The sequence below is a fragment of the Pseudaeromonas pectinilytica genome, assembly GCF_054780855.1.
On the sequence record NZ_BAAGVN010000357.1, the window covers coordinates 1 to 56,515 of the forward strand.

Annotated in this window: 40 protein-coding genes; 28 read left to right on the forward strand and 12 right to left on the reverse strand. The window is 57.6% G+C overall.

Annotation, left to right across the window (positions count from 1 at the left end):
* Positions 1-205: 205 nt before the first annotated feature.
* Positions 206-1,435: a glycoside hydrolase family 26 protein gene (locus ACYVG7_RS19075; RefSeq protein WP_460884684.1), complete on the reverse strand. Its 1,230-nt coding sequence runs from the start codon at positions 1,433-1,435 to the stop codon at positions 206-208.
* 250 nt (positions 1,436-1,685) lie between these two features.
* On the opposite strand from ACYVG7_RS19075, the gene mltA reads away from it, so the two are divergent.
* The 6 genes from mltA (at position 1,686) to ACYVG7_RS19105 (ending at position 14,788) form a co-directional block, all read left to right on the forward strand.
* Positions 1,686-2,771: a murein transglycosylase A gene (mltA, locus tag ACYVG7_RS19080; protein WP_460884685.1), complete on the forward strand. Its 1,086-nt coding sequence runs from the start codon at positions 1,686-1,688 to the stop codon at positions 2,769-2,771.
* Positions 2,772-3,177: 406 nt separating this feature from the next.
* Positions 3,178-4,965 carry a putative bifunctional diguanylate cyclase/phosphodiesterase gene (locus ACYVG7_RS19085; protein ID WP_460884686.1) on the forward strand — a complete coding sequence of 596 codons (1,788 nt, stop codon included), beginning with the start codon at positions 3,178-3,180 and terminating at the stop codon, positions 4,963-4,965.
* Positions 4,952-5,950 carry a sugar phosphate isomerase/epimerase family protein gene (locus ACYVG7_RS19090; protein ID WP_460884687.1) on the forward strand — a complete coding sequence of 333 codons (999 nt, stop codon included), beginning with the start codon at positions 4,952-4,954 and terminating at the stop codon, positions 5,948-5,950. Before ACYVG7_RS19085 ends, ACYVG7_RS19090 begins: the two co-directional genes overlap by 14 nt.
* A gap of 130 nt (positions 5,951-6,080) precedes the next feature.
* Positions 6,081-6,605, forward strand: a complete 525-nt coding sequence (locus tag ACYVG7_RS19095; protein ID WP_460884688.1) for a phosphatase PAP2 family protein — start codon at positions 6,081-6,083, stop codon at positions 6,603-6,605.
* Between the two features lie 385 nt (positions 6,606-6,990).
* The gene (locus tag ACYVG7_RS19100) at positions 6,991-10,173 is read left to right on the forward strand and encodes an alpha-amylase family glycosyl hydrolase (RefSeq protein WP_460884689.1); all 3,183 of its coding nucleotides are present in this window, start codon (positions 6,991-6,993) and stop codon (positions 10,171-10,173) included.
* A 247-nt stretch (positions 10,174-10,420) separates the two neighbouring features.
* Positions 10,421-14,788, forward strand: coding sequence for a PKD domain-containing protein (locus ACYVG7_RS19105; RefSeq protein WP_460884690.1), 4,368 nt, complete (start codon positions 10,421-10,423; stop codon positions 14,786-14,788).
* A gap of 295 nt (positions 14,789-15,083) precedes the next feature.
* Here the strand turns inward: ACYVG7_RS19105 and ACYVG7_RS19110 are convergent, their stop codons facing one another.
* Together ACYVG7_RS19110 and ACYVG7_RS19115 are read right to left on the reverse strand one after the other, a co-directional pair.
* Entirely contained in the window at positions 15,084-15,845 is a 762-nt protein-coding gene (locus ACYVG7_RS19110; protein WP_460884691.1) for a substrate-binding periplasmic protein, read from the reverse strand.
* A gap of 107 nt (positions 15,846-15,952) precedes the next feature.
* Positions 15,953-16,381 carry an Lrp/AsnC family transcriptional regulator gene (locus tag ACYVG7_RS19115; RefSeq protein ID WP_460884692.1) on the reverse strand — a complete coding sequence of 143 codons (429 nt, stop codon included), beginning with the start codon at positions 16,379-16,381 and terminating at the stop codon, positions 15,953-15,955.
* 152 nt (positions 16,382-16,533) lie between these two features.
* Between ACYVG7_RS19115 and yjeH the strand changes: the two genes are divergently transcribed.
* Both yjeH and ACYVG7_RS19125 read left to right on the forward strand, forming a co-directional pair.
* A complete protein-coding gene (gene yjeH / locus ACYVG7_RS19120) occupies positions 16,534-17,808 on the forward strand; it encodes an L-methionine/branched-chain amino acid transporter (RefSeq protein WP_460884693.1) in 1,275 nt (424 codons plus the stop codon).
* 72 nt (positions 17,809-17,880) lie between these two features.
* A complete protein-coding gene (locus ACYVG7_RS19125; RefSeq protein WP_460884694.1) occupies positions 17,881-18,072 on the forward strand; it encodes a hypothetical protein in 192 nt (63 codons plus the stop codon).
* A gap of 100 nt (positions 18,073-18,172) precedes the next feature.
* Here ACYVG7_RS19125 and ACYVG7_RS19130 read toward each other — a convergent pair whose 3' ends face one another.
* The 7 genes from ACYVG7_RS19130 to ACYVG7_RS19160 form a co-directional block, all read right to left on the reverse strand.
* Positions 18,173-19,216 carry a GMP reductase gene (locus ACYVG7_RS19130; protein WP_460884695.1) on the reverse strand — a complete coding sequence of 348 codons (1,044 nt, stop codon included), beginning with the start codon at positions 19,214-19,216 and terminating at the stop codon, positions 18,173-18,175.
* Between the two features lie 177 nt (positions 19,217-19,393).
* Positions 19,394-20,170: a DUF2135 domain-containing protein gene (locus ACYVG7_RS19135; protein WP_460884696.1), complete on the reverse strand. Its 777-nt coding sequence runs from the start codon at positions 20,168-20,170 to the stop codon at positions 19,394-19,396.
* Positions 20,167-21,924, reverse strand: coding sequence for a DUF2300 domain-containing protein (locus ACYVG7_RS19140; protein WP_460884697.1), 1,758 nt, complete (start codon positions 21,922-21,924; stop codon positions 20,167-20,169). The genes ACYVG7_RS19135 and ACYVG7_RS19140 overlap by 4 nt, the downstream gene beginning before the upstream one ends.
* 3 nt (positions 21,925-21,927) lie before the next feature.
* Positions 21,928-26,748, reverse strand: a complete 4,821-nt coding sequence (locus tag ACYVG7_RS19145) for an alpha-2-macroglobulin family protein (RefSeq protein WP_460884698.1) — start codon at positions 26,746-26,748, stop codon at positions 21,928-21,930.
* A gap of 8 nt (positions 26,749-26,756) precedes the next feature.
* Positions 26,757-27,392: a DUF1175 domain-containing protein gene (locus tag ACYVG7_RS19150; protein WP_460884699.1), complete on the reverse strand. Its 636-nt coding sequence runs from the start codon at positions 27,390-27,392 to the stop codon at positions 26,757-26,759.
* 11 nt (positions 27,393-27,403) lie between these two features.
* Entirely contained in the window at positions 27,404-29,155 is a 1,752-nt protein-coding gene (locus tag ACYVG7_RS19155; RefSeq protein WP_460884700.1) for a DUF2138 family protein, read from the reverse strand.
* Positions 29,156-29,460: 305 nt separating this feature from the next.
* Positions 29,461-31,962, reverse strand: coding sequence for a penicillin-binding protein 1A (locus ACYVG7_RS19160; protein WP_460884701.1), 2,502 nt, complete (start codon positions 31,960-31,962; stop codon positions 29,461-29,463).
* 170 nt (positions 31,963-32,132) lie between these two features.
* Here ACYVG7_RS19160 and pilM point away from each other — a divergent pair, with 170 nt between their 5' ends.
* From pilM to ACYVG7_RS19235, 15 genes are all read left to right on the forward strand, one after another.
* Positions 32,133-33,200 (forward strand): type IV pilus assembly protein PilM, encoded by a 1,068-nt coding sequence (gene pilM, locus ACYVG7_RS19165; RefSeq protein ID WP_460884702.1) that lies wholly within the window; start codon positions 32,133-32,135, stop codon positions 33,198-33,200.
* The gene (locus tag ACYVG7_RS19170; protein ID WP_460884703.1) at positions 33,188-33,766 is read left to right on the forward strand and encodes a PilN domain-containing protein; all 579 of its coding nucleotides are present in this window, start codon (positions 33,188-33,190) and stop codon (positions 33,764-33,766) included. The genes pilM and ACYVG7_RS19170 overlap by 13 nt, the downstream gene beginning before the upstream one ends.
* Entirely contained in the window at positions 33,766-34,383 is a 618-nt protein-coding gene (locus ACYVG7_RS19175; RefSeq protein ID WP_460884704.1) for a type IV pilus inner membrane component PilO, read from the forward strand. Before ACYVG7_RS19170 ends, ACYVG7_RS19175 begins: the two co-directional genes overlap by 1 nt.
* Positions 34,383-34,901 carry a pilus assembly protein PilP gene (locus ACYVG7_RS19180; protein ID WP_460884705.1) on the forward strand — a complete coding sequence of 173 codons (519 nt, stop codon included), beginning with the start codon at positions 34,383-34,385 and terminating at the stop codon, positions 34,899-34,901. The genes ACYVG7_RS19175 and ACYVG7_RS19180 overlap by 1 nt, the downstream gene beginning before the upstream one ends.
* A gap of 22 nt (positions 34,902-34,923) precedes the next feature.
* On the forward strand, positions 34,924-37,053 hold the full coding sequence (locus tag ACYVG7_RS19185; protein WP_460884706.1) for a type IV pilus secretin PilQ: 2,130 nt from the start codon (positions 34,924-34,926) through the stop codon (positions 37,051-37,053).
* 255 nt (positions 37,054-37,308) lie between these two features.
* Positions 37,309-37,827 carry a shikimate kinase AroK gene (gene aroK / locus ACYVG7_RS19190; protein WP_460884707.1) on the forward strand — a complete coding sequence of 173 codons (519 nt, stop codon included), beginning with the start codon at positions 37,309-37,311 and terminating at the stop codon, positions 37,825-37,827.
* A 23-nt stretch (positions 37,828-37,850) separates the two neighbouring features.
* Positions 37,851-38,933 carry a 3-dehydroquinate synthase gene (gene aroB, locus ACYVG7_RS19195; protein ID WP_460884708.1) on the forward strand — a complete coding sequence of 361 codons (1,083 nt, stop codon included), beginning with the start codon at positions 37,851-37,853 and terminating at the stop codon, positions 38,931-38,933.
* Entirely contained in the window at positions 38,930-40,495 is a 1,566-nt protein-coding gene (locus ACYVG7_RS19200) for an AAA family ATPase (protein ID WP_460884709.1), read from the forward strand. The genes aroB and ACYVG7_RS19200 overlap by 4 nt, the downstream gene beginning before the upstream one ends.
* A gap of 86 nt (positions 40,496-40,581) precedes the next feature.
* Entirely contained in the window at positions 40,582-41,418 is an 837-nt protein-coding gene (locus ACYVG7_RS19205; RefSeq protein ID WP_460884710.1) for a Dam family site-specific DNA-(adenine-N6)-methyltransferase, read from the forward strand.
* A gap of 79 nt (positions 41,419-41,497) precedes the next feature.
* Complete coding sequence (rpe, locus tag ACYVG7_RS19210) at positions 41,498-42,172, forward strand: ribulose-phosphate 3-epimerase (protein ID WP_460884711.1); 675 nt, start codon at positions 41,498-41,500, stop codon at positions 42,170-42,172.
* A complete protein-coding gene (locus ACYVG7_RS19215; protein ID WP_460884712.1) occupies positions 42,147-42,863 on the forward strand; it encodes a phosphoglycolate phosphatase in 717 nt (238 codons plus the stop codon). The genes rpe and ACYVG7_RS19215 overlap by 26 nt, the downstream gene beginning before the upstream one ends.
* Before the next feature lie 18 nt (positions 42,864-42,881).
* Positions 42,882-43,886, forward strand: coding sequence for a tryptophan--tRNA ligase (gene trpS, locus ACYVG7_RS19220; RefSeq protein WP_460884713.1), 1,005 nt, complete (start codon positions 42,882-42,884; stop codon positions 43,884-43,886).
* A gap of 92 nt (positions 43,887-43,978) precedes the next feature.
* The gene (locus tag ACYVG7_RS19225) at positions 43,979-44,194 is read left to right on the forward strand and encodes a hypothetical protein (RefSeq protein WP_460884714.1); all 216 of its coding nucleotides are present in this window, start codon (positions 43,979-43,981) and stop codon (positions 44,192-44,194) included.
* Between the two features lie 162 nt (positions 44,195-44,356).
* Positions 44,357-45,448 carry an efflux RND transporter periplasmic adaptor subunit gene (locus ACYVG7_RS19230; RefSeq protein WP_460884715.1) on the forward strand — a complete coding sequence of 364 codons (1,092 nt, stop codon included), beginning with the start codon at positions 44,357-44,359 and terminating at the stop codon, positions 45,446-45,448.
* Positions 45,445-48,609, forward strand: a complete 3,165-nt coding sequence (locus ACYVG7_RS19235; RefSeq protein WP_460884716.1) for an efflux RND transporter permease subunit — start codon at positions 45,445-45,447, stop codon at positions 48,607-48,609. The genes ACYVG7_RS19230 and ACYVG7_RS19235 overlap by 4 nt, the downstream gene beginning before the upstream one ends.
* 123 nt (positions 48,610-48,732) lie before the next feature.
* Here the strand turns inward: ACYVG7_RS19235 and ACYVG7_RS19240 are convergent, their stop codons facing one another.
* The gene (locus ACYVG7_RS19240; protein WP_460884717.1) at positions 48,733-49,461 is read right to left on the reverse strand and encodes a MarC family NAAT transporter; all 729 of its coding nucleotides are present in this window, start codon (positions 49,459-49,461) and stop codon (positions 48,733-48,735) included.
* 221 nt (positions 49,462-49,682) lie between these two features.
* On the opposite strand from ACYVG7_RS19240, the gene ACYVG7_RS19245 reads away from it, so the two are divergent.
* From ACYVG7_RS19245 to ACYVG7_RS19255, 3 genes are all read left to right on the forward strand, one after another.
* The gene (locus tag ACYVG7_RS19245) at positions 49,683-50,267 is read left to right on the forward strand and encodes an anthranilate synthase component II (RefSeq protein WP_460884718.1); all 585 of its coding nucleotides are present in this window, start codon (positions 49,683-49,685) and stop codon (positions 50,265-50,267) included.
* A gap of 111 nt (positions 50,268-50,378) precedes the next feature.
* Positions 50,379-51,419: a dihydroorotase gene (pyrC, locus tag ACYVG7_RS19250; RefSeq protein WP_460884719.1), complete on the forward strand. Its 1,041-nt coding sequence runs from the start codon at positions 50,379-50,381 to the stop codon at positions 51,417-51,419.
* Positions 51,420-51,842: 423 nt separating this feature from the next.
* A complete protein-coding gene (locus tag ACYVG7_RS19255; RefSeq protein ID WP_460884720.1) occupies positions 51,843-53,051 on the forward strand; it encodes an aspartate aminotransferase family protein in 1,209 nt (402 codons plus the stop codon).
* Positions 53,052-53,295: 244 nt separating this feature from the next.
* On the opposite strand, the gene ACYVG7_RS19260 is transcribed toward ACYVG7_RS19255, so the two are convergent.
* Positions 53,296-54,666, reverse strand: coding sequence for an aminotransferase-like domain-containing protein (locus ACYVG7_RS19260; RefSeq protein ID WP_460884721.1), 1,371 nt, complete (start codon positions 54,664-54,666; stop codon positions 53,296-53,298).
* Between the two features lie 135 nt (positions 54,667-54,801).
* On the opposite strand from ACYVG7_RS19260, the gene ACYVG7_RS19265 reads away from it, so the two are divergent.
* Positions 54,802-55,662, forward strand: coding sequence for an NAD(P)-dependent oxidoreductase (locus ACYVG7_RS19265; protein ID WP_460884722.1), 861 nt, complete (start codon positions 54,802-54,804; stop codon positions 55,660-55,662).
* 156 nt (positions 55,663-55,818) lie between these two features.
* The gene (locus ACYVG7_RS19270) at positions 55,819-56,436 is read left to right on the forward strand and encodes an HAD family hydrolase (protein WP_460884723.1); all 618 of its coding nucleotides are present in this window, start codon (positions 55,819-55,821) and stop codon (positions 56,434-56,436) included.
* Positions 56,437-56,515: the final 79 nt, after the last annotated feature.

Below are 56,515 nucleotides of genomic sequence, written 5' to 3' on the forward strand. Positions count from 1 at the left end.
AAGGATGGTTTGTATTGCAATCCATCCTTGAAGGCTATGTGTTGGCACTGTCTCTTGAGCACGACTTGTGATCAAGAGACAGTTCCATGGGGGCTCGATGGCGGCATCCCTGCCGCCAACGATTGGCTCAATAGGCTATCTCGCCTTCACTAATCGACTGACAGGAAGCCTGAGGGGCACTTGGTTATGGTGTGGCACGGTGAGGTTACTCGGTGCCGTAGTTCAGGTTGACCTCGCTGCGGGTGATGACGGCGGCATCTTGCAGCAGCTCTGTGGTGTTGAGATTGCCCACCATGGCCTGATGCTCCCGGGTGCCGTCGCCGTTGTTCCAGTCATGCCAACTGACCCAATAGCCGATGGCCGGGTACTGCGCCAGAGTGGTGGCATAGTTGCGGGTGTCATAGCTGCCCTCGGTCGCGGCTGTGCCACCCAGCGTCGGGCCGTATTCCCCCATGCCCAGCGGTTTGTCGAAGGACTTGTATTTGCTGTAATCGGCAATGGAGAGGGAGTCGTTATAGCGGGTGCCAGCAACGACATCCACATAGTCCGCACCCGGATAGCACCAATCGACCGAGGCGATGCCGTAGCTTTCGTTGGTGGTTTCCGGACCCCGGTTCGGGGAGTAGACCCACAGCAGATTGTGCAGCCCTTTCACCTGGGTGAAATAGGTGTACATGTCCTTCCACAGATTGGTGTAGCCGCTGCAATTGGTGGACTGGGTGCTGATGCCCCACCAGAACCAACTGCCATTCATCTCCTGCATCGGCCGCCACAGCACCACGACGCCTGCATCTTGCAACTCCTTGAGCGCAGCTGCGATACGGTCGAGCTTGGTGCGCCAGACGGTATGCGCGCTGGTTCCAGTCGTGACCAGATCGGCCAGCTTGACCTGGGTCATATCGCCACCGGATGTGCGGGTCAGGCTACCGCCGCCAGGATTGTTGGTCAGATCGCTTTCGTCATTCCACCAGGGGTTATTCGGACTCCAGTTGATGGTGACGAGCCCCCCGGTCTGCCAGTGCTCGATCAGCTTCTGGTTGGCGTTGCTCAACTGGGTCGGGGTGAAGATCTGGTCATATTCGTAATCCAGGCCCACGACTGCCGGGGCTTCGCCGGTCTGCAGCTCCAGCTCATCGATGAGCGGCGCATAGCCGACCGTGCCGGTGAGGTTGAGGATCTGATCGCCGTGGCCGGTATTCTGACCCGCCAGCACGCCAGGAGTGGTGTCGTTACTCAGCGCGGCCAGGTACAGCATGACACTTTGTGTCGCCGCGGTGGCGGCCGGATCGCTGGCTTGGGTGGTCGCCTTGTAGACGTCGGTGTGCAGTTCTTTATCACCGCCGCCCCCGCAGGCGGCCAGTAACAGTGCACTGACCAGGATCGGAACCAGTTTTGCGGTGGGGCGTTGAGATCCCTGTGCTGTTTTTATCGTCATCGCGTCATCCTTGCTGGAGTTTTATTGACGTTGTTATGAGTGGAATGAGTAAGTGTGATTGCGTTCTGTGGTCAATAATTGAACCACGGTCGCTAGCTTGCCATAGCACCAAGTAAAGACTCATTGAGAGCTTTAAATTTTGTAAAGGTTTGTGATCCGAGACTCATGCTTCTGTCGGTAGGGACAAATCGATTATGCTGTGCGGCAGTTGTGCCGCGATTGGCCATTGAACTGTTATCAGGATCCACGTATGTCCAAGAAGTTACTCGGTTGCCTGCTGCTGGTAGCCGCCTGCTCTTCCACACCGCCAGCTTCCACCTCGGTCGCCTCCCGTCCGGCCGCCAAGCCAGTTACCCATCGGCTCCCGGCCTCGCTGGTCGGCGAAGATCGGCAGCAGCAAGAGGCGCTGCAGGCGTTTCTCAACTCCTGTTCGCGCCTGGGGATGCAGTGGCAGAGCCTGTGCTGGCAAGCCCAGCGCACCGCCAAGACGCCTGCCGCGGCCGCCCGTTTCTTCCAGCAGAACTTTGATGAGTATGCCCTGGACGATGGCCATGGCCTGTTGACCGGCTATATGGAGGCGCAACTGCGCTGCAGCTGGCGGCCGACCGCTCGCCTCAACTATCCGGTGTATGGCACGCCCAGCGATCTGCGCAAGGGGGTGCCCTATCTGACCCGGCGCCAGATCGAGACCGTGCCTTCCGCTGCATTGCAGCGGGCTGTGTTGATGTATTGCGACAAGTTTGATGCCTACAGCCTCGGCGTGCAGGGCTCAGGACGGGTGGTGTTGCCGGATAACAGCACGGTAAAACTGACCTATGCCACCAAGAACAATCATGGCTATACCTCGATTGGTCGGGTGTTGATTGATGCCGGTGAGGTGCCCCGTGAGCAGATGAGCATGCAGGCGATCAAGGCCTGGGTGCAGAAGAATCCAGAGCGGGTCGACTGGTTGTTCCAGCACAATGAATCCTACGTCTTCTATGACATCGACCGGCGGCAGGAGAAGCACGTTGGCCCGCCCGGTGCCATGGCGTTGAAATCGGGCTTGACCCCCTACCGCAGTGTGGCGGTGGACTCGCGCCACATTCCCCTGGGCACGCCGCTGAAGATCCGCAGCCAGTGGCCGGATCAGACACCGTTTTCCCGGGTGGTGATCGCCCAGGATAAGGGCGGCGCCATCAAGGGCCGGGTGCGGGCCGATCTGTTCTTGGGGCATGGTGACTTGGCGGATGAACTGGCCGGGCGTCTGCAATCGCCACTGGATTTGCGAGTGTTGTGGCCCAAACGTTGGTCAACCCCGAGTGCCGAATGGATGAGAGTCAGCAGCGCCGGTTGAACCTCGGCTGCTCCCTCGGTTCGTTGTTTTATCAGGCCCCGATTGCTCCGGGGCCTTTTTTTTGTCGCTGAAAGGGGGCTTGGCAGGGGGTTATGTGGCTCTTTTGCTACTGGCGTGGAACTTTATTCCGCACTATGTTCATATCGATGTGCTGGGCTCCAAATGAGGCTTTTTACGTTGCAATTCAATTACATAAATCAGGGTTAATTCGCGGTGTGTGGTCATTTTGACCCCTGAATCGTGATGACATCTGCAACTCCGAACATCAATGACTGGTCAGAGTATGCCTTTGCATCGGGATCCACTCTAATGGAGCGATTGCTGTCTTTGCTCCGCTATCGGCACTGTGCTTCGCCAGGTCCGGTTTCTAGGAGCCGTATTCATCTTTCATCTACAGGAAGCCAGTATGTTGCCGGGTGTGGATTTTGATTCTTGGGTGGTTCCTGTTCTGCTGCTGGTCCTGGCCGGGCTATTACTGGTGCTGCTCCGGGCGTGGCGTCAGAATCGCCATCTGCTCCAGACGGGCGAGCATATGCAGGCTTTGATGGACAGCATCCCGGATCTGACCTGGGTCAAAGATACCCAATCGCGCTTCTTGTTTGTGAATGCCCAGTTTGGCAAAACCTTCGGCCGCCAACCCAAGTCTCTGGTCGGATTGACGGATCATGACCTGTCCACGCCGGATGCCGCCGCCGCTTATATCGCCGACGATCGGCGGGTGCTGGAAAGTGGCGAGTCCCTGCAACGGGAGGAAACCATTACCGGAGAAGGGGGGCGCGAAGCCTGGGCCGAGACCTTGAAGGTGCCGCTGTTTGATCGCAAGGGCAAGGTGATTGGCACCGCTGGCATGGCGCGGGATATCACCGAGCGTAAACGTGCCGAGTTGATGTTGCGCCATATGGCGCACCACGATTACCTGACCAATCTGGCCAATCGTCCGGCTCTGGCTGCCAGTTTTGAATCTATTTTGCAGCGGGCGCAGCTGGCCCATCAGTGCGTGGCGCTGTTTTTCATCGATCTGGATAATTTCAAGGATCTCAATGACACCCGGGGTCATGGGGTGGGCGATAGCATTCTCAAGCAGATCGCCGAGCGGTTGGAGGGCTTTATTGGGCCCTATGACGCGCTGGGACGCTTTGGCGGCGATGAATTTGTGGTGGTACTGGGTCAGCAACTCAATCGGCTGGCCGCGCTGCGCGCCGGACAACAATTGCGCCATCTGTTCGAGGTGCCGGTGACCCTCAATGAGGTCGAGTTCGCCGTCTCCTGTAGCATCGGCATGAGTACCTACCCGGAGGATGGTAACGACTACGATACCCTGATCCGCAATGCTGACATGGCTATGTACTACGCCAAGACCCATGGCAAGAACCGGCTGGTGGAGTTCAATTCGCGGATGGGGCAGGAGAACTTGCGGCGCATCGGTATCGAACAACACCTCAAGGAGGCGATCCGGCGCGACGAGTTCTATCTGCATTATCAGCCGAAGATCCAGGCTGGCAGCCATGAGATGGTCGGCATGGAGGTGCTGCTACGCTGGCATAATGCCGAGCTGGGCATAGTGCCGCCAGACCAGTTCATTCCTGTCGCCGAGCAATCCCGACTGATCCTGGACATCGGCGACTGGGTGCTGGAGGAGGCGATGAAGCAGAATCTGGCTTGGCAGCGGCAGGGTTTACCGCTGTTGCCCATCGCGGTGAATATGTCGGCGGTACAGGTGCATCAGCATGATTTTGTGCCTCGGCTGATCAGCCGGATGGCGCGGCTGGGGTATCCGGGCTCCCGACTGGAGCTGGAATTGACCGAAGGGGTGGTGATGGAGGGAGCGACCCCGGTGCGACGCTACTTCGAGCAGTTGCGGCAATTGGGGGTCAAGATCAGCATCGATGACTTCGGTACCGGCTACTCCAACCTCGGTTATCTGAGCCGCTTTCCGCTGGATGCGCTGAAAATCGATCGCAGCTTTGTCACCAATATTCATCAGCATCAGGATAACCAGCAGATCGTCAAGGCGATTATCCAGCTGGCGCGCTCCCTCTCCTTGAGCCTGGTGGCCGAGGGAGTGGAGAGTCCCGAAGAGCTGGCGTTCGTCGAGTCGCTCGGCGTCGAAGTCGTGCAGGGTTATCACTTCTCCCGCCCATTACCTTCGGATGAATTGATGCAGTTCCTGGGAAGCGCCCGTGGTGTGGCCTGAGTCGCCACAGGCCCCTGCCTCGTCACCCTGGCAGTGGGGATTCTTCAGTGCCGCGTTCAATCCGCAACCCCTAGCTGCCGTGCTGGATTATGCCTGCGACCAGGGCATCCGTTATCTGGAGCTGGGCGCGGGCGGCTATCCGGGTGCTTACCACTGCCCACGGGAGCGCTTACTCGCCAACCCGACCTTGCGCCAGCAATGGTGGCAACAGTGCCTGGATGCCGGTGTGCGCCCTCAGGTGCTCTCCTGCCATAGTAATCCGCTGCATCCGGATCCGGTGCGGGCGGCCCTCGCCGATCAGACCCTGCGACAGACCATAGCGCTGGCCTCGGCCTTGGGGATCCGCACTGTGGTCACCTTCTCTGGCGTCGGCGGGAGCGCGGCCGTGCCGGGTGCAGCGCCCCATTTGAACTGGCCTGTGGTCAGTTGGCCCTACGAGAACAGCGATTACTATCATCAGGTCTGGGAGCAGCAGCTGATCCCCTACTGGCAGGGTATCGCCCGTCTGGCGGCAGATGCCGGTGTCACGATCGCCCTAGAGATGCACGGTGGCTTTCTAGTGCATTCGCCGGGGACTCTGCTGCAGTTGCGTGCCGCCTGTGGCCCTGCCATCGCCGCCAATCTGGATCCGAGCCATTTCTGGTGGCAGGGGATGGATCCGCTGCAGGCCATTCCCCTGCTCGGGGACGCTCTGGCCCATGTCCATCTCAAAGATTGGTGTGCCGATCCACAGCAACAGGCGATGTGGGGGTTACTGGATCCGCGGGATGAGCGCGAAGGGCCACGCAGTTGGCGCTATTGTTTGCCGGGGCAGGGGCATGATGCCGCCTTCTGGTCGCGCTTTTTGTCGACCCTGCAGCAAGAGGGCTACCGAGGCATGCTGAGTCTGGAATACGAGTCTGGTGACGAGATACCGGCCGCTGAGGTCATAGCACCTACCTTGCACTGGTTGCAGGGCCTATTGCCAGAGCCGTCCTCACTATAAGAGATTTTCTCCCGTTGCACTTTTGCCGTAGTTTGGATCCTTTTTCTCCTTTTCTTTGTCGATCCCGGTGCTAGGATAAGCGCCTTTCGGGCCTGCATATGGCGGGCCCAGGATGATCACGGGAGCAGGGATGAGAGTTGGATATCTGGTACTGGCAAGCCTTCTGGCATTACCGGTGCAGGCGAAGAGTGCCTTCGAAACCTATGGTGACATCGGTCAATATGCCTTGCCGGCGTTGGCGGCAGGCTTCTCCTGGTATCAGGGCGATACCGAAGGGCTACAGCAGTTTGGTTATGCCCTGGGCTCTACCGTGGTGACGGTGGAAGTGTTGAAACACACGGTGGATGCCACCCGGCCCAATGGCGAGGAGCAGAGCTTCCCATCCGGCCATAGCGCCTTGGCATTCAGTGGCGCTGGCTACCTACAGATGCGGTATGGCTGGGAGTATGGGGTTCCGGCTTATCTGGCTGCTGGTGCGGTCGGTTGGTCGCGGGTCAGTGCCCATGAGCACTACTGGCGTGATGTGATTGCCGGGGCGGCCATTGCCGTTGGCTTTGACTATTTATTTACCACGCCGAGTGGTCAGCAGTTCTCTTTGTATCCCGCCATCCTTGAGGATGAGGCGCAGGGCGTGGTATTCAACTATCAGTTTTGATTGCATAAAACGAGGCTTTTAAGGCCTCGTTATTCATTTTATCTATTGTTCCTTCCTTCGTTTCAGTGCCCGGCTTCGACACGCTGTCGCCCCTCGTTTTCGCGCCGATTTTTCGCGGTCACCAATCCTATTACTTATTGTCTCCATTGGTTTTTTTCATCTATGCCTCACCACGGATAATGCTTGAAAGCGCTACCGCTCGCAAATTGTAAGCGGTTACTAAGTCGGCGATCACAGAACTGTTGATAGAGAAGAAAATAAGCAGGCAATAGGTTTAGCCTTTCTGGCGCACATGCGTGTGCAATCACTACACCCTAAAAAAATAACAAGGCGAAGCGGTACACAGCGTTCGCCCACTCCGGCTCAACAACAACAAGGAAATGTCATGAAAAAATGGATGATGCCAGCGGGTGCTTGCCTGCTCGTTGGCGTGAGCCTGCCAGCCATGGCGGACTATTACTTCCGGGGCACGGCGAACAGTTGGGTGGCGACTGCCATGACCGCTGTGACCGCGACCCAGTACGAAACCTGCCAGAGTTTCACCTCCGGGGATGCCACCGGCGGCCCGCGCTTCAAGATCGACCGTTATGGCGACTGGAGTGTGTCTTATCCGGCGACTGACTATGTGGTCAACGCCAACACCAGCTACAAGATCGCGATCAACACCAGCACCAATGCGGTGACGGCAACGGCGGTCAGCAGTTGCAACAGCACTCCGAATCCGGTCAATGAATGGTTCTTCCGCGGGACCTCGAACAGCTGGGTTGCCACGGCGATGACCTTGCAAGCCGATGGCCAGTATTGCAGTGACCAGACATTTGGCGCCGCCAGTACCAGTCCACGCTTCAAGATTGACCGTTATGGGGATTGGAAAGAAGCCTATCCGGCGGCCGATTATGTGGTCGCGGCGAATACCAGCTACAAAGTTTGTATCAATCCGACCAGCAAGGTCGTGACAGCGACCGCCAGCCAGGTGGTCGATACCCAGGCTCCCGTTGCCGCCACCACCCCGGCCGCCGGTAGCTATGTCGGGGCGCAATCCATCAAGCTGACGGTTAGCGACAACCTGGATACCGCTGCCAAGGTCTACTACACCCTGGATGGCCCCCCCCCGACGACAGCTTCCAAGCTGTATGCCGGTGAAACCATTCTTTCCCCTGCGACGGGCACCCTGACCATCAAGACGCTGAGCGTGGATGCCAGCGGCAACCAGCAGCAACAGAGCTTTGTCTTTACCCTGACGGCGACTCCGGTCGATAACTGGTATTTCCGCGGCACCCCGAATGGTTGGGCTGCCACGGCGATGACGCTGGGCACCGATGGGCTTTACTGTACGACTCAGCAGTTTGGCGCCGCCAGCACCAATCCACGCTTCAAGATCGACCACAAGGGCGACTGGACCGAAGCCTATCCGACCGCAGACTATGTAGTTGCGGCAGATACCAGCTACAAGGTCTGTTTCAACGCGACCAGCAAGCAGGTGACGGCGACCGCGCAAGGAGTGGTGGACACTCAGGCTCCGGTGGTGAACGCCGATCCGGCTGCCGGTAGCTACACCAGCACCCAGTTCGTGAAACTGAGTGTGACCGACAATACCGATGCCACTCCCAAGATCTATTTCACGCTGGATGGCACCGAGCCGACGACCAGCTCCACCCTCTACAGCGGTCAGACCTTTACCGCCGAGGATAAGGTGGCTGGCTCTGCCGCCGATCTGACGGTGAAGACGCTAGCCGTCGATGCTGCCAATAATCAGGGCAAGAGCACCTTCACCTACACGGTAGGCGCTCAGGTCTCCAGTGGTGATTTCCGTGGTGAGACCATTTATTTCGTGCTGACGGCGCGCTTCAATGATGGGGATACCAGCAACAACTACTACAACCGCGATCGCTATAAGGCCGGGGATCCGCACTGGCGCGGTGACTTCAAGGGCTTGATTGCCCAGCTGGATTACATCAAGGATCTGGGTTTCACCGCGATTTGGGTGACGCCGCCGGTAGAGAACCGCTCCGGTCTCGACTATCACGGTTACCATGCCTATGACTGGTACAAGGTCGATCCCCGTCTGGAATCAACCGATGCCACCTATCAGGATTTCATCAACGCGGCTCACGCCAAGGGGATGAAGGTGATCCAGGACGTGGTCATCAACCACTCCAGCCAATACGGTATTCGGGATGAGGTGTGGATTGATCACCTGCCGGTCAAGTATTACGTCCCGACCGGTTCGACTCAGGGGCTGGTCAATAACGGTCCTTACCAGGGCAACCTGGGCGACTACAAGTCCGCTAACCGGGATGACAACGACAACGCCGTGGCACCGTCCTGGTTCCAGGCCTTGCACAACAGTGACCCGCAAGGTGTGACGCCGTTTGTTGATCCCAAGACCGGCACTACGCTGCCAAAGGCTGGCTTTGATGCGAATCGTTTCTTCGGCATCGATGCGGCAACTCTGGATCCGACCTGGTACCACCTGGATGGCTTCATGTCCGGTGGCGATTGGGAAAATCCGCGCTCCCTGCAACGCAAACATATGGCGGGTGACTGCGTCGATCTGGCCACTGAAAACCAGAACGTTAAAGATTATATGAATGGTGCTATCCACAAGTATCTGGACATGGGTGTCGATGCCATCCGTCTGGATACCGCCAAGCATATCGAGCGTAATGAGCTGCTGACCTATACCCAGAACTGGCAGGCTCATAAGCCAGGGCTGTTTGTGTTCGGCGAAGTGCTGGTCAAGGGCGCCGGTTTTGGTTCCGAGATCACCAACGATAACGCGTCCGCCGAAATCCGCCCCTGGTGGTTCACCCGTACCGGTAGCAGCAAGTCCCAGCCCAGCGGCGACTCCAAGCTCTCGGTGTTTGACTTCCCGCTGTTCTCCACCTTCCGTGACAACGTCACCAAGGGTTCGCTCGGCGGCGTCAAGGGCATACTGGACTATGACTGGACCTATGCCGATCCGACCCAACTGGTGACCTTCTTCCAGAACCATGATGTGGGGCCGGATAACGACTTCAAATATCGTTATGGCGGTGAGCCAGCGAATGCGGCTCTGGCTTACAACCTGCTGTGGACAGTGCGCGGTATTCCTTCCCTCTATTACGGTGAGGAAGTGATGTTCCAGGCGGGCTTGCCGCAGGATATCAGTGGCAATAGTGACACCGTGGATCAAACCGGCCGCGCCTACTTCGGCGACAAGCTGGCCAATCGCGCTACGCTGCAAGCCCATCCGCTCTATCAGCACATCAAGCGTCTGAACCAGATCCGTAAGGCCGTCCCGGCTCTGCAGAAGGGGACCATGCTGAGTGTCAACGAGTGGGGCAATGGCATGAGCTTCGTGCGCGATGCTGGCACCAGCTATGCGATCGTTGGTCTGGCCACGGGCTCTAGCCAGAGCATCACGGTTTCTGGTGTCAAGAACGGTACCTATCGCGATGCCGTGACCGGTCGTGAAGTCACGGTTGGCAATGGCAGCCTGACCTTCACCGTCAATCCGTATTCCATCGGTGCCTATGTACTGAATGGCCCGGGGAAAGTCGGTGCCGATGGCAACTGGTTGAAGTAACCACAGCGGCCTTCCCGCCGAGTAAAAGATGTTCGGCCTGGAGTATGGCCGAACCCACAAGCCGGATGCCAAGGTGTCCGGCTTAATTCCACCCGGGCTTGATGAGACCCATGGTCGCTCTTGCTGTTGTCTTCACTGTGGGGCCTGCAGGTTGTGGTTACTTCGCAACCTGTCAGGTGGGTCTGCCATGATGCAGGCCGATGCCGAGTAAGGGACTGGTCCGATATGACAAGGAAAGCGTTTAATAATGCAAAACACGAAGGTAGCGCAACCGCAATGGTGGGGGCTTAAAGCCTCGGCCGTCGCCCTGGGCGTGCTGATGGGTATGGCGGCGGCTCCCGCTCAGGCCACCGTATCAGCCACCCATATCTATCACAATCACATGCCCAATTTCTGGCCCTACTATGACGTCAGCAAGTATGACAGTCAGGCGGTCGGATCTGCTGTCCGTTACATGTATGACGGACAGGTCAAACAGCTCAAGGCCAGCCCGCCTGCTGGCTACAGTTTCTATATTCCGAAGACCACGACGCCGATGCCTCACGACGATCTGGAGTCCTACTATGCGCACCATGCGAAGAAGGGCGCCTATCTGAGCTGGCCGATGGAAACCGCTGCCAGCAACAGTGGCAGCCACCCCATGAGCCAGACCCACGTCACCATGTCGGCGGCGGTGATCAATAACGTGCAGAGCTTCGCCGAGCTCGGCAACCAGGATGGCTACCCCTCCGGCTGGGGTAACTACTGGCGCTCTACCCAGCAGACTTACAAGACCAGCAATGGCTTCAAGGCGCTGGATACCATCCACTTCACCGGTCACCACAGCATGGGGCCGCTGGTGGGCAACGATTATTTCCTCAAGGACCTGATCTATCAAAACGTGACGCTGGCGCAGCCTTATTTCATCGGCAGTGGTTTCACCTCGTCCAAGGGCTTCTTCCCGACAGAGCTGGGGTTCTCCGAGCGCCTGATCCCGGTGTTGAACAAGCTGGGCATCACCTGGTCGGTACTGGGCAACGTCCACTATTCGCGGACGTTGAAGGACTATCCGTATCTGAATGATCCGGGTGTCGATACCGTCATTTCACCGCCGAACCGCGCCGATCTGCAGAACGAAAGTAATGTCGGATCCTGGGTGTCGCTGGCGATGTTCAACGAGAAGCAAGTTACCCAGAACAAGTTCCCGTTTGCCTCGATCCCGCACTGGGTGCAATACGTCAACCCGGAAACCGGTGCTGTCTCCAAGGTCGCCGGTATTCCGGTCGAGCAGGCCAGCTCCTGGGAAGAAGGTTACCAAGGATCGGTGACGGCTGCGGCTATCAAGCCCTATGAGTCCGCCGCTGCGGCCATGGGTCGGACCCAGTATTTCGTCATCGCCCATGACGGCGATAACAGCTCGGGTCGTGCCGGTGATGGCGGTACCTGGAAGAACTCCGGTTATGTCACCTACTCGGATTCGGGCGTGGTGGGGCAAGGGGTCGATGAATACCTGAAAGCCAATCCGATCCCGGCCGCCGATGTGGTGCATGTGCAGGATGGTTCCTGGATCGATACGCGGGATTCGTCTGCCGATCCGACCTGGTATCACTGGCATCTGCCGATGGGGGTGTGGAACGGTCAGTTAGCCGCCTTTAACACGGCCAATGGCACCAGCTATACCTCGCAATATGCGGCTAACGGCGATCTGCGCCAGCATCTGCCGTCTCTGGAATATGGTTATCACTACCTGGAGCGCAACTTTGCCTTGCTGCAGGCGGCCGAGAACTATGCCAAGACTGCCGAGCAAATCTGGCTGGATACCCATCCGACCTACTGGTCACCGACCACGGCACTGGATAAGCAGGTCACCTATCCGGGCAACCAGCTGAACCCCTGGATGCTCTCTTATCCGGTGAAGGGTGATGCCAGTAAGGACTATGCCGGTGGCGCCAATCCGGCCGAGCTGGGCTGGTACTTCCTGATGGCCAGTATCGACTCTGGCTTCGGTTACTATGATGAAAACGTCGATGATGGCGTCAAACCCACTATCTCGTTCAATCAGTCACTGCACTTTACCGAGCCCTATGTCGCGGCCAATCTGGCTAAAGACAAGACGGGTCCTTCGGTCTGGTGGCCCCAGCGTTATCCGTACAACCCGGGTAGTGCCAACGCCTCCAAGGCCGAAGGTTGGGCCAAGATGTACATGGACAACGAGTTTGCCATCTACACCTATGCCTATGACGTCAGCGATGTCGCCGATATCCAGGTCAAGGTTCGCGTGCACACCGCCAAGAGTGCCGATCCCAAAGACAAGACCTATCAGTTGTATGATCCAATGGCCCATGCCGGGGAAGACAATGTCAATCCGGCCAACGTGGGGGATTGGGTCAGCTACAGCATGAAGGAGCGGGATCTCTCCGCCGACATCAATGGTGTCAGCTGGCAGCCGTCCAGCACGGCCGCCTTCCAGGTGGTTCCGGCCAAGAAGATCGGTAATCTCTACTACACCTATCTGAACGCCTACCGCGACCAGTTGCTCGACTATTACATCGAGGCGACTGATGCCAAGGGTAACGTCACCAAGAGTGATATCCAGCAGGTCTATGTCGGCGCCGGTCGCTACAAGATGGAAGGCACCAAGAAGGTCGAGGATATCAACGGCCCCATCGCCGGTGAACATGCTTTCTTTAGCGACAAGGCACCGAGCAAGAAGGTGACCGTCTATGTCGAGGGCAGTGAAGATAACCTCACAGGCCTCAGCGTCGATACCAAGGAAGATGGCAGCACCAGTTGGGAGAATCAGTCGGTCGCTCCGCTCAGTGGCAGTGCCCGTTACTTCCGTCTGAGTGATACCTATAGCGGCGATGTGAATGGTCTCTATGTCCGTTATCTGGAGCCGTTAGACAGCAACTACAAACCGAGCGCGAGCGGTGTGTTGTTGACCGAGGGGACCTACACCATCAATGACGATGGCTCGGTCACTTCCGGTAAACCGGCGGATCTGGTGCTCAACACCACCATCTACTACAAGAACACCAGCTGGACCAAGGCCTGCCTGCACTACCGTGTCGATGCCGGAACCTGGACCACGTCTCCGGGCGCTGTGATGAACAGTCTTGGTGAAGGTTGGTACTCTTACACCGTCGATCTGAGCACCGGGACACAGCTGGAGTTTGTACCCAACAACTGCAGCGGCACCTGGGATAACAATGGTGGCTCCAACTACAAGACCGCCGCCGGAGTCTGGTCACTGAGCAGTGGCGTGATCAGCGAAGGGGCGCCGAATGTTAACAAGTCACCGCTTGCCGTGATTACACCGGCGAGCCAGACGGTTACTGCAGGCACTGTGGTTGCCCTCAGTGGTGCCGGTTCTAGCGACCCGGATGGTTCCATTGCCAGCTACAAGTGGAGTACCGGGGCGACAACGGCGTCGATTAATTTGACGGTGAATAGCACCCAGACGGTAACCTTGACGGTCACTGACAATCAGGGCGCTACTGCTTCGGCGTCGGTGACCTTGACGGTTCCGGTTAATCAGGCACCCGTGGCCAGCATTACTCCGGCCAGTCAAACCGTGGACAAGGGCACAGTGGTGACCCTGAGCGCCGCCGGCTCTACCGATAGCGATGGATCGATTGCCAGCTATCTGTGGAGCACGGGTGCAACCACCCCCAGCATTGCGGTCACGGTCAACCAGACCCAGACCATCAGTGTGACGGTAACCGACAACCAGGGCGCAACCAATACCGCGCAAGTGACCTTGACCCTCAAGGATACGACCCCGGTCCATAACTTTGCCCAGCTCTACTTCCGTGGAACTCCGAACGCCTGGGTGGCGACGCCGATGACGCTAGTGGCCGCCAATACCTGGCGCACCAGCGTGGTCCTGGATGGCCAAGCCAATCAGCGCTTCAAGTTTGACGTGAAAGGGGATTGGTCGCAGAACTATGGCGATACCAACAAGGATGGCAAACTGGATCTGACCGGCACGGATATCTACACCACGCTGGTGGGGACCTGTATTGTCGAAGTCAACGATGCAACCCTGGCTTATCGGGTGACTTGCCCGGTGACGCCGAAACCTCCGGTTGCCGTGCTCACGCCCTCCAGTACCACGGTCAGCACCGGGAGCAGTGTGACCTTCAGTGCTGCTGGTTCTACCGACAGCGATGGCACCATCCAGAGCTATAGCTGGAACACCGGAGAAACCACCAGTTCATTGACGCGGACCTTCACGGCAGCCGGTACCTATACCGTGACCGTCACGGTCACGGATAATGACGGCCAGACCAGTACCGCCAGCTCGGTGGTGACGGTGCAGGATGTGGTGACGTTCAAGAAGAACCTGGCTCAGCTCTACTTCCGCGGCACGCCGAACAGTTGGGGCACCAGTGCCATGACGCTGGTGGCCGACAACACCTGGCAGATCAACATCAGCTTCAGCGGAGCGGGGGATGCCAATGGCGCCCAGCGCTTCAAGCTGGACGTCAATGGCGATTGGGCCACCAACTATGGTGACAACAATGCCGATGGTGTGGCTGAGAAAGCCGGCAAGGATATTGCCACGACCGTGGTTGGTACCTATAAGGTGACCTTCAACGACAGTACCTTGAAGTACAGCATCTCCGCGCAATAAACGTTCGACCTGATATCAGCCTGTTTCAGGCTGCAAGCCACAAGCCCCCGCCATCACTGGCGGGGGCTTTTTATTGGCGCCGTCCCAGTTATGCGTTGTTCGGATCAAAACTCGGCATCAAGCCCGTATTCAGGAGTCAGGGCGAACGCAGACACGCCGTAAAAACATCCATGTTGGCTCGGAGGTGGCGTCCGTGCCGCCAACGGTCTGCTTTTCGTCCAGACTCCATCCCTCTCGATTTACGACAGGTAACTGGGATAGGGCCTTTTTATCCTCGGGTGTGGCCGCGGCTGGGTTAGCGCGATCCTGCGGTGGAGTCGGGGCCTATGTAGCGTTGAATGATCTGGTCAATGACCTGTTCCTGCTCCATCTGCAGCAGAGCCGCGTCCAATTGCTGCGTCAGTTGGTCATCGCTGCTGTGCAGTTTCAGGGCCACGGGGGCCGTGCTCAACTTCAGCCCTTGCTGATAATGATGAGCTCGCTGGGGATTTAGTTGCACCAGATGGTTGAACAGCACGTCGTCCATCACAATGGCATCCAGACGGTGGCGTTGCAGCAGTTTGAGCAGTGTCTCTTCATCGGCATATTCATGTTTGCGCAATTGACCGGAGACAAACAGCGGCTCCAGCTTGGGATAGGCATACCCCAGGATCAGGCCAATATCCAGATCCTTGAGTTCATCGACACGCTGAGCCTTGATCCCATGATCACGGGCAAAGTAGAGATACTCACGGATTTCCATATAGCGCCGAGTAAAGCGGATCGACGTCGGTGTCGGTTGCGGATTCCACTGCGGCGAGTCGGCGATGTTGATATCCAGTTGCCCGGTATCGAATAACTGATTCAGCCGTTTGGCCGGATAGAGTTCGAGTTGGAGTTGGTTCTGGGTTCGTTGAGCCAATTCCCGAGCAATATCTACCGCAATACCCTGGAGTTGGTGCTGCTCGTCGTAAAACGCGAACGGTCGCCACGGCGCCGTGCCGGCACTCAACGTCTCGGCGTGTGCGAGCCCCGAGCTTAACAGGCATATCCAGATCCAGGACTGTAACAGCTTCATCGGGGCTTACTCCGCATGAGGAGAGGGTTCGGGTCTGCGCTGAGCCCGCCAGGGGGATGCTTGCAAGTATAATCCAGCCTGGAGCAACCGTATGGCGCAGGACCTTCCTAGAATTTGCGGTTAATCAGCTCACTGAGCACCATATGGGTTTTGACCATGGTGATATTCGGCAGGTTTTCTATCTCGCGGCGCAAGGATTCCAGCCGCGCCATGTCCGCCACTTCGACATAGACCAGCATATCGGTCTGACCACTGATGCTGTGACACAACTGTACTTCCGGCAGCAGCCGTAACTGTTCGGCATATTGCTCACAACGCGCCACCTGGTAAAACAGCTCGAAATAGGCGCGGATCGGCGGTTGCTGCGCTGTGCCGAGCCGGGCGTGATAGCCGCTAATGATATGCTGCTCTTCGAGCCGTTTCAGGCGCTCGGTCACGGCGGAGCGGGAGAGGCTGACCTCCCGCGCCAACTGGCTGATGCTCATGCGCCCATCATCCTGCAGCAGGGCCATGATCTTCTGATCGTACTTATCCAACAACCACACTCCTGGGTCTAAGCCTGCCGCGCTGCGCGCTCACTATGACGGCCAAAACCGTCACTTTGACCGTCATCGCCGCCAATTTGCGCCGTTACAGGGCAAGCTGGCGGCGTTAACATAGCAGAAAGTAAGGTTAACGGACTATGGATATGCCGAGATTAAAGAAGGAGTTAGGGTTGTGGCAGGGAATTGGCTTGCTGGCCACCTCATTGCTGGGAACGGGGATTTTCGTGGTACCGGCCACCTCGGCGGCACTGGCGGGCCCGTCCTCGGTGTGGATCTGGCTGCTGCTGATCGCGCTGGTGCTGCCGATTGCCTTTACCTTCGCCCGTCTCGGACGCCGCTACCCCCATGCCGGAGGCGCCCCCCACCTGATTGGCCTGGCCTTTGGTCCGGGGGCCGAACGCTTCTCGGCATTTCTGTTTTTGGCGGTGTTGCCGGTTGGCTTGCCGGCGGCGCTGAATATGGCGGCCGGTTTCTGGCATGCGCTGTTTGCGATGAACGATTGGAGTCTGTGGGCGGTGCAGTTGCTGACCCTGTGCGGCGTGTTGCTGCTCGGTCTGCGCGGCGCGGGTTCGTCCGGCAGTTTGCAGTTGCTGATTGCGGGGGCCATCGTCGTCATGACGGGGCTGATTTGGTGGCTGGGAGATTTAAGTTGGCACGATGGCCTGCAGCAGTTACCCCAGCTGGCGGGCTTGCCGGCACTGGGCAGCGCCATGGCGGTGATGTTCTGGTGTTTTGTCGGGCTGGAGGCTTTCGCCCATATGGGGGAGGAGTTTCGCAATCCGCGGCGGGATTACCCGCTGGCGCTGCTGTGCGGTGTGCTGCTGGCCGGGGCCATCTACTGGGCCAACTCGGTGGCGGTGGTGAAGTTCGGTCTCTATGGCGATGAGGCCACCAATGGCAGTGCCATTCCCATGTTGCTGGCGCAACTGCTGGGCCCCTCGGCTAAATGGCTGGCGGCGATCCTGGGCTATCTCTCCTGTTTTGCCAGCATCAACATCTACCTGCAGGGTTTTGCCCGACTGATCTGGAGTCTGGCCGACGAGGGCAAGTTACCGCGCCCCCTGGCGCGCCTCTCCTCCCGCGGCACGCCGGTGCGCGCTTTGCTGTGCATCTTGCTGGTGTGCGTGCTGGCGACCGGGGGGACCCGGGTCTGGCATCTGCCGCTGGATCAGCTGATCCGCTACGCCAACGGCAACTTCATTCTGGTCTACCTGTTGTGTATGGCGGCCGGATGGCGACTGTTGCCGGCCACCGGACGGCTGCTGGCGGCGATCAGTTGCCTGCTGTGCGGCCTGGTGTTGCTGGCCCTGGCCGAACAGGCGCTCTACGCCCTGCTGCTTGCCGCCGGCTACGCCCTGTGGCGCTACGCCCCCGCACTCCAACGCCGCTGGCGCTCGCAGCAACCATCTGTGGAATAGAGGCAGAGTGTGATTGAGCGCTAAACTTAGCGCCGGGCCAGCCGATACAGGGGATGGACAGGAGGTGTCACTATGAGTGTTTCAGCGCCAAGTGGTAATGTCAGCCATGAACTGTTGGCGGCCGTAATGGCCAATCGCCAGCAAAAAGCTCAGGGGCAGGCTGCGTTGGAGTTGGTGCAGGAGGTTGCCCAAACAGCACCGTCTGCGACTCCGGCAAAATCTGCATCCGGGTCGATTGGCAGCAATATTGACATCCATGTCTGAACCTAGGTTCAGGTTGTGTGTCTGTCATCGAGGGAGGCCTGGGGCCTCCCTTTTTTTGCATCTATGGTTTGCTTTGCGTCGGCCGTTTGCGTGGGGATCGCTACTCTTTGCCGTAGACGTTGTTTTCCTGCTCCCGCACCCGGATAAAGGTGGTGCGTTTGGTCAGCTCCTTGAGGGTCGCCGCGCCGACATAGGTACAGGTCGAGCGCACGCCACCCAGGATATCCCGCACCGTGGCATCGACCGGACCACGGAATGGCAGCTCCACGGTTTTACCTTCCGAGGCGCGATATTCGGCCACACCACCGGCATGTTTGCCCATGGCGGATGCCGAGCTCATGCCGTAAAACTGCATGAAGCGACGACCATCCCGCTCGATGAGGGTGCCACCACTCTCATCATGGGCTGCCAGCATGCCGCCGAGCATGACAAAGTCAGCACCGCCGCCGAAGGCTTTGGCCACATCACCCGGGCAGGCACAACCGCCATCGCCGACGATTTGACCGCCCAGACCATGGGCCGCATCAGCGCATTCGATAATGGCCGACAGCTGCGGGTAACCCACCCCGGTCTTGACCCGGGTAGTGCACACCGAGCCTGGGCCTATGCCGACCTTGATCAGATCGGCGCCGGAGAGGATCAACTCTTCGACCATCTCGCCGGTCACCACGTTGCCCGCACAAATCACATGCCCAGGAAAGGTATCACGCATCTTTTTCACGAAATCGACGAAGTGCTCGGCATAGCCATTGGCCACATCGACGCAGATGAAACGCAGCTGCGGGGAGAGGGCGAGTATGGTCTTGACCTTCTCGTAGTCACTAGGTGAGGTACCGGTCGAGACCATGACATGGCGCAGTACGGTTTCATCTTGCCGGGCAACAAACTCTTGCCACTCGTTGATGCTGTAGTGTTTATGGATGGCGGTCATCATCTCGAAACCGGCCAGGGCGCGGGCCATGGCAAAGGTACCGACGGTATCCATATTGGCGGCGATAATCGGCACGCCGCTCCATTGGCACTGGGCGTGACGGAACGTGAATTCCCGCTCCAATTTTACTTGAGAACGACTATTCAGAGTGGAGCGCTTGGGCCGAAACAGCACATCCTTAAAGCCGAGTTTCAAGTCTTCTTCGATACGCATAATGGTGATCCTTTTCTAAGCCGCAGCGTTTGCGGGCACAAAAAAACCGGAGGTTGTTGAGGCCCCCGGTTTTCAGCATTCTAGTCAGAATATCTTTTTGCGCAAGACTGATAATTCAGTCATTTTCTCCGTATGCTCGAGAGTTATACCCGTAGCATTCTGAGGGCTTTGGCCGGTTCAGGGCAGGACAAAGTGCTTGACCAGCGTCAGCTCACCCGCCTTGCGTAACGGAATGCGAAAACTCTGCTGCTGCTCGTTGGCTTCACCCTCATCGGTGACCACACTGACCTGGGCCGTGGTCAGACTGGATTCATCCTCGCCACTTCCATAGTAGTTGACGTAGACCAGATAGGTGCCCGGTTGCGGTGCCGCCGAGGAGAAGATCTCCGGTCCATAGCCGGTGGTCACATCCACATCCAGCGCGCCGCCGTTATCCAACACCCGATTGCCGTAGAAGACGTGCTCGCCATCCGGGGTGACCACGTGCAAGTCCAGATCGGTATTGTCGGTATCCCACGCCAGCAAGATGCGCAACTTGGGGTGCACCTGACCGCTCTGGGTATCATAAAACTGCACCCGCTTGCTGGCCTTGCCATCCGGGCTGCGGAGTTCCACGCTGTTGCTGCCGGCGGCAAACGAATAGGAGCGGGCAAAGCTGCCATCCGCTTCGACCCGTTGCGGCATGGCGATGCCATTGACCACCAGCGTATAGGGAGCCTTGGCATCCTTGGGGCGATCGTTGATCTGGCCGCGGATCAGACTCTCTTTGCCCTGATCCAGCGGTGCCGAGACCGAGTTGGCCGGATAGTGCACCTCTTGCAGGTAGTGGTCAGGCTCGGCGACTCCCGCCCGCCAACCACCGGTCGGGTTGGCCAGCTCTATGGTTTCCGCGGCATCCAGTGCCAGCGGTAGCGTGGTCAGCAGGAGCAACAGGGCTCGCGTGGATGGAATCATGGTTCACCTCTTACCAGGCGTCGCGCCAGGTCCTCAATATAGGCCTCATCCTCACCGAGCGGGTGATGGGCAAAGGCCAGATGCAAATATTCGTGGGTGAGCGCGATGCGCCCATCCAGTGATGGATTGGGGCGGACAAAAATTCGCCGTGCCTGCTTGTCGGCATAGGGACGGCCCTGCCGCAGCAAGCAAATGCCCACCGGCTGGGGCGGGGCTTCAAAACCGGGTTCGTCTTGCAGTCGGCTGCGCCAGCGGGGCGTCTGATGCTGGAGCCAGCTCTGGGCCTCCACCAGGGGTTGGCAGTCGCTGGTGCCGCTATCTTGGCTCAGCTGCAGGGTGGCGGCTGGATAGGCGCGCGCCAGGATCTGCACAAAATCCAGACCGGCCTGTTCGTCGGCCACCGCCTGCTGCCAGCTCATCCGGTTCGGCTTGGCGGTGTGACTATGATATTGCACCTCGATGCCTTGCAGCTGCAGATCCTCGGTGGTGCGCGCTGCAGCGATAGCTGCGGCTGTAGGAGCATGGGGGGAGACGCGCTGAAAACGCGAGCTATCGTCCAGTTGCAGACAATCCCCCTGATGGCGGGCTTGTTGATGCAGATAACTGCGGGCGGCGACGGCCAGCGCCCGGCTGGCCTGGGGATAGTGAGTATCCCCTTCGCGGTCTATGACTCGCGCCACATAATCGGCTTCACTGAATCGCCCCTGGATCTCGGGGTTTTGTCCCGTCGCCTGCTCTAGCCAGAAGGCTCCGGGCTCGGCTTGCCAACTTAGCTGCTGACCATTCTGGAAGTGCAGAGTGAACAGGCCTTGCAAGGCGCCGGGCTGCGCGTCCTGGCCGGCGGCATCCAGCACTCGGGCCAGCGGATAGCGGGCAAAATAACGCACCCGCACGCAGCTGCCGATCGAAGTACTGCGGACGGCAGGGTTGAGGACGGTAAGTGCCGGTTGCTGCAGCAGTATGTCGGCCATCCGGGGCGCCAGTCGTTGAATCACCTGGGGGCTGCTGCCCAAGCCTGAAAACCATAACGGGGTGCCGTTGTCGCTCCAACCTGCGCCACCGCCTAGCGTTCCCCAGGTCGTCGTGGGCAGGGTGAAGGTCTTGGCCCGCACCAGCATGCCGAGCGCGCCCACACCGCCCTTGCCGCGCCCCTGCAACATGATAGCGCCGAGAGTGGTGCGAGTTTGTGCCTGCACCCGATCCGGGATCAGCGCCAGCGCGTGCAACAGCGAACGAACGGAAACGGATTGCGCTTCGTTCAATTGCGTCAGGTCTCTGAGCCAACTCGGGGCCTGACGGCTTTGCCAGTAGTCGCGCCAGGTGTCGGCCTGGAGCCCCAAGCGTTGCGGCGCAAAGTAGAGACCACAGGAGCGGATCAGTGCCTGCTCCCGGTTGATGCTCTCGCCGGGATCGCAACAATAGCTCTCCTGCTGCGGCTGGCGCCCCTCACAGCGCAAGGGCTGCTCGGGCTGGGCGGTAGCGAGCAGATAACTGTAGACAAACAGCTTCCAGATACTGCCCAGCGGCGTATGCAAACGGTCATCCAGAGCCTGCGCTCCGGCAGTGGTATCCAACTGCCATACCCGGGATTCGTCGCCTCCCAACGCCAGACGATCCGGCCAGCTCTCTTGTGCGTTGCCGCTGCTCTCTTGCCCGTCGCTGCTGCGCTCTTGCTCATCGCCGAGGCTCTGGGCCCACAGCGGCGGGCTCAGAAGCAGAGTGGCGACAAGCAGCAACAGGCCGGGGGCGCGCATGGATTACTCCACTCGCCACTGCACAGGCTTGCCGGCATCGGTCAGGGCTTTGTTTGCCGGCTGATACATGGAGAAGTAGCGGCTGGCGGGCAAGTTAAAGCGACCGCGTTCGGCAAAGCGCAGCAGTTGCCGGACTGTGAGTGGCGCGTTGAGCTCGGGGACTGGCACCCGGTAGGAGAGGGATCCAGCCTCAAACTGGGCACGACTGAAACTCACCGGCGTCTGGTTGCCATCGAGCCCGGCGATCTGGATGCCCCAGGTCGAGGGTTCGACATCGGCCCCTGGCGGCAGGGCAACTTCCAGCATGCCGTAGCGGTAGTGGTCATTCTCCTTGGGCGTCAGTATCACTTCATCCACATACAGAGCGTTACTCTGCAGCGTCTCATCCGGCGCCAGGGCCACCGCGGTAAAGCCGGTGCCATCGCTCAACGGATCCAGTCGATAGAGGGTGCGCTGCAGCTCTATCGGCAAGCTCGCTGCTTGTTGTTCACCACTTTCATAGCGCACCAGCAGCTGAGTGCCGGCGGCAGGCTGGCCCTGGAAGCTGAGGTGTCTCGGCAGACCCTGACCTTGCCATTGCCATTCCGTAGCGCCACTGGGCAGGCGTCGCGCCAGCCAGGGGCCATCGAGCGTGACCGAGGGGGCCGCGCTCGGCGTGGCCGTCAACCGGGATTGCAGCAGGCTCAACAGCAGGGCGCGCTCCAGCGTCGGGCTTTGCGGGGTAACGCGGGCCAGCAGTGAGTCCAGCTCGCTAGCGGAGAGCGCTGCAGCCGCTTTACCGTGGCGCAGCAGTTGCAGCAGCGGATCCGGGCTGGCCAGGATCCAGGGTTGCCAGGCTTTGACTCGGGAGGCCAGAGGTGCGGGCAACGGGGTGCTGCGCTGCTGATGCAGTTGTTGATTCAGCAGCAGCGCCAGGGCGAGCCCGGTATCGCTGTCGGGTTGGCTCATGATGACGCCATCCTGACTCCAGCTGGTCAGCTGGGATGCAGTAGCTGTGCTGCTGCCTATTCCGGTATCAGCGCTGGTGTCGGGCTTGGCTATCATCGCCGCCGTTGCTGCCGAGACGGCTGTAGGCTGTGCGCTGGAGACGTTTGCTGCCTGCGCCGTTTTAGTCTGCGCCGCATCGGTCGGCTGACTGGCCGACGGGGTTGATGCGACGGACTCTTGGGTCGCAGCGGCTGCCGAGGTTGACTCAGGGAGCTGTGGTGCTGGGATCTGCGGCGCCGGGTGTTGCTGGAGTTGGGCCAGCAGAGCCTCGTCGACGCCCTGTTGCAGGGTATCAACGGGCAGTCCCATCTGCGCCATCCACCACAACGCCAATTGCCGATGCAGTACCGGCTCCTGGGCGGCCTTTTGCTGATAGATGGCCAGCAGGGCATCCCCTTGACCGGCGGGGAGTGTCAGCCCCATCGCCTGGGTGGTGAACCAGTCGGCGAAGTAGGCATAACTACTGAGCAGAGTCGTGCCCTGGGTCTGATCGCCCCACCAGCCGAAGCTACCGTCCATGTTTGCCATCTGGATCAGGCGGACTCTGTGGGTGAGCAGCGCGCTGCGCAGCTGATCCCGCAGCGCGGCTTCATCGGTCAAGCGATAGGCGATGGCCAGCGGGATCAGGCGGCTGGCGGTCTGCTCCAGGCAGCCATAGGGATAGGTGATCAGATCATCCAGCACCCGACGCAGGGCGCCATCTCCGGCCGATTGCAGGCTCAGACGCAGATCGACGGCATCCTCAGGTAGCGTCAACGGCAGCTTGGGTTGCCAGCCAAGCTGTTGCTGTTGCGGTGCCGGCCACGCCAGAGGGCGGACGCTCAGAGTGGTCTGCAGGGTATCCACCGGCTGTTTCTGGATACTTAGCTGGCTGTTCAGGGTGCTGCTTTGCACCCCTTGGAGCGGGAACAACAGGTAATTGGCTCCAGGTGCCAGGGTCGTGGGTTGGCTCTGCGGCTCGCTGCCGCCGCTGAGTGTGACCTCGGCAGAAGTTGCTTCGGCTTGGTTGTTGAAGGCCACCAGTTCGACGCTCGGTTCATCCCCCTGCCGGAATTGGGTCGGCCCGGTCCACTTGAGATAGAACGGCAGTTCGGAGCGCACATAATCCTGCGTCTGTCCCACCACACCCTGCGGGGTGACGGCGCGCACCGTGACGCGCCAGCGACTCAGGGAGTCGGGCATGATAAAGCTCAGGTGGGCCTTGCCGTTGGCGTCGGTCTGGACATTCGGTGCCCACAGCGCCGTGTCTTTGTCCTCGCGGCGGGGCCGCTCCAGCACCTTGACGCCGCGTTCGTTGAAGCGACGCTCACCGCTGGCCTTGCCTTCATAGGGCAACGACATGTCATAGGTGATGAAGTTGAGGCTGGAGGTGGTGCGCACATTGTTGCGGCGCGGGTGGTAGAAAAAGTCGTGAATATCCGGCGCCAGCTCAGGTTGCAGCAGGTAGACCATCTCGTCTACCACGCTCACCACCAGCTGGGCGGCGGCCGGTTGACCCGCCACCTGGCTGTCCAGATCCAGCTCTACTCGTTCGCCGGGGCGATAGCTCGGCTTGTCGCTGTGGATCTGCAACTCGACCTTGGGCTGGGCAACCAGTAACCCGGCGTTGCGGAACCAGTATTCTCCCTGCTTGGCGTACAGCACAGAAAAGGTGACATTCGGCGCCAATGTTTCGGTGACCGGAATGCTGACCTGCCATTGCCGGTCGGTGATGGCTTTGGCACTGAACCAGCTGCCGCCGCGGGTGAGCAGGGCGTGCAGCTCGATCTTGTCGCGCTCCAGGGTCAGCAAGGCTTCGGTGACCGCCTCCGGGAAGGTGATCAGCGCTTGCGCCGTATCACCGGCCTGATAGCGCTGCTGGTCAAAGCGCACTTCGATGACCCCGGGAGCCGCCTTCAAGCCGTCACCGGATACCCAGTGGTTGGTGGCGGCTAGTAGATTGCCGGCACCATCGCGCAGGTTGAGGGTATAGGAGCCGGATTCGGTAAATGGCAGATCCAGGCTGTTGCTGCCCGCGGTCAGCACTCCCTGTTGGCGATTTCTATCTTCCAGGCGGATCAGCTCATAGCTGACCGGTGCTGATGCGGGATCGGGCGACACGGCAGCAGTAGCGACCGGCTGCCAATCAAAGCTGACTGAATCGCCCGGTTGACTGAACTGGCTGCTCGCCTCCAACCGGTACGGCGTTGCGCCTCGCTCGATCAGGATCTCGCGGGTACTCTTCACCCGCCAGGCGGCCGCATCATTGGCCAGCAGGGTCAGAATATAGCGGCTGGGCTCTTTGGCGGCAGGCAGTTCCAGCGCCACGTTCCCCTCGCTATCACTCTTGAGTTCTTGCTGCTGCAGTTTGACCGGGAATTGACCGGCATACTGCAACTCGCCTTCCAGCATATTCAATTGCTGAGCGCGCAGACTCAGGCTGACGGCGGCATTGGCGACCGGATCGCCGTTGGGATAGCGCAACTGGATGTGGCCCTTGATGGCTTCTCCGGTCTTGTGGCTCTTATCGTCAAACTGCAGCTGGATATCAAAATGGGGTTTGACGTATTCGGCGACCCGGAAAGCGGCGGCGTAGCGATCCGCACCCAGGGTCATGCGGATTTCATAACCACCGGGTTGCGCTTCTTGCTGCAGGGTGAAAGCCAAATCGGCGCCTTGACGGGCTTGCCAGGGCGTCTGCTGTTGCAACAGGCTCATGCCGGAGGGATCCAGGATCTCGACTCCTAAGCTGCCATCGGCCACCGATTCTGAATCGCGGGCATTAGTGAAATGGCGGGCGATAAATTTCATATTGACCTGATCCCCGGGTCGATACAGGGGGCGATCGGTCACGGCGTAGAGCTTGGTATTGTAGATTTCGCTGTCGTAGTAAAAGTTCTCGGCAATGGTCAGGCCGCCTTCTGCGTCCTGGGCCAGCAGATAGCTATGCTCCGGGCTGACGTGATCAAACAGACCGACCCCCTGGGCATCGCTGGTCTGGCTTTGCAAGATGCCGGTGCCGTCACTCCAGGTCAGCTGGCTACCGGGCATGGGCGCGCCGCTGTGGCGATTGACGCTCCAGGCGAGTAACTGGTGGCCGGCATTTTTCGTCACCAGAATGCTGTTGGAAACAAACAGCAATGTGGTGGCACGGTGCGAGCCGATCATGGCTTCCACCAGATATAACCCCGGCTTTTGTTTGCCGAGCGGTATCATCACATTGCCAGGTTTAGGGGCAATAAATTCGCTGCTGCTGCCCTCGAGTTTGACGCCCTTGGGCGGCTCTATGCCCTTGGCTTGCCACAGCGGATAACGAAATTGTTCCAGCAGCGGCAGGCCCGGGATCGGTACGAACTGCTGCGGGTTCTCGTAGCGGGTCGGCTTGTCGATGTTGGCACTGGTGCTGAATTCGGGCGCGATCCCGGTCGCAATCAGACGGCTGTCGGCCGACAGCAGCCGTTGCCAGGAGCGGCGACTGCTCTTGTACCAGGAGTCCCAGAGATAACTCAAGGTGTTGGCTGCCCCTTCACCGCGGTAGTGGGCCTGTACCTTGACTCGGTGCAAGTTGCCCTGTTTTTTCAGGAACGCCAGGGGTTCCGGGATCCGGTAGAGCCGGACATCGGCGCCGCCATATTGCTCCAGATAATATTGCTCGCGGGCATTGGCTTCGAGCCGCACCAGGGCCTGCTCATCGCTGCCATAACTGGTATCGCTCAACAGATAGAAGGTCGATCCCTGCAACGGGCTGTAATCACTCCCGGGTATGGGCTGGAGCGTACTGGCACTCTGCGCCAGTTGCTCGCGCTGCTCATCCGGCGTGGGGTTGCTCTCGTCAGCCTGGGCGAGCGTCGTGTTCAACAGACCGGCTAGGGCGATAAGAAGCCCAGACGATAGAATCCGATAAAATTTGGGTTGTTGCCAATGGGTTGCCACCGGGTGTCCTTCCATTGAATAAGCTGTTGAACCGTTACCGCACGCAAACCATTGTCGCGCGGCGTGACCGTACCTGTGTGATAGGCAATGTATTGCCCCATCCAGACCATCAGGTGTTGTTCATCCCCTTGATCAAAGAACAGCAGATCGCCGGGTTGGGCCTGATTGATCTCTTTACCGACAAATTGGCTATTGCCCTGGATCAGCGCCAATGCCGTGACAAACGCCTTGTTCTGGCCGTCGATATCCCGCCAGTTGAAACGCAAATTCTGCTGCTCCGGACTCAGCTCCAGGGGCGGGGGTAGGCCCTGAGGTGTCAGTCCGTTGGCGCGCAGCCATTTTTCATCATGTTCTGCCAATGCCTCGGCTGCGGCATAGCGAATGAGCCCGGCACAATCCCGATGCACCCAGCGCGGGGAGGGGCGTCGCACCTGCTCATCGACGATGCGGGTAAACCAGGCACGAAAATATTGGGACTGCCGGGCATCCAGTTGGCCGGGGAGGGGTTCGTTTGCCAGTCCCTCCAGCGCGGACACAGAGCCCTGCATCAACATCAGGCTCAGTAGCAACCCCCTCCAGATCATGGCGTGTCGAACTGCCAATCCAGCGGCTGCCACTGACGGCCGGTTTTCAGGCTCAGCAAGGAATCGGGACGCCGGATGGTCAGCGGCGGATACCCCGCCAGAGTTTTCAGTCGAGGTGCCAGATAGTGCTTGGCGGCGTTACGGAACAAGGGCTCCAGCTGCCCTGGCAGACTGGCGTACATCTCGCGCTCCAGCAGGCCGGCCAGCGCCGCAGGCGTGATGCGCGCCACGACCAGATTGGCATCCTTCATGCCATCGGCTAAAGCAGGATATTGTTTCTGCCGTACGGCCACGGCCTGCTCGACCAGGGAGCCATCCGGGGAAAAGAACAGATACTCGTCAGCAACCGCCAGCTTCACCGGGAAATAACGCGCGGCCGAGAGCTCATCCTTAAACGGCTCTTTGGCGGCCAACTGGCTGCCATAACGGGCGCTGACGACCCGGCTCCAGTAGTGAGCCTGCTCGGTATCCTCTTCCTCCACCGGGAAGCGCTCGCCGCGCACGTACTCATAAGCCCCTATGACCCGGTTAAACAGCGCCCCTAATGGCGCCGCGAATTTGTCGGCACTGGCTGCATCGCTGAATCGGGCGATAAAGAGTGGGGTACTGAGCCGGGACTTGTCATACCAGCACACGGCAACCGGTGCCTGTAACCGGGTGAATGCAGCGGACAGTGCCCCATCCTCCGGGTTGAGCTGTTGTGCCAATTTTCCGGCTGCGGACCAATCCAGCGGCAGGCTCTGACAGAGAGCCGGTGCCGTGGGCGCGGCTTGCCAGAGTAGCTGGTTATCCCAGCCCCAGGGCTGCAAACTCTCATCGGCCAGCAGCTGGCTGTTCCAGTGTTGACCATCGAAGTCAAATCGCAGGGCTTGCAGGGAGGGGAAGAAGCGCTGATAGCCGAAGGAGAGAAAATGGGTACTCAGGATCAGACTGTGGCCCTTGGTCGGCTCGGGCAGCAGCAACTCCTGACGCGCCGCCGAGGGTTGTTGCTGGCTTGTGCTCAGGGCTGAAGCCAGAAACGCCAGTTGGGAGTCCAGTAACTTGGGCTCTTGATATTCAGTGGGCTCATTCTCAGCCGTCGCGGCGTCGGAGGTCGCCGGTTTGTCGTAGCCCAGCAGCATACCGGCATCCGAGAGGATCACCAGACGCGAGCCGTGAGATGCCAGCACCAGATGACGTTGATAGCCGTAGGCCAACTGCAATAGCGGCTCGGTTTCACCATCCACCTGCAGTTCGCCGATTTGGCTCAGCTGGGAGTCGTGCAGGGCGATCTTGGCTAATCCCTGGAGCGCGCGGGTGACCAGGTTTTGTTCCAGGGACAACATCCAGTGATTGAGTTTGCCGTCGGACCCACGCCACAGCGCCAGCTCGGCGGGGGAATCGAGAACTTGCTGGATCAGGGTGTCGCTGAGGCGCAAATCATGCTCATAGGCGAGGCGACGCAGGGTGCCCATCAGGGAGAGTCGACCCTCCTGCTCCTCATAGTAAAAGGCGAACTCTTCGGTGAGCGTGGCTTTGAGCAAGGGGATCTTTAGCAGGTCCTGGGGCAGCCGGGATAACTGTTCACTGAGGATCAGGGCATCGGGGTGACGAAAATCGATAGGGACTAACGTATTGGCGAATGTCGGTGACGATTGACTGCCGAGGGTGCTGGCCTGATAGCGCAGCGCCACTACGCCAGCCACACCCAGAAGCGAGATACCGAGCAAGCCCGCACAGAGCCATTTCATCGATTTCGATAACGTCATGATAGGAAGTTTCACTGCAACAAGAAGAAGCGATGGGCATCGTGACCAAGCCTGATGCCGGGCAAAGGTCATCGAAACTGGCGCAGATAAATATGGCTCATATGGTGCCCTAATGCGGTGCATCAGGCAAGCTGGCGATGGGAACTTTGGCTATAGGAACACTGGTAATGGGGACTTCAGGCGAATAAAAAGCTCGGACCAAGCTTGGTTGAGAGACGGAATGGGCATTGATGGTATCAGGTCCCGTCTCTTCTGACATGGAAGATCCGGGACCTGATGTTAGCGGCGAATAGAGCGTGAAGCGTTTAGAAAATATCTTCGGTACTGGTGCCTGGTGTTGCTGATTCGCCTTCACCAAACAGGGTGGCATTCCCCGGGTCGGATTGGGTCGGCTCCTGACCGCGCTGGAAGAACTCGCTACGACTTGAGCCATCTTCCCGGGAGCTGATCAGGCCGGAGATGTTGTCGATCCGCACCGTGGTCACATCCGCTGGCTGGGGGATCGGTGATTCGGGCATACCGGCAAGAGCCACCTTCATGAAATCAATCCAGATCGGTTGTGCAGCGCTGGCGCCATATTCATTACCGGCAATGGAGCGGCCCAGCTTGCGGCGGTGGTCATCAAAGCCCACCCAGGCTGTTGCTACTAACTGGCTGTTGAAACCTGAAAACCAGGCATCCTTCGCTTCGTTGGTAGTCCCGGTTTTCCCGGCAATGTCATGGCGACCCAGCGCCTTCGCGGCGCGCCAACCGGTTCCCATCCACCCGGCATTCATACCGCGATCCTTGCCACCGAAGATAGCGCTATGCAGGGCTTCGGAGACCAAAAAGGCGTTGGCATGGCTGATGATCTGCGGAGCGACTTGAGCCCCCGGGATCGCATTCTCGGTGGGGACGCTGGCCGTGGTTTCGGCACCACTGCTGGTGTTATGGGCTGCCAGTGGCCCCTGGTTATCACAATCACTGCAGGCTTTAGCCGGAGTCGCTTCGAATAACGGGTGCCCTTGAGCATCCTCGATGCGCGAGATAAAGAACGGTGTCACTTTGAAACCGCCATTGGCGATCGCGGCATAGCCGGTGACCATTTCCAGCGGTGACACTTCGATGGCACCCAGTGCCAGCGCCTCGTTGCGTTGTTCCGGTTTGACGTCGAAACCGAACAGGCGCAAATGCTCCATCAACTTGCCGATGCCGATACTGCGCAGCAGGCGCACAGACACCACGTTCTTGGAGCGAGCCAAGGCTTCTCGCAGGGTAATGGGGCCATCGTAAACCGGCGGTGAGTTTTTCGGGCTCCAGACTGAGCCACTGCCGGTATCCCACTGATTGATCGGCGCATCATTGACCAAAGAGGCGAGGGTAAAGCCGCTATTGAAGGCTGCTGAATAGATAAAGGGTTTGATATTCGAGCCGGCTTGCCGTTTGGCCTGATCGACCCGGTTAAACTTGCTCAGCTCAAAACTGAAACCGCCGACCAGAGCTTCGATGGCGCCGTTTTGTGGATTCAGGGCGACAAAGGCCGCATTCACATCCGGGATTTGCACCAGGCGCAGCTGGGTATCGTCTACCGGCCAGACCCAGATTTGATCACCGACATGCAAAATGTCGGCGGCGCGACGCGGTGCCGCACCCTGACGCTCATCGGAGATAAAGCTACGGGCCCACTTCATGCCATCCCAATTGATCGTGCCTTCAAGCCCGCCCTTGATCACCACATCGGCTTGCTTGTCCCGGATCCGCGTCACCACGGCGGGCTCAAAGGGATCGCTGCTGGGGACGTCGGTCAGATATTCATAAATCTTGTCACTACTCCAGGCGGGCTCCTGGGCTTGCCACAGGCGCTTATCTGCCCCGCGGTAGCCATGGCGGATATCGTAGTCGAGCAACCCCTGGAATACGGCATCATCCGCTGCCTTCTGGCGCTTGGCCGAGACAGTGGTATAGACGTTGAAGCCTTTGGTGTAGGCATCGTCCCCGTATTTGTCGACCATGTACTTGCGTGCCATTTCACCGATATAGGCTGCATTGAGCATGATATCGGCGCCATGATAGCGGGTGGCTATGGGTTCGCTCTTGGCTGCTTCGTATTGCTCCTGGGTGATTTTACCCAGCTCCAGCATCCGCATTAGCACCACATTGCGCCGCGCCTGGGCGCGCTGTGGGGAGCGGATCGGATTCAGCAACGAGGGGGCTTTGGGCAGACCGGCGATCACCGCCATTTCGCCGAGGGTTAATTGATCCACCCGTTTGCCATAATAAACTTGGGCCGCGGCCCCGACCCCGAAGGCGCGATAGCCCAGCATGATTTTATTGAGATACAGCTCCAGTATCTCGTCCTTACTCAGCTCTTTCTCGATATGCCAGGCCAGGAATACCTCTTTGAGCTTGCGTAATAAAGTCTTTTCTCGGCTCAAAAAGAAGTTACGGGCGACCTGCTGGGTGATGGTGCTGGCGCCTTGGCGCATCTGTCCGGTCGTTAACCAGACGAAGCCTGCGCGCATGATCCCGATCGGGTCAATCCCGGGGTGCTCATAGAACCGGGAGTCTTCGATGGCCAGAAATGCATCCACCAATGGTTGGGGTATTTCGCTGATCTTGAGCGGAATTCTACGCATTTCGCCGTATTCTGCGATCAATGCATCATCTGCACTGTAAATCCGCATTGGCGTTTCAAGTGAGGCTTCGCGTAGACTTGTTACATCAGGCAGGCTGCTCTCTAGTGTGAAGTAAAAAGCCGAAATACCTGCTATACCAACGACTGCGAAAAACAGGCCGAGCCAAAACAGGCGTTTAAGCCATTTGAGCATGTTGATTCATCCATTTGAGAGAAGCGCGTGAACTGCGCTGCAGTATATTTGTTAACTAGTTCAAATTCGAGCGTTTTGGTTGCTACACTCCTATAGTGTTGAGCCTTGGCTCTGTATAGGATTGACGCACAAAATATTATTCTATTGCCCCTAACCGCACGGATGCATTTATGTTTGGTTTAACAAATCAAGGTAGTCTGTTTCCCATGATTGGGATTGACTTTGGTAGCCAGACCATCAAAGCCGTGGTGATCTCTGGCAAACCAGGCCGTTTCCAAATCGATGCTTGCATTGAGGTCCTGACCCCCAAGGGCAGTCTGGTCGATTACCAGATGCAGGACGTCGAAAAAATTTCCCAATCGGTAAAACAGCTGGTCAAGTTGTTGCCCAATCGTTTTCGATTCGCGGCGACTGCAGTTTCTGGTTCGAATGTGATTACCAAGGTGACTCAGGTTGATAACAAGATGACCGAGTCAGAACTTGAGAGTCATATCGAAATGGAGGCCGAGCAGCTGATCCCGTTTCCCCTGGATGAAATTAGTCTGGATTTTGAGGTGTTGGGCCCGAATCTGAGCGACCCTACCCGAAACGATGTTCTGGTCAGTGCGGCTCGTACCGATAGTATTACCAGTCGAGTGACAACCCTGCAGGATTCCGGTTTGCAGGTCAAAGTTGTGGACGTCGGTTTGCATGCTTTAGGGCGTTCCATCGTTGCATTGCTACCGGAGCTGATCGGTGACAAGGCTCAGGCAGTGTGTGCCTTGGTCGATATTGGAGCCGTTTCTTTGACGTTCGGCGTCATGGTCAATGGGGAAATTATCTACTCGCGTCTGCAGAGCTTTGGTGGTGACAACTTCACTCAATCCATCGCCTCCTTTTATAATCTTCCTCAAGATGAGGCGGAACGCACCAAGGTGCAGAGTCGTCTCCCAGCTGATGCCGATATGGATGTGCTGGCACCCTATATTACCCTGCTGGTACAGCAAGTCCGACGCAACATCCAACTGTTTTGCAGCTCATCTGGTCATCGGGAAGTCGATATGTTGATTCTTTCTGGCGGCGGCAGTCTGATCCCTGGTTTGGTCGAGCAGCTGGCAATGGAATTACAGATTGAAGTGAAACACCCGGATCCCTTCAGTGTCAGTCCCAAGCATCGGAGTGAATTTGTCAAACATGGTGCCAAATACATGACAGCACTCGGGTTGGCATTGCGGAGCTTTGTACCATGTCAAATATAAATTTATTGCCTTGGCGAGAGGCTTCCAAACAGCGTCAGAAGCGTATTTTTCTTTCCATTTTGGGTGTGGCTGCTGTTGTTTCGATCAGTCTGGTTCTGTTAGTTGATTTTGTATTTCAACAAGCTTTGCAAAATCAGGAGCAGCGGAATCAGTATCTGCAGAGTGAAATCACCCTGTTGGATGCGCGAATTGGTGAAATTAATAAACTGAAAAAGCGTCGTAGCGATCTGATCGAGCGGATGCGGTTAATTGATCAACTGCAGCAAAGCCGTAATCAAGCCGTGCATCTGTATAACGATTTGCCTTCTCTGGTAACCAATGGTGTCTACCTGGATTCGCTGGCGTTGCAGAATGGACAGGTTGATGTTGTCGGTAAAACCGAGGCACATAGCCGAGTCGCTAACATGATGCGCATGATTGACAAGAGTGGCTGGCTTGGCCAGACCAGTATTAGCTCGATTTTCGTCTCCAGTGACAAGACCCTGGCGTTAAGCGAGTTCTCCATGATGTTTAAAGTCCTGAATCAGGACCTATTGACCAAACCCAATCCGCAGGAGAAGAAATAATGAACCTGCAAGAGTTGAATGAATTAGATTTTCAGAATGTCGGGGTTTGGCCAAAGCCGGTTAAGATTGCGCTTGTTATTATACTGTTCGTGTTGATTGGTGTTGGTGGTTATGTCTATGTCATCGCCGACTCCATTACGGCACTCGACAGTAGCCGTAGCAAAGAAACGGAACTGAAGGCTCAATTCGAGATCAAAGCTGGATTTGCCAGTAACCTTGAAGCCTATAAACAGCAAATGATTGAGTTGGAAGCCTTGCTTCAGGCGCAGTTACGCCAGTTGCCGAATAAAAACGAAGTGGCCGGCTTGTTGGACGATATCAGCTTCATTGCCATGGATAATGGGTTGAAACTGCTGCGGATCAACTGGGAACCCGAAATTCAGCATGAGTTTTCTACCGAATTGCCGATGCGCATTGAATTATCCGGCTCGTACAATCAGCTAGGTAAATTTACATCGGATGTTGCCGCATTACCGCGCATTGTTATCCTGGATAGCTTCACCACGGTACGGGAGAAAGAAGGTCATGGCCTCTTGATGAGTATGTTAGCCAAGACCTATCGCTATAACGAGAAACCGATCAAGAAAGCCGGGACTGAAAATGGGGGGAGTAAATAATGAATCGCTTATTTCTCTCCAGTCTAATGCTCCTGTTATTAGCGGCCTGTACCGGTAGCGATGAACTTCATGATTACGTGACCCAAGTCAAGAGTCGTCCTGCGCTGCCGATTGAACCATTACCGGTTGTCGAGAATTTTGAGGCGATGAAGTTTTCGCCGGAAACAGATAGAACTCCATTCGCGGAGCCACAACCTGAACTGGCAATGCCAACCCAGGAGGCTAAGAAAGATTGCCTGCAACCCGATGGTAATCGGGTGAAAGAGCCTCTGGAGCAATTTTCTCTGGATAATCTGTCGATGCGGGGGACTATGGGTATCAATGGTCAGTTGTGGGCCCTGATTAATTCGCAGGAAGGCGAGGTTTATCGTGTCGCACAGGGACAATACATGGGCTTGAACCATGGTTTGATCACATCGATTAAGCCTGATGCCGTAGAGCTTCAGGAATTTGTTCCCGATGGCAAGGGTTGTTGGGTCAAGAGAACAACCAAGCTGAATATTTTAGTGGCGGAATAAGTCGCGCAGGCAGGAAAGGATTATGAATCAACAAAAATCAAGGATCGGACAATTTGTCATGCTGGCTGTTTTAGCCAGCGTCTGGTTGCCTGCTGAAGCTGCTTCCCGGCTTGAGCAAATAAAGGTCAATCCTCTGATGGCGGGTCAGTTACAACTCGAACTGAACTTTGACCAACCTGTCTCCTCTTTTGTCGACCGGTTAAAATATCAACCGAATCAACTGGTGTTACAGGTTGCTGATTCCAGCTCTGCTTTGGTGATGAATCAGATACCCGTTGAACGTAAGGGTGTGCAAAAAATCGATGTCGTACCGAATGGTACCGGGCTGGATGTTCTGGTCGATTTGAAACAACTCATGCCTTATCAAATCAACCAGAGTGGAAATTCGTTGCTGGTGACTTTGGGGCAGGCGGAGCCAGCAGCTCCCGCAACCCAAGCGGCAGCAACCGCAGCTGTAGCCAGTACTGTTCCGGTGGCGACACCAGCAACAGACACAGCTTCGGCATCGGCTAAGAGTTCTCCCATCAGTGCCTCGACGATTAACCGGATCAAGAGCATTGATTTCCGCCGCGGTAAGGATGGGCAAGGGCAATTATTGGTTGGGCTGGATAACTCCTCGGCCGCGGTGGATATTACCAACCGAGGCAGTCATGTGATTGCTAAATTCCATGCGACTGCTGTCGCAGATGAATTGATTGCACTGATGGATGTGACCGATTTTGCCACTCCGGTTGGTAAGATTGATGTATCCAAGCAAGGCAATGATATCGTTTTGGACTTATCGATTAGCGGCGGTTTTGATTACCGATATGATCAGTCTCAGAATCTGTTTGTTGTCGAGGTGGCTGCTAAAAAAGTAGCTACTACCGCGAAAAAAGACGCCGGTAAAGTCAAGTATCAGGGTAAGCCGATCTCCTTGAATTTCCAGGATGTTCCTATCCGGACCGTTTTACAGCTGATTGCTGATTTTAATAACTTCAACCTGGTGACCACGGATTCAGTGGCGGGGAATATAACCCTGCGTCTGGATGGCGTGCCTTGGGAACAGGCGCTGGACACAGTTCTGAAGGTGAAGGGGCTGGATAAGCGACTGGATGGTAATATTTTGTTGGTCGCTCCGGCTAAAGAAATTGCCGAGCGTGAGAAACAAACGCTGGAGAGTAAAAATCAGGTGGCCGAGTTGGCACCTCTGGTGACTGAATATATTCAAATCAATTACGCCAAGGCGGGTGAGATTGCCGGTTTGTTGTCGACGGATAAAACCCGTCTGCTCTCTTCGCGTGGTGCCGTCAGTGTCGATGATCGCACCAATACTCTGCTGGTGAAGGATACACCTGAGGTCATCGATCATATCAAGCGCATGCTGCAAGTGCTGGATATACCTGTTAAGCAAGTGATTATTGAGGCTCGGATGGTGACCATTGATGATGGTGTGGATGAGCAGCTTGGCGTGCGCTGGGGTGTCACCAAGGCCGAAGAGAATGGTTCGATTTCGGGCACCATAGAAGGCAACGATTCAGTGGCTGGTGGTACTGTCCCAACGGGTGATGATGTCAGTGATCGCCTCAATGTGAACCTACCGGTTGCGAGTGCTGCGGGTAGTATCGCCTTCCAGGTTGCCAAGTTGGCCGATGGTACCTTGCTCGATTTGGAATTGAGTGCACTGGAGACAGAAAACAAGGCCGAGATTATTGCCAGTCCGCGGGTCACCACGGCAAACCAAAAAGAGGCGATCATCGAGCAAGGGACCGAATTCCCGAGCAACACTTCCAGCTCCAGTGGTGCCACTACGGTTGAATGGAAGAAGGCGGTTTTGAGTCTCAAGGTAACCCCGCATATCACTCCGGATAATCGAGTCATTCTCGATCTGACGGTAACCCAGGATACCTTGGGTCAGGAAGTGAAGACGGGAACGGGAACAGGGACCGCCATCAATACGCAACAGATTAGTACTCAAGTGTTGGTCGATAATGGTGAGACGTTGGTCCTTGGTGGTATCTATCAACAGACCATGAAAAAAGATGTCACCAAGGTTCCAGTGTTAGGTGATATTCCTGGTGTTGGATACCTATTCCGCAGTACCAGTGAGAAAAACAGCAAGCGAGAGTTGCTGATCTTTGTAACACCGAAGATCGTGGTCGAGTCCATCTAATCACGAGCCTTACCCCAATAAAAACCCGGCGTAGAGCCGGGTTTTTTTATTCCAGAGACTATTCTGGAGTCATGTTTGCAACATGACTCCAATCGGCGACGGAAGTGGGCAAATTTGCCCTGTTCTGGGATGTGCGGTTGCCATCATCTGGAGGCTGCTGCATAATTCCCCGTCCAGTTTCGAACGTTAGGGATTTTTTGTCCTGGGTTCCCGCCACTATTGCGGGCAGGTTTGTTTTGACTATTGACGAATAAAATGGCTGAAAAACGCAATATTTTCCTTGTGGGCCCCATGGGGGCAGGTAAAAGCACTATTGGTAAACATCTGGCGGATCAATTGCATATGGAGTTTTATGACTCTGATGTGGAGATTGAGCGTCGTACCGGTGCTGACATAGCGTGGGTCTTCGATGTTGAAGGCGAAGAAGGATTCCGCAAGCGAGAAGAGCAGGTGATTGGTGATTTGACCGAGCTGCAGGGCATTGTCCTGGCGACCGGTGGTGGCGCAGTCAAGAGTGCGCAGACGCGGAATCGCCTCTCTGCCCGAGGCATTGTGGTTTACCTCGAGACACCGATTGAGAAACAGTTTGCTCGTACTCAGCGCGATAAACGTCGCCCCTTGTTGCAAACTGAAGAGGATCCTCGCGACGTACTGCTGCGCTTGGCTGATGAGCGTGAGCCGCTCTATCAGGAAGTCGCGGATTATGTGGTGCGGACTGATGAACAGAGCGCCAAGCTGGTAGCCAACCAGATTGCTCAGTTGCTGGGGCTATAATTTTTAGTTGAGGTAGGGGTGCCATGGAACGGTTGAATGTTGAACTTGCTGACAGAAGCTATCCCATTTCGATAGGTTCCGGTTTGCTGGCCCAGCGTGACTTGTTCACTCAGGCCATTCGTGGTCGTCGGGTGATGATAGTCACTAACGAAACGGTGGCACCTCTCTATCTACAGAGTCTGCAACAGACTCTGGATGGTTATCAACTCGATGCTTGTGTTTTGCCGGATGGCGAAGCGTACAAGACACTCGACAGCTTCGGCCAGATTATGACGGCTCTGCTCGAAGGTGGGCATGGGCGAGATACCACCATAGTGGCGTTGGGCGGCGGAGTCATTGGCGACCTGGCTGGGTTTGCCGCCGCTAGCTATCAACGCGGTGTGGCATTTATTCAAATCCCGACCACCTTGCTATCCCAAGTGGACTCCTCGGTGGGAGGTAAGACCGGTGTCAACCATCCGCTGGGCAAAAATATGATCGGTGCTTTTTATCAACCCAAAGCGGTGATTATTGATACTGATTGTCTGGCAACCTTGCCCCGGCGCGAACTGTCGGCCGGTCTGGCGGAAGTCATTAAGTACGGTATTATCTGGGATGCAGAGTTTTTTGCATGGCTGGAGCGCAACATTGCTGGCTTACTAGCACTGGATGCCTCGCTCCTGATCCAGGCGATTTTGCGTTGCTGCAGCATCAAGGCCGATGTCGTGTCGCAAGATGAAACAGAAACCGGGGTGCGAGCTTTACTCAATCTGGGTCATACCTTCGGTCACGCTATCGAGTCCGAACAGGGTTATGGTAACTGGTTGCACGGCGAAGCAGTGGCGGCTGGTACCATGCTGGCAGCCCGGACGGCGTTGCAACTCGGCCTACTGAATCAGGCTCAGGTGATGCGCATTCGTACCTTGTTGGCGGCGGCAGAGCTTCCTTTGTCCGCCCCTGCAGAAATGGATTTTCCGGTATTTATGCGCCATATGATGCGTGATAAAAAGGTTCTGGCAGGGAAGTTGCGATTGATCCTGCCGACCAATATCGGTCAGGCGGATCTGTTCTCTGATGTCTCGGAAACAGTCCTGCAAGCGGTCATTGAAACGGATAGCCGGATGTGACTCCGCAACAACTACCGTCTTTACCCAGCCAGATGCAACTTCGGCAGCGGTTGCATCATCTACTGGCGATCTCTTCTCCTTTCATTTTTTTATCCGGTGCAGTAGGCAGTGGGCGTACATTACTGTGTGAGCAACTGCTCTCGATGTTCGAGTCATCCTGGCGGGTTGCTTATCTGAGCTGTCATTCGGCACCGATCTTGAGCCGATTGCGTGAGTCGCTGATTTCGCAACTGGTGCCGATGTCGGTGTTCAATCCCGACGATCCCTGTGCCGACTCCTTATTGCGGCTGTTGGGCAGAGAACCGAGTGCTTTGCTTCTGGTGGTTGATGATGCCGATATGGCACCCGATGAGCTGATTTCCGAGCTTTGGGACCTGTATTCCATTAATGCAGCCTTGCCTCATCCACATAAAATCAGTGTGTTACTCTGTGGGCAAGCGGCTTGGTGTGAGCGGAGCGTGCGGCGACTGGATGCCCATGCGGGCCCAGCGCTGGAGCTTGATATCGAGCCCCTGCCAACCGATGAGCAAATGGCCTTGCTGGAGTATTGTCTACGTCGTGCGGGTTATTATGCCTTACTGCCCAATCCTGCCGCTTTGGCTGACAAGTTGCGGCTGTGTGCTGGAAATCCTGGTCAAATTGTTGCGCTCGCGGAGAGTATCATGAGCAAAAAAAGCATACTGAAAAGACCTGCCTTGCCAACCAATAAGGTACTGGCAACGCTGGGGATCGTAGCAGCTTTGGTGTTGCTGCTGAGCTGGGTTATTCCACCTTTGCTGAACGAGAGTCAGGATCCAGCCAATTCCGCTGGGGCTGAGACGAACAATCAGTCCCCTTCTGCCGCCGTCGCGACGACCGTGATCCCCGCGGCACAAAGCGTCCAGGTGACGGAAGATAAAACCGCCTTGCCGGGTGATGCGACCACGCAACTGGATCTGGATGAACAACTGCCAGCCGATAAACGGCGGGTGGTGATTGCGGATACCGTGGTCAAAGAGATTATGGCTAACCAGCAGGGAAATAAGCCGGTCTCCGCGGCGACAGCTACTACTTCGGCTGCTAGCACAACGGGAGCCACTTCCGGCGCCGTGACCTCGTTATCCCAGATGCAGCCGTTGGTAGCTGAGCTCACGGCCGGTCAATCGCAAGGGGTGAGTGGCGCCGTAGCCTCGCAGGCTTCGGCGAGCGCTCCTACCGAGACCAAGGCAGTAACGCCGACGGCGCAAAGCACTGCTGCGGTGAAAGCGCCAGCAGTCAGCAGCAAGGGGATGCTGGGGAGTAATAGTGAGCTGAAGCAAAAATCATTGCGCAGCTATACGGTGCAATTATCGGCGGGCACTGAAGTGACACCTCTGCTCACATATGCCAAAAAGCAGAAATTGACCGGTCGCTACTGGATTTATCAGACGGAATACCGTGGTAATCCCTGGTATGTGCTGATCCAGGGCGAGTATGCCTCGGCCAAGCAAGCCAAGGCGGCGATCAATGCCATGCCTGCAGCATTAAAGCAGAGTCAGCCTTGGCCAAAATCCTTTGGTCAGGTGCAAAAAGAGATGAAATAACCACAACCGTGGTATCAACTTCGTGAGGGGGCTACAATGCGCCCCCTTTTTGTGGCGAGTGGCCGCTTCAGCATGACAACGCATCGATGAAAAAAACGCGCGCATTTCTCAAGTGGGCTGGAGGCAAGTATGCTCTGGTCGAAGCGATCACGGCCCGACTGCCTCAAGGGCGAGTATTGGTCGAGCCTTTTGTCGGTGCAGGATCTGTCTTCCTTAATACCGATTACGAAGCTTATTTGCTGGCGGATATTAATCCGGACCTCATCGACTTCTATAATCTGCTTAAATTTCAGCCGGATGCCGTGATCCAGCAAGCCCGTCAGCTATTTAACGAAAGTAACAATCAGCGGGATGCTTATTTCGAATTACGACTGGCGTTTAATCAGTGCCGGGAGCCACAAGAACGAGCAGCACTGTTTTTGTATCTGAACCGTCATGGTTATAACGGTCTTTGCCGTTATAACAAAAAAGGCGGTTTTAATGTTCCTTTTGGTAAGTACAAGCGTCCCTACTTTCCGGAAGAGGAACTGTGGATTTTCGCCGAAAAGGCCCAACGCGCGACCTTTATTTGCGAATGCTACTCCAAAACTTTCGAGCGTCTGGAAAGCGATCATGTGGTGTATTGCGATCCGCCGTATGTGCCGCTGTCCAGCTCTGCCAACTTCACCACCTATGCGGCGAAGGGCTTCTCGCTGGATGATCAGGCTCTGCTGGCGCGATTGGCCCGGCATACGGTGCAGGAGCGTCAAGTCCCTGTGTTGATCAGCAACCATGCGACAGCGCTGACTTACGAGCTATACCGGGGCGCGGCGTTGGATGAAATTCAGGTCAAGCGCACTATCAGTCGAAGTGCTGGTAATAGGAACAAGGTTGGTGAACTGCTGGCGCTCTATCTGCCCGGAATGGATTTTGACAAGCCGTGACCCGTTTGTGGTCTAGAGTCGTCTCTCGGCTTGGAGTACTATTTGGCCGATTTATTTCTCAATGCGGATGATTGAACCGATGAACGATTTTTTGATTGCGCCCTCCATTCTGTCGGCCGATTTTGCACGTCTGGGTGAGGATGTGGCCAATGTCCTGGCGGCCGGTGCCGATGTGGTGCACTTCGATGTGATGGACAATCACTATGTGCCGAATCTGACCATAGGTCCCATGGTTTGTCAGGCGCTGCGCAATTACGGTATTCAGGCACCGATCGATGTGCATCTGATGGTGAAGCCAGTGGATCGCTTGATCCCGGATTTTGCCAAGGCAGGCGCTTCCCTGATTACCTTTCACCCCGAGACCTCCGAACACATCGACCGCAGTTTACAGTTGATCAAGGATCACGGCTGTCAGGCCGGTCTGGTATTCAATCCGGCGACACCGCTGCACTATCTGGACCATGTGCTGGATAAGCTGGACGTCATCCTGCTGATGTCGGTCAATCCAGGTTTCGGCGGGCAGAGCTTTATCCCGGGAACCCTGGATAAGCTGCGTCAGGTTCGTCGTCTGATTGACCAGAGTGGTCGGAATATCCGTCTGGAAATCGACGGTGGCGTCAAAGTGGATAATATCCGCGAGATTGCCGCGGCCGGTGCCGATATGTTTGTCGCAGGCTCTGCCATTTTCAGCCAGCCCGATTACAAGGCGGTGATCGATCAGATGCGACATGAACTGGCTCAAGCCCGTGGCTGAGCAAGGCCGCAAGAGTTCCACCATTGACCTACTGCTGTTTGATCTGGATGGTACTCTGATTGACAGTGTGCCCCAGTTGCATCTGGCGGTTGATGGCGCCTTGCAAGCCTGTGGTTTACCGGGGGCCACGCTCGAACAGGTAAAGCGGTGGATTGGCAACGGCGCCGATATGCTGCTGCGTCGGGCTATGACACATTCTTACGAGGTGCAGAACGATATCGATCTGGGACTGCTTGCCCGGGTGCGTGCCGAGTTTGATGTTCGCTATCTGGCTGGACTGGACCGGGACTTCACCCTATTTCCCGGGGTATCGTCGGTGCTACGCCAGTTACGTGCCGTCGGTTATCGTCTGGCTGTCGTGACCAACAAGCCCCATCCTTTCGTAGCGCCTTTGCTAGCGGAAGCGGGTTTGAGCTCACTGTTCGACTGCGTACTCGGCGGCGATCTGCTGCCGCAGCGCAAACCGGATCCAGCCCCGCTGCTGCATGTGTGTACGCAATTGCAGGTGTCACCGGCGCGCAGTCTGATGATCGGTGATTCCAGAAATGATGTTCTGGCGGCACGAGCGGCGGGGATCCCCGTCGTCGGCCTGACCTACGGTTATAACCATGGTGAACCCATAGCGGCCAGCGAGCCGGATTGGGTCATGGATCATTTTTGCCAGCTCGGCGACTTGTTGCTGGCGCATTGACAGGGAATTGAGAAACTCATGACGAAACCCATTGTGTTAAGCGGTGCCCAGCCTTCCGGGCAATTGACGATCGGTAATTACATGGGCGCACTGCGCCAGTGGGTGCGCATGCAGGACGATTATGACTGCCTGTATTGCATCGTGGATCTCCATGCCATCACGGTGCGCCAGGATCCCCAGGCGCTGCGCAAAGCCTGTCTGGATGCTGCAGCCTTGTATTTGGCTGTCGGTATCGATCCGGATAAAAGCACTGTCTTTTTACAATCCCATGTCCCGCAGCACGCAGAGTTGGGATGGGTGCTCAACTGCTATACCCAGATGGGTGAGCTGTCCCGCATGACCCAGTTCAAGGACAAGTCCCAACGGTACGAGAATAACGTCAACGTCGGTTTGTTTGGCTATCCGGTGCTGATGGCGGCCGATATCCTGCTCTATCAGGCCAATCAGGTCCCTGTCGGCCACGATCAGAAACAACATCTGGAACTGACCCGGGATGTCGCCTATCGTTTTAATACCTTGTATGGTGACATCTTCACCATGCCGGAGCCTTTCATTCCGGAACAGGGCGCTCGGGTGATGAGTCTGCAAGAGCCGACCAAGAAGATGTCGAAGTCCGATGACAATCAGAACAACATCATTGGCCTGCTGGAAGATCCCAAGTCGATCATCAAGAAAATCAAACGGGCGATGACCGATTCTGAAGAGCCGCCAGTGGTGCGCTATGACATTGCCGAGAAGCCCGGGGTGTCAAATCTGCTGACCTTGATGCATGGCGCGACGGGCCAATCGATTGTCGATCTGGAACAACATTTTACCGGCAAGATGTATGGTCACCTCAAAGGTGAAACGGCGGATGCCGTGGTGGCTCTGCTGGAGCCGGTGCAGCAACGCTTCCATGAGTTGCGTGCCGATGAGGCCCACCTGCTGGCGGTATTGAGCCATGGGGCTGATAAGGCTCGTGCCCGCGCCGAACGAACGCTGCAACAGGTGTACGCCGCGGTCGGGTTTGTGCCTAAAGTTTAACATTTATCCACCCCGCGCCCGGTTCCGCGGCGTGGGGTTTTGTTCCGCAGCCACGGGTGTGCGGTTTTTATTCCCCAACTATTGAAGAAGACATGTCCCAGACTGAACAGATCGAACCACTCGAATTGGAAAGTAAAGATTACTGGCTACGCCGTTTTCGCAAGGCTAAGTCCATGAAAACCTTGGAGCTGATGGTACCCAAGGCGGTGGATCAATATCACAAGCAGGCTCCGGTGCTAGCGGCTATCTACCTGGCCGAATGTCAGCGCGAACGGGAGCTGGAATATGGTGTGTTGCTGAACCGTTGAACCGTTGAACCGTTGAACCGCTGAGCGCTCTTGCGCCATTCGCTGCGCACCCTCTGCCGATTGGCTGACAAGCTTTGTCACAATTTGCGTCTGATTTTGACAAAGTAATGTCTTTTGCTCGCGATATACTGGGTCATCCTTGTCCCGGCCTGTTGTCATCCTATGCGCACATTACGATTCGGCGCGTTACTGCTGCTGACGTTGATCGTTGCTGGTCTCTCTTATTTTATCGTTGCCGCTTCCGGCTCTCATCCTCCTGCTGCGGCTCGTGCGCCGACCCCGGTGCGGGTCATTGACGTACAACTTGCCCAGCGGCCCAGTCAGTTGCCGCTGGTTGGCAAACTGCAGGCCAGACAGTCGATTGTCATCACCCCGGAAGTGAGTGGCCGCATCACGGCGTTGCCGCAAACGGCGAGCGGTGAGGTCGCTGTCGGGGCTCGGTTGATCCAGCTCGACAATGCCAAGCAACAGGCGGCATTTGCCGAGGCTGAGGCGTTTTTGAGCAATGAACAGCGCAAGTTACGCGATATGCAGCGGCTGGCGCGTAAGGGCGTGGTGACCCAGAACGATCTGGAAGGGCAAGCTTCGGCCGTTGAACAAGCTTTGGCGCGGCGGGATATGGCCGCCTTCGAGTTATCCCAGCGCCGTTTACTCGCACCTTTTACCGGGCGCGTCAGTCTGTTTGATGTCAGTCTCGGTGCTCTGGTCAACCCGGGGGAGACCCTGCTGCATCTGGATGATCTGGCGAGCATGCGGTTGGATTTGGCGGTTCCGGAACGCTATTTCTCTCGCCTGCAGCCCGGGACAGAAGTCACGGCGGTGACGGCGGCTTGGCCCGAGCGTACCTTTGCTGGCACCCTGGAGGCCATCGATAGCCGTGTAGATGCGGATTCTCTGAATATCAAGGTCCGCTTTCAGTTTCCCAATCCCCAGCGGTTGCTGCGTCCAGGCATGCTGATGCAGGTCACCCTGCCATTTGCCAGTGAGCCTCTTCCGCTCATTCCGATGCAAGCGGTGGAGTTTCAGGGCAGCGATCGATTCGTCTATCTGCTTGGCCCGGAGAGCCGGGTGAAGCGGCAAGCGGTAGTCTTGGGCGAATCGGCTGACAGTCAGGTCAGCGTCCTCTCCGGCCTGAAAGCCGGGGATCGTCTGGTGGTTGAAGGTCTGGTAGCGCTCAAATCGGGACAGCAGGTCAAGGTCATCTCCGATGTCGAGCCGACTGCCGCCGACACACCTGTCGGGGGGCTGCCATGATCCTCTCGGATGTCTCGATCCGCCGACCCGTTCTGGCTTTGGTGATGAGTTTGTTATTGCTGATCTTCGGGTTGGTTGCTTTCTCGCGCTTGGCGGTCCGTGAGATGCCGGATGTGCAGAGCCCATCGGTGAGTATTGTTACCACCTATGAAGGGGCGGCGCCGGATATCATCGAAAACCAGGTCAGCAAGCCGCTGGAGGATCAGCTCTCCGGCATTAGCGGGATCCGCAACATCGTCTCTACCAGCCGCAAGGGACGCAGCAGCATCACGGTTGAGTTCCAGCAGGGTTGGAACATGCTGGAAGCCTTGTCGGATATTCGGGATGGCGTGTCCCGAGCTCGTCGCCAATTGCCGGATGATATCGATGAGCCCGTGGTCTCGCGGGATAACGGCGAGGGCGAGGTGGCCATCTGGCTAAACTTCTCCAGCCAGTTGATGGATCGGGTGGCGCTGACCGATTACGCCAACCGCAGCCTCATCAAGTCCTTGAGTCTGGTCAACGGTGTCAGCTCGGTGAATTTATCTGGGGACCTGGAAAAGGTGATGTACATCCGCCTGAATACTGCCCAGATGAGTGGTCTCGGGGTGGCGGTGAACGATGTGCTCAATGCGCTGGCCCGGGAAAATATCGAGTTGCCGGGCGGGGAGATCCGTAATGCCAGCATGGTCTTTCCTGTTCAGCTGGAGCGCCAGTTTCAAGATGCCGCCAGCTTTCGCCGTTTGCCGTTGCTGACCCAGGCCTCGGGGAAGGTTCTCTATCTGGGGGATGTAGCCGATATCGAGGAGGGGGCGAAGAATGAGGCCAGTGCCTATCAACGCAATGGCCAGGTCAGTGTCGGTATCGGCATCATTCCCCAGTCGACTGCTAATCCGTTGGAGATGGCCGATGGTGTGGTGCGGGAAGTTGAGCGGTTGCAGCGCTTTCTCCCCCCTGGTGCCGAGTTGGTGGTGGATTACAACAGCACCCTGTTTATTCGTCAGGCCATCGACGAGGTCTATCTGACGTTGGCTATTGCCGCCGCGCTGGTGGTGGCGGTGCTGTATCTGTTTATCGGCCAGTGGCGAGCGACGTTGATCCCGGCGGTGACAGTCCCGGTCTCGTTGGTCGCGGCCTGTATCGGTGCCTGGTATTTCGGCTTCTCAATCAACCTCATCACCCTGCTGGCGCTAATTTTGGCGATTGGTCTGGTGGTCGATGATGCCATCGTAGTGGTGGAGAATATTCATCATCATCTGCAGCAAGGGCGCTCGCCTCTGCTGGCAGCCTGGCATGGTACCCGGGAAGTCGGGTTTGCGGTGGTGGCGACCACGGCGGTGCTGATCATGGTGTTTCTGCCGATTGCCTTTATGCAGGGCATGATGGGGCGTCTGTTCACTGAGTTTGCGGTCTTTCTGGCGCTGGCGGTGTTCTTTTCGGCGCTGGTGGCTCTGACGTTATCGCCTGCCATGGCGGCGCGGCTGTTGAAGACTCAGGATCAGAGCAATGCCCTGACCCGGCGCCTGGAAGCGGGTATGGCCCGCTTGGAGCACAGTTACCGGCGCGGATTGGCCTGGTTACTTCAGCGCCCCTGGATTGCACCCCTGGTGATGCTGCTGGTGCTGATCGCCATTGCAGCGCTCTATATGCGGGTGCCGACCAATCTGGCTCCGGTCGAGGATCGCGGTGTCATCTACGTCATGGTGCGAGGGGCCGAGGGCACCAGTATCGAGCGGATGAAGAAGAATATGCAGCTGGTTGAACAGCGGCTGTTGCCCTTGGTCGGACAAGGGGTGGTCAGTGCCATCAGCTTTAGTACCCCGGCGTTTGGTCGTGGTGGGGATCAGACCGGCATGGTGACGGTGCAGCTCACCGACTGGGCGGAACGCCAGCAGACCGCCCAACAGTTTTTGGCGCGCTTGCCGCGTTTGTTACAGGGGATCCCGGATATATCCCTGCGACCGTTTCAGCCCGGATTTCGTGGCCGCTCCCAGGCACCGGTGCAGTTTGTGCTGCAGGGCAGTGATTACGCCGAGCTGAACCAGTGGGCATTACAGCTCAAGCAAACGGTGGCACAGAGCTCGGTACTGGAAAACCCGGATCTGGACTACACCGAGCAGACCCCCGAGTTGCGGGTGCGGGTCGAGCGCGAGCGGGCCGCCGAGTTGGGTATTCCGCTGCAGGATATTGGTCAGGCCCTGCAAACCCTGCTGGGCGGGACCAGCAAGACCACCTTCATCGAGAAGGGGGAGGAGTACGATGTCTACGTTCGGGCCGATCCGCAGCGCTTCATCAGCGGCAACGATCTCAGTCATCTCTACTTGCGATCCGCCAAGGGGGAGATGGTGACCCTCTCTACCCTGGCTCAAGTCGAGGTGATCGCTTCGGCACAACGACTGGGCCACTATCAGCGGCAAAAAGCCATTACCCTGAGCGCCTATCTGCCTGTCGATCAGACCCAGGGTACGGCACTGGCCTGGTTGGATCAGTGGGCGGCGGAACACCTCCCGGCCGGTATTACCGTGGATTATGCCGGTGAGTCGAAGGATTACCGGGATTCCCAAGGTGATGTGCTGGCGGTATGTGCACTGGCGCTGCTGGTGGCTTTTCTGGTGATGGCGGCCCAGTTTGAAAGTTTCCTGAACCCGTTGGTGGTGATGTTCACAGTGCCGCTCGGGATCCTCGGTGGCCTGTTGGGGCTATGGTTGCTGGGGTTGAGCCTGAACCTGTACAGTCAGATTGGCATGCTGTTGTTGATTGGTATGGTGACCAAGAACGGTATCCTGATTGTCGAATTTGCCAATCAGTTGCGCAGCCGCGGCCAGGATTTTGTCTCGGCGATCCTGGATGCAGCCGTGCGGCGGTTGCGGCCCATCCTGATGACTTCGGCAACGGCGATCATAGCGGCGATCCCCTTGATGCTCTCCCGTGGCGCGGGTTACGAGAGCCGGGTGGCGGTGGGGACCGTGGTGTTTTTCGGCATGTTACTGGCCACCTGTGTGACCCTGGTGCTGGTTCCGGCCTTCTATCGTCTATTGGCGCGACATACCCAGGCCCCCGAATTACAGGGCCAACTGTTGGAGCAAGCCCTAGCGGCGGAGCGAGTGGTTCGAGATGAAGGGGAGCCCAGTCCGCATCCTACTGGCGATAGTGCCCATCCTACGGATAGCGCTAATCCATGAGATGGCCGTGCCGTCGCGATGGGGTGGCGACACGGCTTGGGTGTTTGAGCTGGATGCGAGCCCATGCCCGGCCCGCATAGCGCCAGAGCACGGGCGCGACAGACTACCCTGCCGGGTGGCTGATTACTGAGGCGCTTCGTCCTGTAACAACGATGACGTTGCCCGCATCTGTTGCGCCTTTTCCTCTAGAGAGCCGATCGGCTGCTGCTGAACCACACCGTGGAATACCGGATCCTGCGCCACTTCCTTGATACCGTTGATGCAGAATTGCGCCCCCATGCAGATCAGCAAAAAGCCCATGATCCGTGTCATGGCATCGATTCCGCTGGCACCGAGTAATTTGCACACGGGATCGGCCAGCTTCAATACCCCCCAACTCAGCAGCGTCATCAGCAAAAACGACACCACCATGGCGCTGTAGATGGTCAGACGGGAGTATTCAGCCGGTAACTCGGCAATCTGCGCTGCACCACTGATCACCAGCGCCATGGTCCCTGGGCCGCACAGACTGGGCATGGTCAGCGGGACGAAGGCGATATTCTGGTTCGGATCCACCGTCTGCTCGGCGCCAGGGGTAGGAAACAGCATGCGAAAGCCGATGAAGCCAATGATGAGACCGCCCGCCAATCGCAGCCCCGGGATCGAGATGCCGAATAGATCCAGAATCGAGGAGCCGATAAAAAAGCTGACGCACAGGGTGCTGAACAGATAGAGCGCCGCCATGTTGACCTGGCGGCGCACATGCTCCCGGGACATGCCTTTGCTCAAGCCCAGTAGCAGGGTTGCCGTGGTCGGCGGGTTGACCATGGGCAGTAGGGCCAACAGAGAGATAAATACGATTTGGAAGAACATGGTTTGACTCTTGATGAGAACAGCGTTGGTGATGGCCGTGTTATAGGGGGTAATGGGTGGCGGTGCAATCCTTGCCTCCGGCTTTTGTTGTTGAATTCATATTCCGCTCCCTGTTCCGTTACGCCCGGGGTTCGAGTCTGCATGCGCTTCAGGTACACTGGCGCGGTTGAAGAGGGGCCGTCTGGCGGTCCGATATCCTTCGTACGGAGAAGTGGCAGCCGATGATACTGCTGATTGATAACTACGATTCCTTTACCTATAACCTGGTGCAATATTTTGGCGCACTGGGACAGACGGTCGTAGTCCGGCGCAATGATGCCATCACCCTGGATGAAATAGCGGCGCTGGCGCCGGAGCGGCTGGTGATCTCTCCCGGCCCCTGTACCCCCGATGAGGCGGGCATCTCGCTGGATGCGATCCGCCATTTTGCTGGCCAGTTGCCCATTCTCGGCGTCTGTCTGGGTCACCAGGCATTGGCTCAGGTGTTCGGTGGACGGGTCGTGCGCGCGGCTAAGGTCATGCATGGCAAGACCTCGCAGATCCGGCACGATGATCAGGGCGTCTTCAGCGGTTTGCGCAATCCGCTCACCGTGACCCGGTATCACTCCTTGATTGTCGAGGCGGCAACCTTGCCGGCCGACTTGGAGGTGACGGCTTGGAGTCTGCCCGATGAGCGGAATCTGGTATCTGAAATCATGGGGGTGCGGCATCGCCAGCTCCCCATTGTCGGGGTGCAATTCCACCCCGAGAGCATTCTCAGCGAACAGGGAATGGAACTGCTGGCCAATTTTGTGGCGTTACGATGATAGGGGATGACGCGAGCTCCATCTCGCGCTCGGATCTTCTTCGCCAGCCCGGTTGGGTAGCTATGCTGATGTTGTTCGGGGGCGCATGGGGCGTTCCCGGCTGGAGGACTCATGACTGAATTACAATTGACCACGCCCGATGATTGGCATCTGCACCTACGGGATGGTGCCCTGTTGAATGAAACGGTTCCCGCCACGGCGCGTGCTTTTTCCCGGGCTGTGGTGATGCCGAATCTGGTGCCACCGGTACTGGATGCGGCAGCGGCTTTGGCATACCGGCAGCGGATCGAGGCGGCTCGCCCCGAGGGCAGCACCTTTACTCCCTTGATGACACTCTATCTGACCGATTTGACCACGCCGGAGATGATCCGCACCGCCCACAGCAGCGGTGTGACTGCCGTGAAGCTCTATCCGGCCGGGGCCACCACCCACTCAGATCTGGCGGTGACCAGCCTGGATCGTCTGGAGCCGGTATTCGATACCCTGGCCGAGTTGGGTATGCCGCTGTTGATCCATGGCGAAGTAACCGACGAAAGCGTGGATATTTTCGATCGGGAGCGGGTGTTTATCGAACGCCACCTGCAGGGACTGGTGAATCGGTTTCCGCAACTCAAGGTGGTTTTGGAACATATCACGACCGCTCAGGCGGCGGAGTTTGTGCTGGCCTGTTCCGACAAGGTGGCGGCGACACTGACTCCCCAGCATCTGCTGATGAACCGTAATCATCTGCTGGTCGGCGGTATCCGCCCGCATAATTTCTGCCTGCCGGTGCTCAAGCGCCGACGTCATCAAGAAGCGCTGCAGCAGGTCGCCATCAGTGGCAGTCCGAAGTTTTTCCTCGGCACCGACTCCGCCCCCCACCTGCAGGAGCGTAAAGAGAGTCCTTGTGGCTGCGCCGGTTGCTACAGTGCTCCCGCCGCTATCGAGCTGTATGCCGAGATCTTCGATCAACTGGGTGCGCTCGATAAACTGGAAGCCTTCGCCAGTCACTTTGGAGCCGACTTCTATGGCTTGCCCCGCAACCAGGGCACAGTGACCCTGAAGAAGGAGCCCTGGCAGGTTCCCGAGCGCTTGCATCTGTTGGGCGGCCAGGTGTTGGTCCCTTACTGGGCTGGGCAGCCCTTGAACTGGCGTTTGGTAAATCAGGCCTAGTTAGCGGTTCCATACTGTCAGATAGCAGGCCCGGATCCTGCTCTTCACCAGACCGTAAGTGATGATGTCACTTACGGTCTTTTCTTTTATGAGGCCGGTCCATCCTAATACCAGCCAGTTAGCGAAGGCGAGATAGCCTGTTAAGCCAACCGTTGGCGGTAGGGATGCCGCCATCGAGCCCCCCCAGGTCAGAGTTTACGGCGAGTTGGCGAGAGAGGATATCTCGCCCGAACTGCTTAACTGACCCGCATTAGCCCGCTCATCCTGTTCACTCGGTTTGTATTGCCAAATGTGAGAGGGGAAAATTGGTTGCGCTACGCAATTTTTTGGGTCACCCCTGGTGCAATTCAAAAAAAGTGATGTATTATGCAAAAACACTGATTATTTTCTCACTCTTGATGTGAATGCAGGAAGGAATAGCAAATGGAACAGGTAACTCGGGCTTGGTTCGATGAGGTGGTAGTGCCGACCTATGCACCCGCACAATTTATACCGGTTCGGGGCCTGGGCTCCCGGCTGTGGGATCAGCAGGACCGAGAGTATATCGACCTGGCTGGCGGCATTGCGGTCAATGCATTGGGGCACTGCCATCCGGCTCTGGTACAGACGTTGATCGAGCAGGGGCAGACGTTGTGGCATGTCAGCAACTGGATGACCAACGAACCCGTGCTGCGCTTGGCGCGCAAGATGGTGGACGCCACCTTTGCCGATCGCGCCTTCTTCTGCAACTCCGGCGCCGAAGCCAACGAAGCGGCCTTCAAGCTGGCCCGTCGCTATGCCCATGAGCAGCATGGGGCGCAGAAGGATCAAATCATCGCCTTCTTCCAGGGCTTTCATGGGCGGACCTTCTTCACCGTCAGTGTGGGCGGCCAAGCCAGCTATTCCGACGGCTTCGGCCCCAAACCGGGGCAAATCCAGCATGTGGCGTATAACGATTTGGCCGCACTGCAAGCGGTGATCTCCGAGCGGACTTGCGCTGTGGTGATGGAGCCGCTCCAGGGTGAGGGGGGGGTTTTGCCGGCCGATCTGGAATTTGCCAAGGCGGTGCGCGAGCTGTGTGATGCTCACCAGGCCTTGCTGATTTTTGATGAGGTGCAAACCGGCATGGGACGGACCGGCAGCTTGTTTGCCTATATGCAGTTGGGTGTCGAGCCCGATATTCTGACCACGGCCAAGGCGCTGGGTGGCGGCTTCCCGATTGGCGCCATGCTGACTCGTGAGGCGATTGCCCAGGTCTTCAAGCCCGGCGTACACGGCACCACCTTTGGGGGGAACCCGCTGGCCTGCGCAGTGGCCGAGACTGCTTTCGAGCTGATCAATGATCCGGCACAGCTGGCCGGAGTGAAGGAGCGCGAGGGCTGGTTCCGTGAGGCTCTGGCCGTCATCAATGCCCAGTATCACTGTTTCAGTGAGGTTCGCGGTCAAGGCTTGCTGCTGGGGGCGGTATTGGCCCCTGAATATCAGGGCAAGGCCAAGGCATTTGTGGATGCCGGGATCGAGCAGGGTGTGCTGGTGTTAGTGGCGGGGGCGAATGTGGTGCGCTTTGCGCCAGCACTGAATCTCAGCCGTGAGGAGTTCGATCTGGGCATGCAACGTTTTGCGGCCGCCGTCGCAGCGGTCGTTGCCGGCTGATCGATGATCAGCGCTGGCCTGCGCGGGCTGCCAGTTAAATAGCTGTTTTTCATTCTGCTACATCGACAAGGAAGCCCACGCTGACACGCCGTGAACCCGTCCATGGGGACTCCGCTGCGCCATCCCTGGCGCAGAGGGTCAGCTTAGCGCTCCCTAAGTCGCTGTGGAGGGCTGCTACTCGGAATTATTGAGGCGACCGACGCCTGCATGAGATAAAGCCGAACCATCAGGTTCGGCTTTATCGTTACTGGGATCCTGCTTCATGGGTGGCGTCGGCCAACAACTGGGCGAGGATGGCCAAAGCCCGGCTGAGTTCTTCCCGCGTGGCGGTGGCCATTAATCCCATCCGCACGGCGGCGGGTGGGATCTGACCCCGGGTGGTGAAGTAGCTGGCGGTGGAGACCAGCACGCCGGCTTGTTCGGCTTGCTGGCTGAAGTGTTCGGCGCTGACGCCGGGGGGCAGGCGCAACCAGCCATGCAGTCCGCGTAGCTGGTGCTGATAACGGCTACCCAGCTGGTGATAGGCGAGCTGCTGGCGCGCCTGTGCTTCCTGCAACTGGGCTAGGCAAATCCGTTCGGCATCGCCGCTGTGGATCAGCTGACAGCTCAGTTCGATCCCGAGTGGTGACGGCATCCAGATCTGGGTCCGGATCACGCGCTGCACGGCTTCGGCAGCCGCTGGCGGCAGGCAGAGAAAGCCGGTGCGCAGACCGGGCAGCAGACACTTGGAGAGGCTGGTCAGCGACAGGGTGCAATCCGGGGCGAGCTGGTATAACGAAGGCAGCTGCCCGCGGACGGTAAAGCCGTAAATGTCATCGTCGATCAGGGTTAAGCGATAGCGTCGCGCCACGGCGATCAGCTCCTGTCGGCGTCGCAACGGCATGATAGCCGTGGTGGGATTCTGCTGGCTGGCAGTCACAAACAGCAGCCGCAACGGCATCTGGGCGCAATACTCCGCCACCGCCTCGGGCAGGAGGCCCTGTTCGTCCATGGCCAGCCCCTGCAGGGGGCGTCCCAGACTCTGACACAGAGCGATCAGTCCCGGATAGCACAGACTCTCGGCGCCTATGGTTTCCCCTGGTTCACTCAAGGCCAGCAATAACGCCTGCAATCCCTGCTGTGCGCCGTGTACCGGCAAGAGGTGATGTCCTGCTGCCAGCGGGATCCCCAACCAATGTAACCACGCCAGCGCCGCATGATGCTGGTGGGGTAACAGCGCTTGAGCCGGATAGCCTAGTTGCTGGGCACTTAGCTGCCCGGCTAATAACGGTAGCATGCGCTGCAAGGCGGGCTCGGCCAGTGCCAGCAACGGCTGGATGATGCTCAGATTGAGCGGGATATCCGGGCCCGGACTGCGGATCACCTGCTCCAACGCCAACTGACCACTGACAAAGGAGCCTTGACCCACACGACTGTGGACGAGTCCCTGTTGCTCGGCCTGGCGGTAGGCGCGCGCCACTGTGGTGGGATTGATCCCGAGTTGCTGTGCCAGTTGGCGGATCGGGGGCAAGCGTTGTCCCGGGCGCAGGAGTCCGGTGTGGATGTCGGCTTGCAGTCGGGTGACTAATTGACCGTAACCGGGACGGGACAGATCGGCAGGAAACCAGTTGGTCATACAATTCCTTATTTTGTATGACTCATATTGTGCGCGATCTGCCGCCCCTTGTCTTGAGCCCGTTACCGCCGGGTCGTAAGGTGGTGTCACTGTCTGGCAGAACATCCTGCCCCTATCCATCATGGGAGTTCGACGATGAAAGTAGCATTTATCGGTTTAGGCGTTATGGGATATCCGATGGCAGGGCATCTGCAACGCTTGGGTCATGAGGTGTGTGTCTACAACCGCACCACAGCTCGGGCGCAAAGCTGGGTTGCGGAATATGATGGCAGCTTGGCTCTGACCCCAGCCGAAGCTGCGGCGGCGGCGGAAATGGTGCTGCTGTGCGTGGGCAATGACGAGGATGTTCGAGCCGTGGTGTATGGCGAGCAGGGTGTTCTGGCGGGGATGGCTGCCGGGAGCTTGCTGGTGGATCACACCACTACCTCGGCGCTGCTGGCCGAAGAACTGGCCCTGCGCTGTGCCGGGCAGGGCGTGAATTTTCTCGATGCTCCGGTTTCCGGTGGGCAGGCAGGGGCCCAAAAAGGGACTCTTAGCATCATGATCGGCGGCGAAGAGGCGGAAGTAGAGCGAGCTCGTATGGTTCTGGGTTGTTATGGGCTGCGCATCACCCGGGTCGGACACCATGGTGCCGGTCAGCGCTGCAAAATGGTCAACCAGATCTGTATTGCCGGTATTCTCCAAGGCTTGGCCGAAGGCTTTACCCTGGCCAAGGCCAGTGGCCTGGATATTCAGACCGTGGCTGGCGTGTTAGGTGGCGGGGCTGCGCAATCCTGGCAACTGGATAACCGGGCGACCACCATGGCCGCTGGCGAGTTCGATTTTGGTTTTGCCATCGAATGGATGCACAAAGATTTGGGCTTTTGTTTGCAAGAGGCCGAGCGCCTGGGCCTGACCCTGCCCATGACCCGGGATGTGGATGCTCACTATCAGGCACTGATGGCGCGCGGGCTGGGTCGCTGTGATACCTCGGTGCTGATTCGTCAATTCGATTAAATTTGTCCATTTGAGTGCGAGTAAGCCTAGTGCCTTCTCTGTCATCTGTGACAGGGCAGGCAGTTCATTCGATCCAGAAGCTGGAGGGCTTGCGTAGGGTCGAGTGATCGCTCTATGCTCGATGGCCTGCAGCTATTGCGGCATGTGGAGGTCGAAATGTCCTGTACCCCTGTGCGAGCCGTGTTGTTTGATGCCTATGGCACCCTGTGCCAGATCGCCGACCCGAGACGTCCCTATCAGCGACTATCCCGCCGCGTGACCAATCGGGTGTTATTTACCAAGGCGGTCATGACCCAACCCTTAACCTTGCGTCAGGCGGCTTATCGGGCCGTGGCGCAGGTTTCCGAAGTCGAATTGAGTCGATTGGAGCAGGATCTGGCGCAGGAGCTGGCGAGCATCCGTTTGTTCCCGGAAGTAGTCGAGGTGCTATCGATCCTAAAGGCCAGAGGCTATCGTCTCGGCGTCATCGCCAATCTGGCGCAGCCCTACGCCTTGCCACTCCAGCAATTGCTGCCCTTCGAGCTGGATCTGTATGCCTGGTCGTTCGAGCAGGGTCACCCTAAACCACACCCGCAGTTTTACCACTGGGCCTGCGACGGGCTGGCGACGCCCAATGCCGCTACCCTGATGGTGGGGGATACTCGGGTGCCAGATTTTCACGGAGCCCAGGCCTGTGGTTTGCAGGCGCGTTGGCTGCGTCGCCGGGCGCTATTGCCTAGCAGTGAATCGCAGACGTTGCATGATTTGTCATCATTACTCGACCAATTGCCCTAGGGAAGGTGCGAACAAGTTCCTGATATGAGATCATCATGTTCATCCGGAGCGCATCCCAGAGGGACATCATGAGCCATCA

Bases quoted from the DNA above. Each gene is read 5' to 3' on its own strand.
- ACYVG7_RS19075 (WP_460884684.1), bottom strand. From the start codon at position 1,435: ATGACGATAAAAACAGCACAGGGATCTCAACGCCCCACCGCAAAACTG.
- mltA (WP_460884685.1), top strand. From the start codon at position 1,686: ATGTCCAAGAAGTTACTCGGTTGCCTGCTGCTGGTAGCCGCCTGCTCT.
- ACYVG7_RS19085 (WP_460884686.1), top strand. From the start codon at position 3,178: ATGTTGCCGGGTGTGGATTTTGATTCTTGGGTGGTTCCTGTTCTGCTG.
- ACYVG7_RS19095 (WP_460884688.1), top strand. From the start codon at position 6,081: ATGAGAGTTGGATATCTGGTACTGGCAAGCCTTCTGGCATTACCGGTG.
- ACYVG7_RS19100 (WP_460884689.1), top strand. From the start codon at position 6,991: ATGAAAAAATGGATGATGCCAGCGGGTGCTTGCCTGCTCGTTGGCGTG.
- ACYVG7_RS19105 (WP_460884690.1), top strand. From the start codon at position 10,421: ATGCAAAACACGAAGGTAGCGCAACCGCAATGGTGGGGGCTTAAAGCC.
- ACYVG7_RS19110 (WP_460884691.1), bottom strand. From the start codon at position 15,845: ATGAAGCTGTTACAGTCCTGGATCTGGATATGCCTGTTAAGCTCGGGG.
- yjeH (WP_460884693.1), top strand. From the start codon at position 16,534: ATGCCGAGATTAAAGAAGGAGTTAGGGTTGTGGCAGGGAATTGGCTTG.
- ACYVG7_RS19125 (WP_460884694.1), top strand. From the start codon at position 17,881: ATGAGTGTTTCAGCGCCAAGTGGTAATGTCAGCCATGAACTGTTGGCG.
- ACYVG7_RS19130 (WP_460884695.1), bottom strand. From the start codon at position 19,216: ATGCGTATCGAAGAAGACTTGAAACTCGGCTTTAAGGATGTGCTGTTT.
- ACYVG7_RS19135 (WP_460884696.1), bottom strand. From the start codon at position 20,170: ATGATTCCATCCACGCGAGCCCTGTTGCTCCTGCTGACCACGCTACCG.
- ACYVG7_RS19140 (WP_460884697.1), bottom strand. From the start codon at position 21,924: ATGCGCGCCCCCGGCCTGTTGCTGCTTGTCGCCACTCTGCTTCTGAGC.
- ACYVG7_RS19155 (WP_460884700.1), bottom strand. From the start codon at position 29,155: ATGACGTTATCGAAATCGATGAAATGGCTCTGTGCGGGCTTGCTCGGT.
- ACYVG7_RS19160 (WP_460884701.1), bottom strand. From the start codon at position 31,962: ATGCTCAAATGGCTTAAACGCCTGTTTTGGCTCGGCCTGTTTTTCGCA.
- pilM (WP_460884702.1), top strand. From the start codon at position 32,133: ATGTTTGGTTTAACAAATCAAGGTAGTCTGTTTCCCATGATTGGGATT.
- ACYVG7_RS19170 (WP_460884703.1), top strand. From the start codon at position 33,188: ATGTCAAATATAAATTTATTGCCTTGGCGAGAGGCTTCCAAACAGCGT.
- ACYVG7_RS19175 (WP_460884704.1), top strand. From the start codon at position 33,766: ATGAACCTGCAAGAGTTGAATGAATTAGATTTTCAGAATGTCGGGGTT.
- ACYVG7_RS19180 (WP_460884705.1), top strand. From the start codon at position 34,383: ATGAATCGCTTATTTCTCTCCAGTCTAATGCTCCTGTTATTAGCGGCC.
- ACYVG7_RS19185 (WP_460884706.1), top strand. From the start codon at position 34,924: ATGAATCAACAAAAATCAAGGATCGGACAATTTGTCATGCTGGCTGTT.
- aroK (WP_460884707.1), top strand. From the start codon at position 37,309: ATGGCTGAAAAACGCAATATTTTCCTTGTGGGCCCCATGGGGGCAGGT.
- aroB (WP_460884708.1), top strand. From the start codon at position 37,851: ATGGAACGGTTGAATGTTGAACTTGCTGACAGAAGCTATCCCATTTCG.
- ACYVG7_RS19205 (WP_460884710.1), top strand. From the start codon at position 40,582: ATGAAAAAAACGCGCGCATTTCTCAAGTGGGCTGGAGGCAAGTATGCT.
- rpe (WP_460884711.1), top strand. From the start codon at position 41,498: ATGAACGATTTTTTGATTGCGCCCTCCATTCTGTCGGCCGATTTTGCA.
- ACYVG7_RS19215 (WP_460884712.1), top strand. From the start codon at position 42,147: ATGAACTGGCTCAAGCCCGTGGCTGAGCAAGGCCGCAAGAGTTCCACC.
- trpS (WP_460884713.1), top strand. From the start codon at position 42,882: ATGACGAAACCCATTGTGTTAAGCGGTGCCCAGCCTTCCGGGCAATTG.
- ACYVG7_RS19225 (WP_460884714.1), top strand. From the start codon at position 43,979: ATGTCCCAGACTGAACAGATCGAACCACTCGAATTGGAAAGTAAAGAT.
- ACYVG7_RS19230 (WP_460884715.1), top strand. From the start codon at position 44,357: ATGCGCACATTACGATTCGGCGCGTTACTGCTGCTGACGTTGATCGTT.
- ACYVG7_RS19235 (WP_460884716.1), top strand. From the start codon at position 45,445: ATGATCCTCTCGGATGTCTCGATCCGCCGACCCGTTCTGGCTTTGGTG.
- ACYVG7_RS19240 (WP_460884717.1), bottom strand. From the start codon at position 49,461: ATGTTCTTCCAAATCGTATTTATCTCTCTGTTGGCCCTACTGCCCATG.
- ACYVG7_RS19245 (WP_460884718.1), top strand. From the start codon at position 49,683: ATGATACTGCTGATTGATAACTACGATTCCTTTACCTATAACCTGGTG.
- pyrC (WP_460884719.1), top strand. From the start codon at position 50,379: ATGACTGAATTACAATTGACCACGCCCGATGATTGGCATCTGCACCTA.
- ACYVG7_RS19255 (WP_460884720.1), top strand. From the start codon at position 51,843: ATGGAACAGGTAACTCGGGCTTGGTTCGATGAGGTGGTAGTGCCGACC.
- ACYVG7_RS19260 (WP_460884721.1), bottom strand. From the start codon at position 54,666: ATGACCAACTGGTTTCCTGCCGATCTGTCCCGTCCCGGTTACGGTCAA.
- ACYVG7_RS19265 (WP_460884722.1), top strand. From the start codon at position 54,802: ATGAAAGTAGCATTTATCGGTTTAGGCGTTATGGGATATCCGATGGCA.
- ACYVG7_RS19270 (WP_460884723.1), top strand. From the start codon at position 55,819: ATGTCCTGTACCCCTGTGCGAGCCGTGTTGTTTGATGCCTATGGCACC.